This window comes from Streptomyces sp. NPDC107550 (genome assembly GCF_055639095.1).
Genome location: NZ_JBVKBC010000026.1, coordinates 1 through 55,782, shown reverse-complemented (window position 1 = coordinate 55,782; position 55,782 = coordinate 1). Strand labels below are relative to the sequence as shown.

Below are 55,782 nucleotides of genomic sequence, written 5' to 3'. Positions count from 1 at the left end.
TCCCTGAGCACAGCGGCCCGCCAGGCGACCACCGGTGAATCTTCCAGGCCGGCGAACCGTTCCCGGATCATCGCCCCGTCGACCGCCACGTAACCGACCTGGCGGAACGGCACCGACGCCGACCTGGTCACCGTACGGACGCTGCGCACGCGGGCGTCGGCGTCCCACAGGCGCCGAGCGATCCGCTCGGCGCCCGTGAGCCGCACCTCGCCGAACTCCCACAGCCACTCCAGGGACAGCCAGTCCGGTGCGACGAAGTCCGCGCAGGCCCGCTCGATCAGCCTGCTCGCGTACTCCTCGTCGTAGGAGAGGATCTGGTCCCTGTTGGTGCTGAGGTCCGGGGCGTGGTTCTCCCGCAGGTCGATCACGCAGCCGTGGGGCAGCGCGAACGCGCCGCCCTGCCCGGTGGCGGGCCACGGCGGCGGGTCCGCCCAGTCCGGGGCCTCCGGTCGTCGCGGGGCGACCACGATCCCGTCCGCGAGCAGTTCTCCCCCGCCTGGCACCCACCACACGTCCCGCCCGGCCCGCGCCGGTGTCTCGCCGTCGCCGTGGTAGTACAGCCGGTCGGGTTCCCAGGCGCGCACGGTCTCGCCGTCGCGTTCGACGCGCAGCGCGAAGTCCGAGCGCCACACCATGCGCGTCAACTCCCCGGCCACGTCCACCGGTTCGCCCTGGAGGTAGAGGCGGACGCGGGTGCCGCCGTCCGGGACGGCTTCCGCGCGGTCCCGGATGCGGAACAGGCTGCCGGACGAGGCGACGTTCACCCGAAGGCCGCGTCCCGACTCCGCGCGGCCGAACTCGTCCGTGGGCCGCGTCTCGACGCGCAGTTCGTCGGCGAGCATGAAATAGCTGAACACGCCGATGCCGAACCGGCTGTTGGGGTAGATGCCGAGGTCCGGGTCCGCCCGGCGCCAGCGGGCCTGCTCCTGGCGGTAGGCGCGGGACTGCTCGAAGCGGCGGCCCGCGCGGGCGAACGTGCCGTGCAGGGTGGCGCGGCCCATCCCGACGCCGTTGTCCTCGACTTCCACATAGCGCCGCCCGTCCGGGTCGGTGCCTTCCCGGAAGACGATCGTGCCCCGCCAGGTGTACGGGATGTCGCGCGCGGCCTTTCCGTAGCGCAGCCGGGCCTGGCGGTAGCGGCAGGCGTCGAGCGCGTTCTGGAACAGCTCGCGCAGGGCGACGGTGCGGTCTCCGTACAGTTGCGTGCCCATCAGCAGTTCGCGCATCTCGTCCTCGGCGAGCGCGAAGCGCATCAGGGGGGTCGCGTAGGCGTCGCTCTTGCTGACGGGGTCGTACTCGGGGCGCAGCCGGTCGCCGGTGACGCGGTCGGGCAGACGCGCGGGCAGGTCGGTCAGGCGCAGCGCGGCGGCCTGGGCGCGGATGCGCTGGACGGCCTCGTCGGCCCAGCCGGCCAGCGTCTCCATCGCGGCGTGCACGGCGGGGTGCGGGCAGCGCAGGTCCAGGTCGAGGGCGCGCGTGTACGGGTCCCTGGTCCAGCGCAGGGCGCGGACCGCGCCGACGGCCTGGGCGGGCAGCAGGCCGTCCGTGACGCCGACGCTGTCGACGAGGACGCCGGGCAGTTCGGTGAGGTCGGCGCCGAGCAGGCCGGAGAGCGAGGCGAGCCAGGACAGGGCGCGCGGGCGCCAGCGCTCGGTGCCGCTGTGCGGGCCGTGGACGACGAGCGTGTCGAGGCGCCACGGCGCTTCTTGCGTGTCGTCGCCGTGGCGCGGGGGCTGGACGCCCAAGTGGCGGCAGACGTGCACCAGTTCGTCGGTCAGCTCACGGACGCCGGCCGCGGGGGCGTCGGGCCCGAGCAGCGCCTCGGCGAGCGGTGCGAGGAGTTGCGGGGCGTACGTGGTCCACAGCTCCTCCCGGCCGCTGACGTGCCGGTGCAGGAGCCAGGCGGCGACGGCCTCGGCGTCCTCGTGCCGCCCCCGGTCCATGAGTTCCCGGCCTTTGCGCCAGGCCAGGGCGTGCGCGGCGAAGGTGTGCTCCAGGTCGGCGCGGTCGGGCCGCAGCCCCTTCTCGCCGCGCGCCGGGTGCAGCAGGAAGGGCTCGGCGGCTGCGGTCTCCTTGACGCCCATGGCGCGTACGGCGTCCCGGACGAAGGGCGCGGCGGCGAGTACCGCCAGCTCCCCCGCGTCGAGCAGCGGCCCGCCTTCGGTGCGGGAGGGGGCGAGGAGCGGGCGCAGGCCCTGGTGCAGGACGCGTACGGGATGGTCGTCGTCGTACCACGGGTCGGGCACGCCCGCTCTCCCGCCCGCGCTCCAGCGCGCGCACTCGGTGACGAGCCGGTCGAGCGCCTGCCGGATCTGCTCCTTGCGGGGCTCCGGTCCCTGGACGGCGGCCCACAGTTGGGGGTCGCGCACGGCGGCCCGCCAGCTCTCCTGGAGCACGCGCCCCGCGCACAGTTCGACGCGGGCGACGGCGTCGGGGCCGCTCGGCGCGTAGTGGGCGGTCGGGGTCTGGTGGTGGGCGGCGGCGCGGGCGAGCGCGGTGGTGCGGGCGGTCGTGTACGTGATGACGTCGGCGACGGTGCGCGGCGGGGTGTCGGCGTGCAGGGCCTCGGCGAGCGCGCGCGTGAAGTGGCTGCCTTCCTCGTCGTCGCTGCCGCACAACTGGCCGGGCCCGCAGCCGAACAGCACCGCGACCCGCTCGCGCCAGGACGGGAAGTTGGTGGCGGGGCCGCCGCTCGCCGCGCTCTGCGGGCGGGCCGGGTCGCGGCAGGCGTCCACGGTCAGCAGGACGGTGCCCGCCCGGCAGCCCTTGAGCAGCGCCGTGAGGTCGAGCCCGATGAGGGTGTCGCGGTCGACGGCGGGCGGGTCCTCGACCCAGCTCAACTGGGCGTCGCAGGGCACGAGATGGTCCGCGCCGCCGAGGGAGAGCCCGTGACCCGTGAAGTGGATGAGGACGGTCGCGTCCTCGGGCGCGGTGCAGCAGACGCGGCTGATGGCGCTGCGGATACGGGAACGGCTCGCCGGTCCTTCGGGGTCGAGGCCGAGGAGTTCGACGCTGAATCCGGAGGTGCGCAGCGCGTCACTGAGGGTCTCGGCGTCCTTGCGCACGGCGGGCGTCAAGTCGGGGAACTCCTCGGCGAGTTCGTAGCGCGGCACGGCGACGATCAGCGCCCGTCGGTTCTCCCCCACAGCCCCGGCCTCCCCTGCGGCCTCCGCCTCCACGTGCGGTCAGGATGCCACAGGGGGCCGGGTGCCACAGGGGCCCATCAGCGGCCCGGTTCCGGCCTCACCAGACCCGTACCGACGCCCCTGTGGCGAACGCCGGGCTCGTCGCGTCGGGCGGGGGCTGTTTCAGGGGTTCGTCGATCTCCTTGACGGTGGGGCCCACGCGGGCCGCTATGGGGGCGAGCCGGTCGAGGTCGAAGCCGTAGATGCGGGCGGCGTTGCCGCCGGCCATGGCGGCGATCTCCGCGCGCGGCAGGCCCGCGTAGGCGACGCGCAGGGCCTCGCGGGTGTAGGGGTGGGTGCCTTCGTCATGCGGGTAGTCGCTGCCCCACATGATCTTGTCGAGGCCGATCCGGTCGCGCAGCGGCACCTCGTGGGGGCGCATGAAGCTGGCGCCTACGTAGCAGTTCTCCCGCCAGACCGTCGAGGGGCGTTCGCCCATGGAGTCGGCGAGGCCCGCGCCGAAGCGGGCCTCGGCGGTGGTCGCGCCGGCGGCGGTCGCGGTGGTCGCGCTCGCGCTCGCGGCGGCGACGAGGCGGCCGTGGTAGTAGTCCAGCATGTCGAGGACGCCGGGGATCCAGCCGGAGCCCTGCTCGGTCAGGACCAGGCGCAGCCCGGGATGCCTGCGGAACGCGCCGCCGAACACCAGATGCCACAGCGCCCGGTGCGAGAACCACGTCGTCTCCACCATGAAGACGGCGCGGGCGGCCGGTTCGTCGCCGAGCGGCGGGGACGCGGAGCCCGCGTGATGGTTGACGGGCACCCCGAGTTCGGCGCAGGCCCGCCAGATCGGGTCGTACGCCGTGGAGTGCAGTTCGGGCAGGCCGGAGCCGGGCGGCGTGCCGGGCAGCAGCACACCCCCGGTCAGGCCCGCCCGCGCGCAGCGGTGGATCTCCCGTACCGCCTCCTCGACGTCGTTCAGGAGGATCTGGAAGACGCCCGCCCTGCGCCCGGGGGCGGCGGCGCAGAAGTCCGCGAGCCAGCGGTTGTGAGCGCGCAGCCCGGCCCAGCGCCGGTCGAACTCGGCGCGGGTGGGCGCGGGCGCCATGAGCGCGGCCGACGGGAAGAACGGCGGGATGGTGTTGGGGAAGACCACCTCGGCGACGATGCCGTCCGCCTCCAGGTCCGCGAGGCGCCGCTCGGAGTTCCAGTTGCGGTCGGCGGTGTCGGCGAGCAGGTCCTCGTAGGGGTTGACGTAGTGGGCGGCCCAGGCGTCGAAGGCGTCGTGGTGGCGGGACTCCAGATAGGGCCTGTAGTCGAGCAGGTCGGCGCCGGCGTGGCAGTCCGCGGAGATGACGGTGTAGCGGTCCTCGGCGGGGTCCCCGGGGGTTCCCGCGCCCCCAGGGCTCCCGGTGTTCGCGCTGTGACCGGTGTTCCCGGTGGTCATGGCGTCACCCCGATCGACGGGAAGTCGTGGTCCGTCAGCCAGTGTCGCCCGACCTCGCGGGAGCGGGCCCAGGACGCCTCGACGGCCCGCTGGTCCGCGTCCTGGCCGAGGTCGGCGGGCGTGGGCCCGATGCGGGCGGCGAGCGGGGCGAGGGCATCGGTGTCGAAGCCGAAGTTCTCGGCGGCGGCGAGCCCGAGCATGCGGCGGGTCTCGGCGACGGGGATGTCGTGGAAGGTCCTGGCGAGCCACGCGCGCGTGTCGGGCCAGGTCCCCTCGGGGTGCGGGAAGTCGCTCCCCCACAGGATGTTGTCGACGCCGATCTCGTAGCGCTGGGCGAGTTCGCGGCGCTTGGTGTTGGTGGCGCACACGAACACCTGCCGGTCCAGGTACTCGTGGGGCGCGCGCGTGAGTTCCGCGAACGGGGAGAGCTTCTTGCCGCCGTGCGCGCCGAGGTAGAGGCGGTCCATGAACCACAGCAGGTTCGGCAGCCACCAGCAGCCCGACTCCGCGACGCCGAACCGGAGGCCGGGGTGGCGCTCGAACACGCCGGACCAGAGCAGGAACCACAGCGGGCGGGCGGGCCACCAGGTGACCTCGCTGACGTAGATGCCGAGGTGGTCGCCGTACTCGTGGCGGGGGGCCGCGCCGGAGTGGGTGAGGACGGGCATCGCGCACTCGGCGGCCGCCGCCCACACCGGGTCGTAACGCCGGTCGTGGTAGGGCGCGTTGTCCACCCACATGGACGGGATCATCAGCGCGCCGAGCCCCGACTCCTTCGCCCGGCGCACCTCCGCGACGACCGCGTCCGGCTCGGCGGTGATCGGCAGCAGGGCGACCCCGCGGTGCCGTTCGGGGTGCGCGGAGACGAACTCGGCGAGCCAGCGGTTGTGCGCCCGCGCCCCCGCCATGCCGAGGTCCGGGTCCTGGTCGCCGGAGAGGCCGAGTCCGACGCCGAAGGGCGCCGCCGTACGGCTGTCGACGGCGTCCGCGTCGGGGAAGACGACCTCGGCGGCCACCCCGTCCCCGTCGAGTTCCTTCAGGCGCTGCGCGCTGTCCCAGCCGCCGCGCAGGCCCTCCTCGTGGTCCTGGAACCACTTGTCGGCGAAGGCGTCGTTGCGGATGCCGAGCCGGGTGGCCTCCGCGCGGCGGGCGTCGCGCTGCCCGAGGAAGTCGTCGAACTCCCGGTGGAAGCGGCGCTCCAGGTAGGGCCGGTACTCCTCGGTGGGCAGGCCGGCGTGGCAGTCGGATGAGATGATCAGGTACGGGTCGTCGTCGTGCTGCTGAGCGGTCATGGGATGCCGTCCCTCGGTCGGTCGCACGCGTCAGTCGAGGATGAAGTTCTCCAGATACGCCGGGTTCGCCCGCTCCAGCATCGACCGGGAGCGGGCCCTGATCTGGCGGTCGCTGTGCTCGCTCTCGGGCAGCAGCCAGAAGCGGTCCGCCGCGATGCCCTCCGCGACGAGGTCGGCGACGTCCTCGACGGGCGTGAACGCGACCTCCTTGCCCGCCGCCCGCATCGCCGCCTCCCACTGGCCGAGGCTGCGGTACGGGGTCCTGCGCGGGCGCTCCTTGGCGAACCGGTCGGGGCGGTTGCGGTGGGACTCCCACAGCCCGGTGCGCAGCATGTGCGGCCCGGGGAACAGCACGGAGGCGCCCACGCGCGCGCGGTCGGCCTTGAGGTGGGCGTACAGCGACTCGGTGAGGGTGACGACGGCGGCCTTGGTCACCGCGTACACGGACGCCGTGGGCAGCGGGGCGATACCGCCGTCGCCGGAGGAGGTGTTGACGACGTGGCCCGGCTCGCCGCCCGCCAGCATGCGCGGCACGAACGCCTGGACGCCGTGGAAGACGCCCCACACGTTCACGGCGAACGCCCACTTCCAGTCGTTGGGCTCGTGCTCCCACATGCGGCCCTCGGCGCCGGAGCCGACGCCCGCGTTGTTGCACAGCACATGGCAGGCGCCGAACGTGTCGTACGTGTCCTCGGCGAGCGCCATGACCTGGGCGCGCTCCCCGACGTCGACCACGCGCGCGTGCACCGTCGCGCCCTCGGCCCGCAGCTCCCGCGCCGCCGCCTCCAGGGCGTCCTTCTCGACGTCCGCGAGGACCACCTTCAGTCCGTCCGCCGCGAACCGCCGCGCGAGGGCGAGCCCGATGCCGCTCGCCGCGCCGGTGACGACGGCGACCTGTCCCTGCCGCAGCTCCATCTCAGGCACTCCCCTCGGGCGGCCCGTCGTGGACCTGCGCGGGGTCGTCGTAGCGCTGGTGGAGGTACGGGAGGAGGGCCTCGGCGCTGACCCGTTCGACGACGCGGCCGCTCTGGTCGCTGGTCTTCTCGCCGAGGGTGATCTCCACGAGCCGGCGCACCGGAAGGTCCGCGACCGGGTCGTACATGGACTCGCGCAGCACGACGTCGCCGGTGACGGCCTCCAGCTTCCGGACCTTCTCGTGGCGTACGCAGTGCACGAGGACGGGCTCGGACTCGAACCCGGAACCGTCCACGGCGGGCAGGAACTTGAAGTAGAAGTCCGTCTTCACCGCCGGCTCCGGCAGCGGCAGCGGGCCGCTGACCGCGCCGCGCACCTCGACGAAGGCGATGCCGTGCCGGGCGAGCGAGGCCCGTACGACGAGGCCGTCGCGCTCGACGGTGACCTCGCCGAGCTTCTTCGGCTCGCCGAACACCTCGCGCCCGCCGATCAGGGCCCGCTCATGGGTCATCGGCATGACGAGCGGGTACCAGCCCTCGACGCCGCCGTGCTCGGCGGCGACCGCGAACGAGCCCGCGCCCAGCGGATAGCCGGGCAGGTCGACCTTGCTGACGGTGACCCGCACCAGCGGCCGGGCCGTCGGCTTGAGCGGCGGCGGGAGCACCGCCGCGACCGCGTCCGGGTCGGACTCCCACACGGCGACCACGCCGGTGGACCAGATGTCGGGAAGCCTGCTGCTCGCTGTGCGCGCGGCGGCGGTCTCCGCCTCGGTGCGCGCTCCGTACCGTACGCGTGCCATTCGTACCGCCCTTCGGCGTGCTCGTCGTGGACGTGCCGGGGTCGTTCGGTAGGCGCCTGTAACACAGTTACACCGGCGGCGATGAAGGGTAAAGACACGCGCACGGACGGAAGTCGGACGCCGGGAGGCCGGATGGCGCGCAGGCCGCTCACGCGCGAGGAGGTCCTGTCGACCGCCGCCGAGCTGGTCAAGCGGGACGGGCCGCAGGCCCTGACGATGCGCAAGCTCGCCGCCGAGCTGGGCACGGCCGTCACCTCGATCTACTGGCACGTCGGCAACCGCGAGTCACTGCTCGACGCGCTGGCGCTGCGCACGGTCGCCGACCTCGGGGCGCTCCGGGCGCGCGGCGAGGGGCCCGAGCAGCGCGTGCTGTCGCTCGCGCGGGCGCTGCGCCGGCAGCTCAGGGCGCGGCCCCATCTGGTGGCGATGGTCCACGAGCGGGGGCTGACCGACCACATGTTCCATCCGGTCCAGGAGGCGCTGGTACGGGAGGTACGCGCGGCGGGGCTGAGCGGGGCGCGGGCGGCGGACGCGGTCCGCGCGGTCGTCTTCCTCGTCGTCGGCCATGTCCTCGTCGAGCGGAACCGGGAGCGGGCGCCGGTGCAGCGGCCGGGCGGCGAGGAGCTGTGGGCGGGGGCGCACGCGGGCGGCGCGGGGGACGCGGCGGGCGACCCGGAGCTGTCCCGCGCGCTGGCGGCGCCCGCCGATCCGGAGCGGATCTTCCTGACCTCGGCCGAGGCGCTGGTGAAGTCCTTGCTGCGCGACGCGAGTTGACCGGGCGGCCCGCGCGGGGGGCGGGCGGCGCACGCGCTGTCGGTGACGGCCCGTATCCTCAGGGACCATGCTCGAAGACCGTACGACCGCAAGCCGATGGCCGGCCGCGTATCCCGAGGGGTACGCGGTCGTCGACGTGGAGACCACCGGCCTGTCCAGGGACGACCGGATCATCTCGGCTGCCGTCTACCGTCTCGACGCGCGCGGTGAGGTCGAGGACCACTGGTACACGATGGTGAACCCCGAGCGCGATCCGGGACCGGTGTGGATCCACGGCCTGACGACGGACATGCTGCGCGAGGCGCCGCTGTTCACGGACATCGCGGAGGAGTTCGCGGAGCGCCTCGCGGACCGCGTCCTCGTCGCGCACAACGCGGTGTTCGACTGGTCGATGATCGCCCGCGAGTACGCGCGCGCGAAGCGGACCGCGCCGGTGCGCCAGCGGCTGTGCACGATCGCGCTCTCCAAGGAGCTGCGGCTGCCGCTGCCCAACCACAAGCTGGAGTCGCTGGCCGCGCACTTCGGTGTCGCACAGGAGCGGGCGCACCACGCGCTGGACGACGCGCGCGTGCTCGCGGAGGCGTTCCGGCCGAGTCTGCGGGCGGCCGCCGCCGAGGAGGTGCGGCTGCCGCTGCTGGAGTGCCGGCCGCTGACCGAGTGGGCGGAGTCCGCGCCGGTGCCCCGCCAGGCGCAGTCCGCGTACCGGGGCGGCGGCGGTTCGTGGCGGCCCTCGCGCAAGCGTCCGGCGTGCCCGTACCCGAACCCCGGGCGTTACGAAGCGGGCAAACCGCTCAAGCAGGGCATGCGGGTGGCGTTCTCCGGGGACACCTCCGTCGACCGGGAGCTGCTGGAGGACCGCGCGGTGGAGGCGGGGCTGCATGTGGCGACGAGCCTGTCGCGGCTCACGAGCCTCCTCGTGACCAACGACCCGGACTCGTACACGTCCAAGGCCGTCAAGGCGAAGCAGTTCGGCACGCCCGTCGTCGACGAGGCCGCGTTCGGACAGTTGTTGCAGGACGTCGCCCCCGCGGACGGCCGCTGAGCGACAGACGGGTGATTGCGGGGCGACGCGCCCCGCAGGCGCTCGCCCCGCACCCGTCCCGGCGCCCACCCTGTGGCGCATGGCACGTTGTGAGGTCTGCGGAAACGACTACGGGATGTCCTTCGAGGTGCACGCGCAGGGCGCGGTGCATGTCTTCGACTGTTTCTCCTGCGCCATCCACCGCATGGCGCCCATCTGCGAGCACTGCCGGTGCCGCATCATCGGCCAGGGCGTCGAGGTCGAGGGCCACTGGTTCTGCGGGGCGCACTGCTCCCGCGCGGAGGGGAAGGCGGGCATCGTCGACAAGGTCTGACCCGCGGGCCCCGGGGTCCGTCCGCCGGAGCGGGCCCCGGGCGCCCGGGATGTCCGGGTGCGCGCCCCCGGCCGAGGGCGGCCGGGGAGCCGGAGGTACCGTCATGGGGTGTACCGCTTCCTGTTGACCCGGCAGTGGGTGATCCTCACGCTGGTCGCCCTCGTCCTCATCCCCACGATGATCCGGCTGGGCATCTGGCAGATGCACCGCTACGAGGAGCGCAGCGCCCGCAACCAGCTCGTCACCGACGCCCTCGGCGCGAAGCCGGTGCCCGTCGAGTCGCTGGCCTCCCCCGGGCACACCGTCACCAGCCGCGAGCGGTACCGGGCCGTCACCGCCGAGGGCCGCTACGACACCGCTCACGAGGTCGTCGTACGGCGCCGGGTCAACGGCGACGACGAGGTCGGCTACCACGTCCTCACCCCCTTCGTCCTGCGCGACGGCAAGGTGCTGCTGGTCAACCGCGGCTGGATCCCGGCGAACGGGCCGAGCCAGTCCGCGTTCCCGAAGATCCCGGCGCCGCCGCGCGGCGAGACCACCGTCACCGGCCGGCTCATGCCCGACGAGACGACCGCCGCCAGCGGCATCAAGGACCTCAAGGGCCTGCCCGACCGGCAGATCATGCTGATCAACAGCAAGGAGCAGGCCGACCGCCTCGGCGCGACCGTGCTCGGCGGCTACGTCGCCCAGACCGCCCCCGAGCCCAAGGGCGGCACCCCGGAGCTGATCGGCAAGCCGGGCAAGGAGGACGCGGCGCTGAACTACGCGTACGCCTACCAGTGGTGGCTGTTCGCGCTCGCCGTGCCCATCGGCTGGGTCGTCCTGCTCCGCCGCGAACTGCGCGACCGCCGCCGCGCCGACGAGCCCGAGGGCGAGGGCCCCGGGTCCGACGGGCCGGAGTCCGACGGGCCGGAGTCCGGCAAGGCCGCCGAGACCCCCACGCCGGTCGCCTGACACCCGCCCCCTCCCCGGCCCCCCTCCCCCGGCCTGCTGCGCTGGGTGGCTGCGCGGGTGTCGCGCGTTCCGGTTGTCTGTGGTCGGGACGGCTGTTCCCGGCGGCGCGGACGGGGCACCCGCAGAGCGTGCGCTCACGTATCGAGGACTACGCCGTCATCGGCGACGAACAGACCGCCGCCCTGGTCGCCAGGGACGGGTCGATCGACTGGCTGTGCCTGCCGAGGTTCGACTCCCCCGCCTGCTTCGCCGAACTGCTCGGCGACGAGGAGAACGGCCACTGGCGACTCGCGCCCGCCGGCGCCGGCGTCTGCACCCGGCGCGCCTACCGGCCCGGCACCCTCGTGCTCGACACCGAATGGGACACCGAAGAGGGCAGCGTCCGCGTCACCGACTTCATGCCGCAGCGCGACAAGGCCCCCGACGTCATCCGCATCGTCCACGGGCTGCGCGGCCGGGTCACCGTGCGCGGCACCCTGCGGCTGCGCTTCGACTACGGGTCCGTGGTGCCCTGGGTGCGCCGCAGTGACGGGCACCGGGTCGCCGTCGCGGGACCCGACTCGGTGTGGCTGCGCAGCGAGCCGCCCGTGCACACGTGGGGCGAGTCGTTCGGCACGCACTCCGAGTTCACCGTCGAGGAGGGCGAGTCCGTCGCCTTCGTGCTCACCTGGCACCCCTCGCACGAGAAGCGCCCGCCGCAGGTCGACCCGTACGAGGCGCTGGACAACAGCCTCCAGGACTGGCAGAAGTGGTCCGAGCGGTGCCGCTACCGGGGCCCGCACCGGGACGCCGTGCTGCGCTCCCTGCTCACCCTGAAGGCGCTCACCTTCGCCCCGACCGGCGGCATCGTCGCCGCCGCCACCACCTCGCTGCCCGAGGAGATCGGCGGCGTACGCAACTGGGACTACCGCTACTGCTGGCTGCGCGACTCCACCCTCACCCTCGGCGCCCTCGTGTCGGCCGGCTACCTGGAGGAGGCGCAGGAGTGGCGTGACTGGCTGCTGCGCGCCGCTGCGGGCGATCCCGCCGACCTCCAGATCATGTACGGGCTCGCGGGTGAGCGCCGGCTGCCCGAGCACGAGCTGCCCTGGCTCTCCGGCCACCACGACTCACGCCCGGTCCGCACCGGCAACGGCGCCGTGAACCAGCTCCAGCTCGACGTGTACGGGGAGGTCGTCGACTCCCTCGCGCTCGCCCGCAGCGCCGGACTGAGCGCCCAGCCGCACGCCTGGCGGCTGCAACTGGCCATGCTGGACTTCCTCCAGGACGCCTGGCGCAAGCCCGACGAGGGCCTGTGGGAGGTGCGCGGGCCGCGCCGGCACTTCGTCCACTCCAAGGTGATGGTGTGGGTCGCCGCCGACCGGACCGTCCGCGCGCTGGAGGAGGACCCGAAGCTCCCCGGCGACCTCGACCGGCTGCGCGCGCTGCGGGACGCCGTCCACAAGGACGTGTGCGAGCACGGCTTCGACAAGGAACGCGGCACGTTCACGCAGTACTACGGCTCCCGCGAACTGGACGCCTCCCTGCTGCTCATCCCCCGGGCCGGGTTCCTGCCGCCAGACGACCCGCGCGTCGTCGGCACGGTCGACGCGATCCGCGAGGACCTCACGCACCACGGCTTCCTGCGCCGCTACAGCACCGAGGGCGCCGTCGTGGACGGACTGCCGGGCGAGGAAGGCGCGTTCCTCGTCTGCTCGTTCTGGCTCGCCGACGCGCTGCACATGACGGGCCGTACGAAGGAGGCGCGGGAGCTGTTCGAACGGCTGGTCGCGCTCCGCAATGACGTGGGGCTGCTCGCCGAGGAGTACGACCCCGTGCACGACCGGCAGCTCGGGAACTTCCCGCAGGCGTTCAGCCACATCGGGCTCGTCGGCACCGCGCTGACCCTGTTCGGCACGGACGGGGACGCGGAGGCAGGATAGGACCCATGGATCTTGGACTGAAGGACCGTGTGTACGTGGTCACGGGCGCGACCCGGGGCCTGGGCAACGCCGCCGCGCGTGAGCTGGTCGCCGACGGCGCGAAGGTGGTGGTCACCGGCCGCGACGAGCAGAAGGCCGCCGAGGCCGCCGAGGCGCTCGGCCCGAACGCGTACGGTGTGGCCGCCGACAACGCCGACCCCGAGGCGCCCGCCCGGCTGATCGCCGCCGCGCGGGAGCGGTTCGGCGGGTTCGACGGGATGCTGGTCAGCGTAGGCGGGCCCGCGCCCGGCTTCGCCGCCGACACCACCGACGAGCAGTGGCGTACGGCGTTCGACTCGGTGTTCCTCGGGGCGGTGCGCCTCGCGCGGGCGGCGGCGGCCGAACTGGGCGAGGGCGGCGTCATCGGCTTCGTGCTCTCCGGCTCGGTCCACGAGCCGATCCCGGGGCTGACCATCTCCAACGGGCTGCGTCCTGGCCTCGCCGGGTTCGCCAAGTCCCTCGCCGACGAGCTGGGCCCGCGCGGCATCCGTGTCGTGGGCCTGCTGCCGGGGCGCATCGACACGGACCGGGTGCGGGAGCTGGACGGCAACTCCGCCGACCCCGAGGCGACCCGCAGGGCGAACGCCGCCCGCGTCCCGCTGCGCCGCTACGGCACCCCGGAGGAGTTCGGCCGCACGGCCGCGTTCTTCCTGTCGCCGGCCGCCTCGTATCTGACGGGCGTCATGCTGCCGGTCGACGGCGGCTTCCGGCACGGCTTCTGACGCGCCCCTCCCGCCCGGCGCAGACGCGGGGCGAGCGGAAACGCCCCGGCGGCGGTGGGCTGCCGGGGCGTCGGGGTGTACGGGGTGGGGCGGGCGGGGTGTGCGTGGCGTGCGGGGGTGTGGGGGACGCGGGCCGCCCCGGTCAGCTCACGCGTTCCGCGCGGTGCCGGACCGCGCGGAGGCGGACCTCCGAGGGCAGGGCGTCGAGGCCGGCGGAGTCCCGGGCCGGGGCCAGCGCCTGGTCGGCGAAGCCGCGCAGGGCCGCCCCCGGGGAGGCGTGCGGCTCCATCGTGAGGCCGACCCGCGCGCGCGGTGCCGTACGGCGGCCGGTCAGGGCGACGCTCGCGCGGTCCACGCCGTCGAGGGACTCGGCCGCGCTCGCGCACACGCTCTCCAGGGCTCGGCCGCGCAGCAGCGCGCCCTCGCCGTCGCCCGTGTCGACCAGCACCTCGCCCAGCCGGCGCCGGCGCAGCTGCGCCACCAGCCACCACAGCGCCAGCAGCACGACGACGGCGAGCACGGCGATGACCGTGGGCCACCACCAGCCGGAGTCCCGCCAGCGGACACGGTCGGCGGTGCTCAGCAGGACGTCGTGCCGGCCGTCGTGGATCCACCACGACGGCGGCTTCACGCCGAGCCCGACGGCGAGCACCGCGCCGCCGCCGGCCAGCAGGAGCAGGCCGAGCAGTCCGAGCACGATCCGGTTCACGCTGCGCAGCACGCCGGTCATCCCTTCCGTCCGGGCCGCGCCACCCGCACCGACAGACCGGGCGTCGAGGCGAGGCCGAGACCTCGCACCCCCTCGCCCAGCGCCGCGTCCAGATCGGCCCGTACGTCGTCGAGTTCGCGGAAGTGGGACAGCGCCCGCACCTCCACCTTGGAGCGCTTCATCCGTACGCGGACGGACTGCACGCCGGAGACCTCCATCGCGCGGTCGCGCAGCACCATCGCGGCGGCGTCGCGGTGCAGCCCCGCGCGGATGTCGGGGTGGGTCCTGCGCATCGGCAGCACGCCGCGCAGGCCCGGGGTGAGCGCGAGCAGCAGCAGCCACAGGCCGAGGGCGGCGGCGACCCCGGCGCCGATCAGGACACCGGTGTCGTCGAGGGGGTGGTCGGCGAGGGCGTCGGCCAGGCTGCGCCGCCACCGCATCGCGGGGTGCCCGGCGCGGACGGCGGCGACGTCGTAGAGCAGGATGCCGACGCCGCCGAGCAGCACCAGGGCGGCGAGCGCGGCGGGGACGCGGCGGGCGGACCAGAAGCGGCCCGTCCTGCCTCCCGTGCCGGGGGCCTGGTCCACCTGCGAGGAGCGGCCGGCGCTGTCGCCGGGGGCCCGTTCGGTCGTGGGCAGTACCTCGGTGGGCTCGCTCATCGGATCCTCCCCCGGTCCGAGCCGCGGGTGTGCGCCGAGTGCAGCCGCTCCACCTGGACGGCCACCTCGGGCACTTCCATTCCCGCCAACTCTCTTACCCGCTGGGTGACTTGACGACGCACGGCGCCGCACTGGGCGCCGATGTCGACGGGATGGTCCAGCTCTAGGCTGATCCGCACCCGCGCGCTGTCGTGGTGGACGGAGACGGTGGCGTGCGGCGGCGCGCCGTCCTCGGGGACGGCGGGCAGCGCCTCACGCGCCGCGTACGCGGCGATCTTGGCGACGACCCGGTCGGCGATCCGGGTCGCGCCGCGCTCGGCCGGCGCGACCTGTGCCGCCACGGGTCACCGCCGCCGGTCGCCGCGCAGGCGGAAGAACTCGCCGGGTTCCAGGTCCCCTTCGAGGAACCGGCCCGCGACGAAGCCGATGGCGCCGAGCGCCGCCACCAGCAGAAAGGCCCCGAAACCGCCGAAGTATCCGGCGAACCCGAGAGCCATGCCGGCGATCATGCCGATCACGGCCAGATTCATCGTTTCTTCCTCCTGCGTCGTCCGGTCAGTGCCTGACCGGGCTGTCGGCCGGCCGGGGTGTCACTGGAGTCGTGACTCCGGCTCCTCGTCCTCCTCGTCCGGCAGCTTCACGTCGCTGACGGCGATGTTCACCTCGACGACCTCGAGGCCGGTCATGCGCTCGACCGCGTTGATCACGTTCTCGCGCACGTCGCGTGCGGTGTCGGCGATGGAGACGCCGTACTCGACGACGATCTCCAGGTCGAGCGCGGTCTGGACCTCGCCGACCTCCGCCTTCACGCCGCGTGACACGGACTTGGAGCCGCCTGGTACGCGGTCCCGGACGGCGCCGAAGGTGCGGGACAGGCCACTGCCCATCGCGTGCACGCCGTCGACGTCGCGGGCGGCGAGCCCGGCGATCTTCTCGACGACGCCATCGGCGATGGTCGTGCGTCCTCGGTTCGCGGGGTCGCCTCCGCCGCGCTTGGTCACGTTGGTCTTGCCGCTCGGGGCCACCGTCGGAGCCCCGGCTGTCTCGCCCGGCTTCTGCGCGGTGTCGCTCATCAGGCCGTCCCCTCTGTGAGGTGCGTTTTCGGTGGGGTGTTGCTTTCTCTTGCCCACACTAAGTGCCGTTACGCGAAGTCGCGCCCGGAATGGGGCAGCCTGGGGTGATGACGGTAGATCGGTGGGCTCAGGAGGTACGTCGTCAACTGGGGCTCGGCAGGCTGTTGCCGCTGGGCGGCGCGGACGACGGCGCGTGGATCACGGAACCGGCGGCGGGGGCCGCGCTGCGGCGGGCGGCGGAGCGGGTGCCGGGGGTACGGCTCGGTGCCGTACGACTCGAACCGGCGGACGGTGACGCTGACGCTGACGGGGAGGGTGCGGCGCCCTCCCCTGTCCCGGCGCCGCCGAGCGCGCTGCCGCCTGGGCCGCTGCGGCTGCGGGCCGAGTGCGCGGTGACGGCCGCCGAGCCGCTCGCACGCTCCACGGAACGGCTGCGGGCGGCGCTGGCCGCGCGGGCCCACGACGGACTCGGGCTCGCGGTACGGGAGATCGACCTGCGGGTGACGGAACTGCTGGACGCGGAAGGCACCGGGGCGGACGGCGGGGGCGACGCCGCGGATACGGAGGGCTCGGGTAAGGGTGGAGCAGGCTCCGGCGCCGGCGCGGAAGAAGCCTCCGAAGGTTCCGCCATTACGGTGACGCCGGACGCGCGGGAGGCCGCTGTCGCCGTGTCACCCGAGGGCGAGGCGGCGGTCGTCGCGGTGCCGGGCGACGGGGAGAGCGCGGTGCTGGCCGTGGCTCCGGACGGGGACGCGGCGGTCATCGCGGTGACCCCGGCCCCGCACCCGGCAGGCGACACGCCCGACGCCCCTGCTCCCGGCACCGGCGCCACACCCGTCCCCGGCGATAAGGAGGCCGCCGGGGACGCGGCGCGGGCCGTGCCCGGGGTGGCGCGGCTGACCGGCGCGCTCGGTGGGGTCGGCAGGCCGGTTCACGTGGAGCCCGGACACGTACGCCTGGAGCTGGCCGTGACGGAGAGCGCCCGCGCCCTGGACGTGGCCCGCGCGGTCCGTACCGCCGTGGCCGACGCGCTCCCCGACCGGCCGACCGTGGCGGTGCTGATCACCGACGTGGACGAGGAGGACGCGGCCTCCTGAGAGCGGCCCGAGGCAGTCCCGGGGGCGCCAGCCGCCGAGGCCCACGAGCAGCGCGGGCGCCAGTCGCCGAGGCCCGCCAGTAGCGGGGGCGTCACCCGCCGAGGCCCGCCAGCAGCGGGGCGCCAGCCGCCGAGGCCCGTGAGCAGCGACGGCGCGTCAGTCGCCGAGGCCCGCGAGGTCCCGCAGCCGGCGTCCCTGCGCGGCGCGCTCGGCGGCCCGCTGCTCGTCGAGGGTGCGGCCGGCGACGCCCTGGAGCAGCGCCTTGGTCTCGACGACGGCGTCGCGGGGCGCGGCGACGAGCGCGGCGACGAGGTCCCGGGTCGCGGCGTCGAGCTGGTCGCCGGGCACGGCGACGTTGGCCAGGCCGGAGGCGACGGCCTCGTCGGCGTGGACGTAGCGGCCGGTGACGCAGATCTCCAGGGCGCGCGCGTAGCCGACGAGGGAGACGAGGGGGTGCGTGCCGGTGAGGTCGGGGACGAGGCCGAGGCTGGTCTCGCGCATGGAGAACTGCACGTCGTCGGCGACGACGCGCAGGTCGCAGGCGAGGGCGAGCTGGAACCCGGCGCCGATGGCGTGCCCCTGGACGGCCGCGACCGACAGCAGGTCGGGGCGGCGCAGCCAGGTGAAGGCGTCCTGGTACTCGGCGATGGTGGCGTCGAGGGTCTCGTCGCCGCCGCGTGCCAGGTCGATGAAGGACGGTTCGCCGTCGAAGCCCTCGGGCGTGAACGCCTGCCGGTCAAGGCCCGCGGAGAAGGACTTGCCCTCACCGCGCACCACGACGACCCGCACGGTGCCCGGCAGGAGGCGCCCGGCTTCGGTCAACGCCCGCCACAGCGCGGGAGACTGGGCGTTGCGCTTGTCCGGGTTGGCCAGCGTCACCGTGGCGAGGGTGTCCTCGACGGTGAGCCGGGCGCCGTCCTTGTCGAGCAGGGGTGCGGGCAGGGTCATCTGGGCCTCCGGGTCTGCGCGGTCAGGTCGCGCGCGAGCGCGTAAGTGACTGCACAGTAACCACCCGGCCGATGAGCCGGCCGACCGGGTGGTCACCGAAGAACCGGTGAACCGGGCGAAGCGGTACCCGTGGGGCGGTGCGGCGGTTGTCAGCCCGCCGCGGCCTTCTTGCCTCGTGTGGCGCCGCCGCGTCCGCGGAGCGTGACTCCGGACTCGCTGAGCATCCGGTGCACGAAGCCATACGAGCGGCCGGTCTCTTCGGCCAGCGCCCGGATGCTCGCACCGGAGTCGTACTTCTTCTTCAGGTCTGCCGCGAGCTTGTCGCGCGCGGCGCCGGTCACCCGGCTGCCCTTCTTCAGAGTCTCGGCCACCCGTGCCTCCTCATGGGAAGTGCGCTCTGGATTTCCCATGATCACCCCTCATGCCGCTCCTGGCCACCCATTCGGCAAGGTCGGTGGGGCGGCACGCGGGCGTCCGCAGGGCATCCACACGAGTGGAACATGAGGTTCCGGAGGTCTTCCGTGACGCGTGGAAGCTCCCCTTCCGAAGAACCGGCAGGTCAGCCGCCGCCCAGGCGCCGCAAGGGTTCCGGCGCCCGGCCGGCGGCGAAATCCGTGTAGGACGCACCGCGGTACGAGGCGGTCTCACGCAGATGACGGATCACGGATCGGCCGAATGATCCATACGGAGTGGATCAGTCAATCGATCACGCCCCCGACGCCGCCGAACGGGGGTCAGGCGAGCGCGACGAGGTCCGCGTACCCCTGGCCCCACAGGTCCTCGACACCGTCGGGGAGCATGATGATCCGCTCCGGCTGGAGCGCGTCCACGGCGCCCTCGTCGTGCGTGACGAGGACGACGGCGCCCTTGTAGGTGCGCAGCGCGCCGAGGATCTCCTCGCGGCTCGCCGGGTCGAGGTTGTTCGTCGGCTCGTCGAGCAGCAGCACGTTGGCCGAGGAGACGACGAGGGTGGCGAGGGCGAGCCGGGTCTTCTCGCCACCGGAGAGCACCCCGGCGGGCTTGTCGACGTCGTCGCCGGAGAACAGGAACGAGCCGAGCACCTTGCGCACCTCGACCAGATCGAGGTCGGGGGCGGCCGAGCGCATGTTCTCCAGGACCGAGCGCTCGGGGTCGAGCGTCTCGTGCTCCTGCGCGTAGTAGCCGAGCTTGAGGCCGTGGCCGGGGACGACCTTGCCGGTGTCGGGCTCCTCGGTGCCCGCGAGCAGCCGCAGCAGGGTCGTCTTGCCCGCGCCGTTGAGGCCGAGGATGACGACGCGGGAGCCCTTGTCGATGGCGAGGTCGACGTCGGTGAAGATCTCCAGCGAGCCGTACGACTTCGACAGGCCCTCCGCCATCAGCGGGGTCTTGCCGCAGGGCGAGGGCTCGGGGAAGCGCAGCTTGGCGACCTTGTCGCTCTGGCGCACGTCCTCAAGGCCGGCGAGCAGCTTGTCGGCGCGGCGGGCCATGTTCTGCGCGGCGACCGTCTTGGTGGCCTTGGCGCGCATCTTGTCGGCCTGCGCGTTGAGCGCGGCGGCCTTCTTCTCCGCGTTCTGCCGCTCGCGCTTGCGGCGCTTCTCGTCGGCCTCGCGCTGCTGCTGGTAGAGCTTCCAGCCCATGTTGTAGATGTCGATCTGGGAGCGGTTGGCGTCCAGGTAGAACACCTTGTTGACGACCGTCTCGACCAGGTCGACGTCGTGGGAGATCACGATGAAGCCGCCGCTGTACGTCTTCAGGTAGTCGCGCAGCCAGACGATCGAGTCCGCGTCGAGGTGGTTCGTCGGCTCGTCGAGCAGCAGCGTGTCCGCGTCCGAGAACAGGATGCGGGCCAGCTCGATACGGCGGCGCTGGCCGCCGGAGAGCGTGTGCAGGGGCTGGCCGAGGACGCGGTCGGGCAGGTTGAGCGCGGCGGCGATGGTGGCGGCCTCGGCCTCGGCGGCGTACCCGCCCTTGGTGAGGAACTCCGTCTCCTGACGCTCGTACTGCTTGAGCGCCTTGGCCTGCGTGGCGCCCTGGCCGTTGGCGATGCGCTGCTCGTTCTCGCGCATCTTGCGGATCAGGGTGTCGAGGCCGCGCGCGGAGAGGATGCGGTCGCGGGCCAGCACGTCGAGGTCGCCGGTGCGCGGGTCCTGGGGCAGATAGCCGACCTCGCCGGAGCGGCTGATGGTGCCGGCGGCGGGGACGCCCTCGCCTGCCAGGCACTTGGTGAGGGTGGTCTTGCCCGCGCCGTTGCGCCCGACCAGTCCGATGCGGTCGCCCTTGGCGATGCGGAACGAGGCGTTCTCGATGAGGATGCGGGCGCCGGCGCGCAGTTCGATGCCGGATGCGGTGATCACGGGTGGGTCTCCAGGGCAGGGTTCAACGGCTCAATGACAAGGCGGGGGCGAGGTCGGCGCCGCTAATGCACCCAGAGAAGAAACGTCATACGAGCCAGTTTAGCGGTGGGATGCAAGGGGTTTTCCCACGGCGTCGCGGGCCCGGCCGCCCGGCATCGCGTTGCCCAGCGGGGTGCGGCCGGGGACGATCCGGCCGAGGTCGTCGACGGCGACGATCCGCTCGTTCCACGGCAGGCCGTCCGCCTCGCCGCCGGGCGCGCAGGGCTGGGCGACGAGGAGCGCGCCCGGCCGGCGCGCCTGCCGGTGCGGGGCGAAGGCGCAGCCGTCGTGCGCGGGCAGGACCCAGCGCAGGTCACCGTCCTGGACGCGGTACGCGGCGATCCGGCGGGGCGTGATGACGGCGACCATGCGGGTGCCGTCGCCGAGGGGGCTGAGCACGCCCGCGCCGCCGTGCGCGCCGGGGGTGCGCAGCCAGGCGGCGGCGTCCGGGACGGCCCGGTGCCAGCGCACGGCGCTGCCGTCGCCCGCGGTGTCGGTGACCAGGCCGTCGCTCCACAGCGCGAGGGCGCCGCCGGCCGCCGCGACGGCGCTCAGCGGGCGCCGCCCGGCCCGGCTGTGCTGCCAGCGCACGGCACTGTCGTACGCCTCGACGGCGGTGTCCGTCGTACGCAACCGCAGGGCGCCGGTGTCGAGCACGCGCGCGTGGGGGCGTACGAGGTGGTCGCCGTAGGGCGCGGCGGGGCGCAGGTGGTGGGCGGCGGCGAGCAGCGGGAGCGCGGCGAGGGCGACGCCGAGGGCGCGGGGCAGGCGGGCGGCCGGGCGGCGGCGGGGCGAGTGGTCAGGGCCGCCGGACGGTTCGGCCGGGGCGGTCGGGGTGGGGGCCGTCCGTGTCGCCGTGTCGAGCGGCACCAGCGCCATCTCGCTCGCCCCCCATGTGTCACCATCTGCCGGGAATCAGGCGCAGAGCGTAGCCGCGGGTGCGGCGGCGGGCGTCCCCCGGCGGCGCCGACACGGCGGGCGCGGGGGCGCGCGTCCCTCGTTCGGCCCCGGGACCGGGGCTCCCCGCCGGGGTGCGCGGCAGGATGAAGGCGCCGGTTGGCGGCGAGAGGGCGGTGCGGGCATGCAGTTCGACGACGACGCGCGGTTGGACACCTCGGAGGTCCAGGACGTGCGCGGCAACCGGGTCCCCGGCGGCGGGATGACCATCGGCGGCGGTGTGGTCGGACTGATCGCGCTGCTGATCGGGCTGTTCTTCGGCACCGACCAGTTCGGCCTGTCCGACGGCGACGGCACGCCCTCGGCGACGGCGTCCAGCGCGGCGCAGGTGCAGCAGCACTGCCGTACCGGGCAGGACGCCAACGCGAAGGAGGACTGCCGGATCGTCGCCGTCGTCAACAGCGTGCAGGACTTCTGGGGCAGCGAGTTCCAGCGCCGGGGCAGCCGGTACGCGGCGGCGCCCACGGTGTTCTTCACGGGCCGCGTCGGCACGGCGTGCGGGCAGGCGACGTCGGCGGTCGGTCCTTTCTACTGCCCCGGCGACCGCAAGGTCTATCTCGACCTGGGCTTCTTCGACGAGCTGCGCTCGAAGTTCGGCTCGACGGGCGGGCCGTTCGCGCAGGCGTACGTGGTGGCGCACGAGTACGGGCACCATGTGCAGAACCGGATGGGCACGCTGGCCCGCTCGCAGGACGGGCGCACCGGGCAGGACAGCAACTCCGTCAAGGTCGAGTTGCAGGCCGACTGCTACGCGGGCGTGTGGGCGCACCACGCGACGACCACGCCCGACCCGTCGAGCGGCCGGCCGCTCATCACGAGCCTGACCGACGCCGACATCCGCGACGGCCTCGACGCGGCCGCGGCGGTGGGCGACGACCGCATCCAGGAGCGGTTCCAGGGCCGGGTCACGCCCGAGACGTGGACGCACGGCTCGGCGCGGCAGCGCCAGCAGTGGTTCTACGAGGGGTATCGCAGCGGCGACATGGCGCGCTGCAACACCTTCCGCTGACCGGCCCGGTCCCGCCCGGCTCAGACGCCGCCGGTATGGACCTGGAACGCGGCCCGGCGCACCGCCTTGGCGAGCGCCGGGTCGGGGTGGGCGGCGGCCAGCGCGACGAGCACCTGCACGGTGCGCGGATGGCCGACGGCGCGGACCTCCTCGATCAGCGCGGGCACGGTCGGCTGCACCGCGGACTCCAAGTGCCGTACGAGCAGCGGCGCTTCGCCGTGGTCGGCGACGGCGGCGGCGGTGTCCACCCACAGCCAGGTCGCCTCGGCGCGGGTGAGGACGGTGTGCACGTCCTCGGGGTCGGCGCCCTCGTGCTCGGCGAGCCACAGCAGCGCGTACGGGCGCAGGTGCGGGTCGTCGGCGGCGCGCCGCACCTCGGGCTCGGCGGGGGCGCCGACGACGCGCAGCGCCTCGAAGGCGAGCCCGCGCAGCAGGGCGTCCTCGCCGCGCGCGGCGGCGAGGAGGTCGGCGACGGCGCTGCCGGTGTCGCGGGCGGCGAGCCAGGCGCGGTACTCGGAGCGGGCCGCGTTGGGCCGCAGGCGGGCGCAGCCGCGCAGCATGTCCTCGGCGGAGACCTCGATGTTGCCCGCCGGTGACTGGGCGGCGACGCAGATCTGTTCCAGTTTGACCCAGACCGCCCAGCTCCCCAGCGGGGTCAGGGTCGCGTGGTCGTCGGCGTACGTCAGCGCGCCGACGGCGGCGAGCCCCGCGAGGGCCCAGCTCAGCAGCGGGGCGAGCTGGGTGTCGGCGGGCGGGGCGGGCTCGGGCTGCGGTCCGAAGGGGATCTCGCAGCGCTCGGTGCGCAGTTCGGTGACGCGCTGGTCGAGCAGGTCGAGCAGTTGCGCGGTGGGCACCGGGCCCGCCATCAGCTGGAGGAACGACAGCAACTGCGGCATCGCCTCGACGACTTCGGCGACCGCGCCGGGCTCCAGCGAGTCGGGGGCGGGCTCCACGAGCGACCACGCGTCGAACAGGGCGACCCAGCCGCGCAGCACGGCCGTGTCGTCGCGGTCCCAGACGCGCAGCCGCCAGCCGGGGCGCGCGGTGTCGCCGTGCACCTCGACGAGGCCGGTCAGGCGGGCGGTGTCCCAGTGGGCGCGCACTTCCGCGACGCTCAGGCCGAGTTCGCCGGCTGCGCGGCGGGCGGTGGCGTCGGCGAGGGTGCCCTTGCCGTCGCGGGCCGCCGTGTCGTTGCCCGGGCGCAGGGTGGCGTCGGCCCAGCGGGCGACGCGGACCGCGCCGGCCAGGCCCTGCCGGGCGGTACGGGCCAGCTCCGCGGGGGGCGGGGTGCCCTCGGGCGGCCGGGGCGTGGGGCGTCGGCGGGCCGCCGGGCGCGGGGCAGGGGCGGCCAGGGGCTGGCGGCGCGGGCGGACAAGTCGGAGCCTGGAGTCGCGCGGAGTACGGGACGTCACTGGAGCAGTGTCCAGGGTGACCCTCCGAATTCCCAAACGGGGGCCCTGTGTCGGCGCCGCGAGCGGGTCGCCGGCGGGGTCAGGCCAGGGGGGTCAGGAAGCGGCGCAGGGCCTCCTGGTAGGCCTCCGGGTCCGCGTTCCACATGGCGTTGTGCGGGGCGTCGTGGACGGTGTGCAGGGTGATCAGGTCGGGGCGGCTCGCGGCGAGCCTGCGGGCGGGGCCCCAGGGGGCGACCTCGTCGGCGGGGCCGTGCAGGAGCAGCGCCGGTACGCGCAGGGCGGCCGGGTCCAGGGCGTCCGCGAGCCGGCCGCGGCTCATTCCGGTGCGGCCCTGGGCGGCGCGGACCGCGAGGGGCAGCAGGGGGCGCGGGGTGCGGCGGGCGGCGGCCAGCGCGCGCAGCGTGGTCGGCCAGTCGAGCACCGGGGAGTCCAGGATCAGGCCGCTGATCCTGTCCCGCAGGGAGCAGTGGGCGGCGGCGCGCAGGGCCATCGCGGCGCCCGTGGAGAAGCCGTACAGGATGACGTCCCTCGCGCCGTAGCGCACGGCGTAGCGGATCGCCGCGTCCAGGTCGCGCCACTCGCTCTCGCCGAAGTGGTGCAGGCCGTCCGGGGAGCGGGGGGCGCCGAGGTCGCCGCGGTAGGCGAGGTCGAGCACCGGGAAGCGGCCCTCGTGCAGGAACTCCATGACGTTCATGGGGTGTTCGCGGGTGGTGCCGAGACCGTGCACGGTGATCACCCAGGTGTCGCGGACGCCGGGTACGAACCATGCGGGCAGGGTGCCGAGTTCGCCGGGGACGTCGATGTCGGCGTGGTCGAGGCCGAGCGCGGACTTGGGGTCGCCGATGTGGACCTGGGGCGTGAGCCAGCCCTTCACTCCGGGTTCCAGGGTGCCGTGCGTGACGCGCTCCAGGCGCCGGACGACCGTGTCGACGGGGCCAGGGGCGCCGGGTACGACAGGGCCGACCACCGCGTGGTAGCCGTCGCCGGACAGGCCGTACGTGCCGGGGCGCTGCGAGGCGAGGTCCCGGGTCAGGGTGATCCGGCCGGCCGCGATGGCGTGGACGGTGAGCCTCGGCTCCGTGGGCAGGGGGCGGCCCGGCGGCGCCTTCAGTGCGGCGTCGCTGGCGAGGCGGCCTGCGGCGATCGCGGCGGCGGAGGCTCCTAGGGCTGCGGTGACGGCGGTGGCCGTCGCTTTGGCGGTGCGCACGGGTCCAGTGTCCTGGGGAGCGGGCGTCTCGGCCAGTGGGCGTCTTCCGCGGGGCGCGCCCTTGAAGCGACCGGAGCCCTGAGGTGGGGGCCGCTTGCAGTTCCCCGCGCCCTGGGGTGAGTGGGTGGTACTGCCGGTGGGTGACCTCGACTCTCGTCGTGGCTGATCGCGCAGTTCCCCGCGCCCCTGGAGGCGGGGCTTCGCCCCAGCCTCCCCCGATAGAGGTGGCGACGCAGTCGCCCCTCCAGGGGCGCGGGGAACTGCGCGAGAAGCCCCACCCACCCGCGGACGAAGTACGACCCAGGGGCGCGGGGAACTGCGCGAAACGTTCACTGCAAGCGGCCTCAGCCGATGGACTCCCCAGGGGGTCACCCTGGGGTGGATCCCGGGTAGGTGCGGAGGCGGGTCGTGGCGTCGCGGAGTTGTGATTCCGTGAGGATCGTCGGGGTGAGCCCGGGCACGGACCGCGCCGCCAGCCACACCCGGCACATCCACTCCAGCTGCACGCTGCGGTCATAAGCGGCGTGAAGAGAATCCCCGTACGTCAGCGTGCCGTGATTACGGAGCAGGCACCCGGACCGCCCCGCCAGCGCAGCGACAGCCGCCCCCGCCAGCTCCTCCGTCCCGTACGTCGCGTAGGGCGCCACCCGCACAGGCCCCCCGAGCAGCGCGGTCAGATAGTGGATGGCCGGCACCTCGTCGACGAGCGTGGAGACGGCCGTCGCGTGCACCGCGTGCGTATGGACGATGGCCCGCGCCCCGGTACCGCGGTACACGGCCAGATGGAGCGGCAGCTCACTCGTGGGGGCGAGGGCGCCGGCCTGCTGCCGCCCGTCGAGGTCGACGGCGACGATGTCGCGCGGCCCGAGCCGGTCGTAGGGGACGCCGCTCGGGGTGACGAGGACGATGCCCTCGCCGACACGTACGGAGACGTTGCCCGAGGTGCCGACGACGAGGCCGTCGGCGACGCTGCGCCGCGCGGTGGCGACCAGCTCGTCCCAGGCCCGCGCCAGATCCTCCGGCCCGGCCGGCCCGGCCCGTTCCGCATCCCCGGCGTGGCCGCCGCCTTGCCCGCTGTGGTCCTGCGTCGGATCCGTCATGGCGGGCATTTTTCCCCGGACGCGGCCCGCCACACGGGTGGGGGTGCGACACGGGCGGCGTGTGATGACCGGACAAAGCGATTCGCGCCCCTAGCCTCAGGGTGATTCGCCACGTACGTCACCGCCCGGGGGAAACATGGCTTGTGTACAGAAAACGTCCCGCCACCGCGCCCGCGTCGCGGCGGTGACCTCCGCGGCCGCGCTCACGCTCGGCACCACCGCGCTCACGGCGCTGCCCGCGCACGCGGCGGCGGCCCCGGGGCCCCGGGGGCACGACGTCTCCTCGCATCAGAAGAATGTGGACTGGCGCCACGCGCACCGCAAAGGCGCACGCTTTGTGTATGTGAAGGCGACGGAGTCCACGACCTACAAGAACCCCTACTTCCGGCGCCAGTACAACGGCGCCCGCAACGCGGGGATCATCCGCGGCGCGTACCACTTCGCCCTGCCGAACAGGTCCTCCGGCGCCCGGCAGGCCGCGTACTTCGTGCGCAACGGCGGCGCCTGGGCGCGGGACGGGTGGACGCTGCCGCCCGCGCTGGACATCGAGTACAACCCGTACGGCCCGAAGAAGTGTTACGGCATGAGCAAAGGCAAACTCGTGTCGTGGATCAAGTCCTTCAGCAACGAGGTCAAGTACCTGACGGGCCGCCGTCCGGTGATCTACACCAACGCCCGCTGGTGGGCGCGGTGCACCGGCGGCAGCCGGGCGTTCGCCGCGAATCACGCGCTGTGGCTCGCCCACTACGGACGGAACGCGGGGCCGATGCCGGCCGGCTGGGCGTACTGGACGTTCTGGCAGTACGCGAACAAGGGCCGTCTCCCGGGTGATCAGAATCTCTTCAACGGGAGCCAGGAGCAGTTGCGGCGGTTTGCGCGCGGCTGATCGGGAACCCGTCCCGCACGCACCGCGGAGCCTGGGATTCCGGGCCCGTGGACGGGTTCCGGACCCATCCTGGGGAGGGTGCGAACGGAACGCGGGCCGCCGCCCCGGGCACTGCCGGGCGGCGGCCCTCCGCTTCGGGTCACCGGGACGCCCGTCCCAGTTCATCTTCCGTTCACCCGGCTTGCCTACGTTCAACCTGCCACTGACGTCCAACCGAAGCCTGGGTAAATGGAACACATCACGCTGCTCCTTGCGATCGTGATCGTTACCGCGCTGGTCTTTGATTTCACCAACGGTTTCCACGACACCGCCAACGCGATGGCGACGACCATCTCGACTGGCGCTCTCAAGCCGAAGACGGCGGTGGCCATGTCCGCCGTGCTGAACCTCCTCGGGGCCTTCCTCTCCGTCGAGGTGGCGAAGACCATCTCCGGCGGCATCATCAACGAGGACGGGCTCAAGACCGAGGTCATCTTCGCGGCGCTCGTCGGCGCCATCCTCTGGAACCTGCTGACCTGGCTCGTGGGCCTGCCGTCCAGTTCCTCGCACGCCCTGTTCGGCGGCCTCATCGGCGCCGCGGTCATGTCGATGGGCTGGTCCTCGGTCAACGGCGGCACGGTCGTCACCAAGGTCCTCCTCCCCGCGGTCGCCGCGCCGATCGTCGCCGGCCTCGCCGCGATGCTCGCCACGCGCCTGACCTACCGGATCAGCAAGAAGACCGACCAGAAGGCCACGGCCAAGGGCTACCGCGCCGGGCAGATCGCCTCGGCCGGCCTCGTCTCCCTCGCGCACGGCACCAACGACGCGCAGAAGACGATGGGCATCATCACGCTCGCCCTGATCACCGGCGGCGTCCTCGCCCCCGACGCCGACCCGCCGCTGTGGGTCATCGTCTCGGCGGGCCTCGCCATCGCGCTCGGCACGTACCTGGGCGGCTGGCGGATCATCCGCACCATGGGCAAGGGCCTCACCGACCTCGCCCCGCAGCAGGGCTTCGCCGCGCAGACCAGTGCCGCGACGGCGATCCTCGCCTCCTCGCACATCGGCTTCTCGCTCTCCACGACGCAGGTCTGCTCCGGCGCCGTGATGGGCTCGGGCCTCGGCCGCAAGGGCGGTGTCGTCCGCTGGTCGACCGCCACCCGGATGTTCGTCGCGTGGGGCCTGACCCTGCCGGCGGCCGGTCTGGTCGGCGCGGGCGCCGAGTTCCTCACCAAGCAGGGCCCGTGGGGCATCGGCCTGACCGCCGCGCTGCTCGTGGCCGGCTCCGGGATCATCTGGAAGCTCTCGCGCCGCGACTCCATCGACCACACCAACGTCACCGACGACACGATCGGCGCGGACACCCCGGCGGCCGAGCCCGCGGGCGTCGTGACCACGGCCATCGCCGCCGTCACTCCCCCGCCGGCCGGCGCGCTCCTCGCCGAGGACCTGCCCGCCGCGGCAGCCGCCGCCCCGGCGGCCGTCGCCGACCCGCCGCGCCCCGCCGGCGCCACGCTGTAAGGAAGCAGGACCAGCTATGAAGATCGACTGGGCGGCCCTCGGCTCCGTCTTCGGCGTCAGCCTCGTGGTCACGGTGGCCCTGGTGGGCCTGTTCACGCTCGGCATCGTCGGGCTCTCCAAGCGGGAGAGCGCGGCGCGCGAGGGGGGCTCGGCCGCGGCCGTCGCCTCCGGCGCGTACCTCTGTTTCGCGCTGTGCGCGGCCGCCGTCGGCTACGGGATCTTCCTCATCGTGGCCTGACCGGCATCCGGCTCGGAAAGGGGCGGGGTACGGGACGCGCATGTCCCGTACCCCGCCCCTCGCCGTGTCCGCCACCGCCGTACGGGCGTCGCGGCGCCGTCCCCGTATGACGAAGGTCCCACTGGTCAACCGCGAGTTGACTGCCCTTCGCGGGGCGTGATGGACTTCCCCCGCCATTGACGGCAGCAGTAGAGGAAGCCGGTGCGAATCCGGCGCGGTCCCGCCACTGTCAGCCCCCTTCGCCGGGGGTGAGCCAGGAACTCTCGCCGCCGTTCTCGTCGAACCAGGGCGTGGACACCCTGAGTGAGGACAACTACCGCCATGTTCGCCCCGCGCGGCGTCCGGCGGGCCGAGCGCGCGTACGCGTACGGCACCGCCGCCGGCCTTCTCGTCGACTTCCTCCTGGGCGATCCGCGCCGGGCGCATCCCGTCGCCGCGTTCGGCCGGGCCGCGTCCGCCGCCGAGCGCCTGCTGTGGCGCGACGACCGCGGCCGGGGCGCCCTGCACACCGCGCTCTGCGTGGGCACCGCCGCGACCGCGGGCAGCCTCGCCGCCCGCGCCCTGCGCCGCTCCCCCGCCGCCACCGCCGCGCTGACCGCCGCCGCCACCTGGGCCGTCCTCGGCGGCACCTCGCTGGGCCGGGAGGCGCGGGCCGTGGGCTCCGCCCTGGAGGCCGGGGACGTGGAACTCGCGCGGGAGCTGCTGCCCCGGCTGTGCGGGCGCGATCCCGAGCACCTGGACGCGGACGGCATCGCGCGCGGAGTCGTGGAGTCCGTCGCCGAGAACACCTCCGACGCCGTGGTCGGCGCGCTGGTGTGGGGCGCGGTCGGCGGGGTGCCGGGGCTGCTCGCGTTCCGCGCGGTGAACACCCTGGACGCGATGGTGGGGCACAAGTCGCCCCGGTACCGCAGGTTCGGCTGGGCCGCCGCCCGTCTCGACGACGTCGCCGGCTGGCCCGGCGCCCGCCTGACGGGGGTGCTCGCGGTCCTGGCCGGCGGGCGGCCCACGGCGGCGCTGGGGGCCTGGCGCGCCGACGCGAAGCGGCATCCGAGCCCGAACGCCGGGGTCGTGGAGGCCGCGTTCGCGGGCGCGCTCGGGGTCCGGCTCGGCGGCACCCTCGCGTACGGCGGGCGGGTCGAGCACCGGCCCGTGCTCAACGCGCCGGGCCGCGCGGTCCGGGTGGGCGATGTGGAACGGGCGGTGCGGCTCTCGCGCCGCGTGTCGGTACTGGCACTGGGAGTGTGTGTGGGCGTGCGGATGCTGTGGGCGGGCCGGCGATGAGCGGCAAGCGCGGGGGCGGCCTGCTGGTCGCCGGGACGACGTCGGACGCGGGCAAGAGCGTGGTGACGGCCGGGATCTGCCGCTGGCTGGCGCGCCAGGGCGTGAAAGTGGCGCCGTTCAAGGGGCAGAACATGTCCCTGAACTCGTTCGTGACGCGAGAGGGCGCCGAGATCGGGCGGGCGCAGGCCATGCAGGCGCAGGCCGCGCGCGTCGAGCCGAGCGCGCTGATGAACCCCGTGCTGCTCAAGCCGGGCAGCGACCGCAGCAGCCAGGTCGTCCTGCTGGGCAAGCCGGTCGGTGAGCTGAGCGCCCGCGGCTTCTTCGGCGGGCCCGAAGGACCGGGGGCCGGGGCCGGGCTGCGCGGCGGGCGGCAGGAAGCGCTGCTCGACACGGTCGTGGGATGCCTGGAGGAGCTGCGGGGCAGTCATGACGCCGTGATCTGCGAGGGCGCCGGCTCCCCGGCCGAGATCAACCTGCGCCGCACCGACATCGTGAACATGGGCGTCGCGCGAGCCGCCCGGCTGCCGGTCCTGGTCGTCGGGGACATCGACCGGGGCGGTGTCTTCGCGTCGTTCTTCGGTACGACGGCGCTGCTCGCCCGCGCGGACCAGGAGCTGGTCGCCGGGTATCTGGTCAACAAGTTCCGCGGTGACGTGAGCCTGCTCGAACCGGGCCTCGACATGCTCAAGGACCTCACCGGGCGGCCCACGTACGGGGTGCTGCCCTACCGGCACGGGCTCGGCATCGACGAGGAGGACGGCCTGCGGGTCTCCCTGCGCGGCGCGGTGCGCGAGTCGGTCGTGGCGCCGCCGGTCGGCGAGGACGTGCTGCGGGTCGCGGTGTGCGCGGTGCCGCTGATGTCGAACTTCACGGACGTGGACGCGCTGGCCGCCGAGCCGGGCGTCGTCGTCCGATTCGTGGACCGGCCCGAGGAGCTGGCCGACGCGGACCTCGTGGTGGTGCCGGGCACGCGCGGCACCGTACGGGCCCTCGCGTGGCTGCGGGAGCGCGGACTCGCGGACGCCCTCGCGCGGCGGGTCGCCGAGGGGCGGCCGGTGCTGGGGATCTGCGGCGGGTTCCAGGTGCTCGGGGAGCACGTCGAGGACGACGTCGAGTCGCGGGCCGGGGCGGTCGCCGGGCTCGGGGCGCTGCCCGTGCGGGTCACGTTCGCGCGCGAGAAGACGCTCGCCCGGCCGGCCGGGGAGGCCCTCGGGGAGCACGTCGAGGGGTACGAGATCCATCACGGCGTCGCCGACGTGCTCGGCGGAGAGCCGTTCCTGGACGGGTGCCGGGTGGGGGCGGTGTGGGGCACGCACTGGCACGGTTCGCTGGAGTCGGACGGCTTCCGGCGGGCGTTCCTGCGCCGGGTGGCGGCGGCGGCCGGGCGGCGGTTCACGCCCGCGCCGGACACGTCGTTCGCGGCGCTGCGCGAGGAGCAGCTCGATCTGCTCGGTGATCTGATCGCCGAGCACGCGGACACCGACGCGCTGTGGCGGCTGATCGAGCGGGGCGCTCCCGAGGGGCTGCCGTTCGTGCCGCCGGGGGCGCCCGGGTGAGCGCCGCCGGACCCCGACTCCCCCTGCCCTGTGCCCCGTTCCCCCCACCGGAAGGTGACAGCTGATGCCCAGCCTGTATCCGTTCACCGCGCTCGTCGGCCAGGACGACCTGCGGCTCGCCCTGCTGCTCAACGCCGTGTCTCCGGCGGTCGGCGGGGTCCTCGTGCGCGGCGAGAAGGGCACCGCCAAGTCCACCGCCGTACGGGCGCTCGCCGCGCTGCTGCCGCCGGTGCCCGTGGTGGCCGGCTGCCGCTTCTCCTGCGACCCGGCCGACCCCGACCCGGGGTGCCCGGACGGCCCGCACACGGACCCCGGGGACGCGGGGGGCGCTGAGGGCGCTGAGGGCACCGAACGGGCCGCGCGGATGGTCGAGTTGCCGGTCGGCGCGTCCGAGGACCGGCTCGTCGGCTCGCTGGACATCGAGAAGGCGCTCGCGGAGGGCGTCAAGGCGTTCGAGCCGGGTCTGCTGGCCGCCGCGCACCGGGGCGTCCTGTACGTGGACGAGGTGAACCTGCTCTCGGACCATCTCATCGACCATCTGCTGGACGCGGCGGCGATGGGCGCCTCGCACGTCGAGCGGGAGGGCGTGTCCGTGCGGCACGCGGCGCGGTTCCTGCTCGTGGGCACGATGAACCCCGAAGAGGGCGAGCTGCGGCCGCAGTTGCTGGACCGGTTCGGGCTCACGGTCGAGGTCGCCGCGTCGCGCGAGCCCCGCGAGCGGGTCGAAGTGGTGCGCAGGCGCCTCGCGTTCGAGAACGACCCGGCCGCGTTCGCCGCGCGCTGGGCCGACGAGGAGCGCGCCCTGCGGGAACGCATCGTCGCGGCACGGGAGTTGCTGCCCGAGGTGGTGCTCGGGGACGCGGCGCTGCTCCAGATCGCGGCGACCTGCGCGGCGTTCGAGGTGGACGGCATGCGGGCGGACATCGTGATGGCGCGTACGGCGACCGCGCTCGCGGCCTGGGCAGGTCGCGGGGAGGTCGAGTCGGCGGACGTGCGGCAGGCGGCGCTGCTCGCGCTGCCCCACCGCAGGCGCCGCAACCCGTTCGACGCGCCGGGGCTCGACGAGGACAAGCTGGACGAGACGCTGGAGGAGTTCGCGCCCGACGACGACCCGGAGCCCGACCCCGAGCCGCCCACGCCCGAGCCCGAGGGCGGCCCCGGCGACGACGACGGCACGGACGGCCCCGACGACGGCACGGACGACGGCGGCCCGGACGGCGGCGGCCCGGACGGCGGCGGAGGCGGTGTCCCCCCGCAGGGCGCGGGCCCCGACGACGGGACGGCGGCCGACCGCCCCCAGGAGCAGGACCGGGAGCAGGAGCAGGCACCGGACGCCCCGGACGCCCCCGGCGAGGCGCCTGAGGAGGCCCCGGCCGGCGCCCCGGCGGGAGCGGGCCGCGAGCAGCAGGCCGTGGGCGCGGGCGAGCCGTTCCGTACGAAGACGCTGAGCGTGCCGGGGCTCGGCGAGGGCGCGGCCGGGCGGCGCTCGCGGGCCCGCACCGAGCACGGCCGCACGACGGGCTCGACGCGCCCGCGCGGGCCGCTGACGAAGCTGCATCTGGCGGCGACCGTGCAGGCGGCGGCGCCGCATCAGCGGGCGCGCGGGCGCAGCGGGCCGGGGCTCGTGGTGCGCCGCGACGATCTGCGGCAGGCGACGCGCGAGGGCCGCGAGGGCAACCTCGTGTTGTTCGTCGTGGACGCCTCGGGCTCGATGGCGGCGCGGCGCCGGATGGGCGCGGTGAAGGGCGCGGTGCTGTCGTTGCTGCTCGACGCCTATCAGCGGCGCGACAAGGTGGGCCTGGTGACGTTCCGGGGCGTGGGCGCGGAGGTGGCGCTGCCGCCGACCTCCAGCGTGGACGCGGCGGCGGCCCGCCTGGAGTCGCTGCCGACCGGCGGGCGCACACCGCTGGCGGCCGGGCTGCTGAAGGCGCACGACGTGCTGCGCGTGGAGCGGCTGCGCGACCCGGCGCGCCGCCCGCTGATGGTGGTCGTCACCGACGGCCGGGCGACGGGCGGCCCGGAGCCGGTGCGGCTCGCGGAGCGGGCGGCGGGGCTGCACGCGGGCGAGGGCACGGCGTCGGTGGTCGTGGACTGCGAGAGCGGCATGGTGCGGCTCGGGCTCGCCGCGCGGCTCGCGGAGCGGCTCGGCGGGCCGGCCGTCACGCTGGAGGAGCTGCGGGCGGACGCCATCGCCGGGCTCGTCAAGGACGTACAGGGAACCGACCGCAGCAACAGGAGGGCCGCGTAATGCCGCAGGGACAGCCGAGTGTGGTGCCCGACGACGGGCTGACGACGCGTCAGCGCCGCAACAGGCCGCTGGTGTTCGTGCACACGGGCATCGGCAAGGGGAAGTCGACGGCGGCGTTCGGGCTCGCGCTGCGGGCCTGGAACCAGGGCTGGCCGATCGGGGTGTTCCAGTTCGTCAAGTCGGCGAAGTGGAAGGTCGGCGAGGAGAACGCGCTCAAGGTGCTCGGCGCCTCCGGCGAGGGCGGCACGGTCGCCTGGCACAAGATGGGCGAGGGCTGGTCCTGGGTCCAGCGCGGCCTGCACGGCGACAACACGGACAACGAGGAGAAGGCCCGCGAGGGCTGGGAGCAGGTCAAGCGCGACCTGGCGGCGCAGACGTACAAGCTGTACGTGCTCGACGAGTTCGCCTATCCGCTGCACTGGGGCTGGATCGACGTGCACGAGGTCGTGGAGGTGCTGCGCGACCGGCCCGGCACCCAGCACGTCGTCATCACCGGCCGCAACGCCCCCGCCGAACTGGTGGAGTTCGCCGATCTGGTGACGGAGATGTCGAAGGTGAAGCACCCGATGGACGCGGGTCAGAAGGGCCAGCGGGGCATCGAGTGGTAGGCGAGGTCCCCCGGCTGGTCATCGCGGCGCCCGCGTCCGGCTCGGGCAAGACGACGGTGGCGACGGGCCTGATGGCGGCGTTCGCCGAGCGCGGGCTCGCCGTGTCGCCGCACAAGGTGGGCCCGGACTACATCGACCCGGGCTATCACGCGCTGGCCACGGGCCGCCCTGGGCGGAACCTGGACGCGTTCATGTGCGGGCCCGAGCGGGTCGCGCCGCTGTTCGCGCATGGCGCCCGGGGCTGTGAACTGGCCGTCGTGGAAGGCGTGATGGGCCTGTTCGACGGCGCGTCGGGCGGCGGCGAGTTCGCGTCGACGGCGCATGTGGCGAAGCTCCTGAAGGCGCCGGTGGTGCTGGTGGTGGACGCGTCGTCGCAGTCGCGTTCGGTGGCGGCGCTCGTGCACGGCTTCGCGTCGTTCGACCCGCAGGTGCGGCTCGCGGGCGTGATCCTCAACAAGGTCGGTTCGGACCGGCACGAGGAGCTGCTGCGGCAGGCGCTGGAGGAGGTCGGCGTGCCCGTGTTCGGGGCGCTGCGCCGCACGCCGCAGGTGGCGACGCCGTCCCGGCACCTGGGCCTGGTGCCGGTCGCGGAGCGCAGCGCCGACGCGCTGGAGTCCGTACGGGCGTCGGCGCGGATGGTGCGGGAGGGGTGCGACCTGGACGGGCTGCTGGCCCTCGCGCGCACGGCGCCGCCGCTCGCGGCCGAGCCGTGGAGCGCGGAGACGGACGCGGGCGCGGACACGGACGTGAACCCGGGCACGGACGCGGGGCCGGGTCCTGGGCGGGCGCGGCGGCCGGTCGTGGCCGTGGCGGGCGGCCCCGCGTTCACGTTCTCGTACGCGGAGCACACGGAGCTGCTGCGGGCGGCGGGCGCGGAGGTCGTGCCGTTCGATCCGCTGCGCGACGAGACGCTGCCGGCGGGCACGCGGGCCCTCGTCGTCGGCGGCGGCTTCCCCGAGATGTACGCGCCCGAGCTGTCCGCGAACGAGCGGCTACGCAAGGAGGTCGCCGCGCTCGCCGCGTCCGGCGCGCCGGTGGTGGCCGAGTGCGCGGGGCTGCTGTATCTGGCGCGGTCGCTCGACGGGAAACCGATGTGCGGGGTGCTGGACGCACGGGCGGCGATGTCGGGGCGGCTCACGCTCGGCTACCGGGACGCGGTCGCGGTGACGGACAGCGTGCTGGCGCCGGCGGGCACACGGGTGCGGGGGCATGAGTTCCACCGCACGGTGATCGAGCCGGGCGCGGGCCCGTCCCCCGCGTGGGGCATGCACACGCCGACCCGGCGCGTGGAGGGCTTCGTGCGCGGCGGGGTGCACGCGAGCTATCTGCATCTGCACTGGGCGGGGCTGCCGGGCGTGGCGCGGCGGCTCGTGGAGCGCTGCGGGCCGTGATCCGGTCAGCCGCCGGACAGGCCCACGACGAGCCAGATGAACGCCGCGCCCGCGACCGTGCACAGCAGGGTCGAGCGGGCGGGGTGGTCGTGGTGCGCCTCGGGCAGGATCTCGGCGGCGGCGAGGTAGAGCAGGACACCGCCGAAGAAGCCGAGATAGCCGCCGAGCAGTTGCGCCGGAATGGTGAACAGGAGCGTGGACGCGGCACCCACGACGGGCGCGCACGCGTCGGCGAACAGCATGATCATCGCCTTGCGGCGGGCGTTCCCGTACAGGCGGGTGAGCGTGTACGTGTTGAAGCCGTCGGCGAAGTCGTGGGCGATCACGGCGAGCGCGACGGCGATGCCCATGCCGCCGCCCACCTGGAACGCGGCGCCGATCGCCATGCCGTCCATCAGGCTGTGCCCGACCATCGCGGCGGCGGCGGTCAGGCCCACCTCGGGGACGCGCCCGTCGGGGTGCTCGTCGCCGCCGTGGGCGGCCTGGCGCTGGGCGAGGAGGTGTTCGAGGACGTGCGCGGCGAGGAACCCGGCGACGAACAGCAGCAGCGCCGCCGGCACGCCGAACACGGGACCGCCGGCCGCCTCCAGGGCCTCCGGCAGCAGGTCGAGGCCGACGACGCCGAGCATCAGCCCGCCGGCGAGCCCGAGCACGAGGTGGCGCCGGTCGGTGACCCTCCGCGCGGTCCAGCCGCCGACCAGCGTCATCACGAAGGCGCCGAGCGCCACGAAGACCGCCATGAGCCCTTGCTAACCCATGCGGACCCCCGCGCGCACCTCCGGAGCGCCGGGCCGCCGCCCGTCGTGGTCGGGGTGGGGGCGCGCCGGGGCGTGTCGGCGGACGAGGTCCTGACGCTCGTACGGGAGGTGCTGCGGGCGGCGGGCGGCGCGGCGCCGCTGGCCCTGGCGACGCTGGACACGAAGGGCGCGGAGCCGGGGCTCGTGGCGGCGGCGCGACGGCTCGGGGTGCCGCTGCGGACGTATCCGGCGCACCGGCTGGCGGCGGTGCCGGTGCCGCATCCCTCGGACCGGGCGCGGGCCGCGACGGGCACGCCGTCGGTGGCGGAGGCGGCGGCGCTGGCGCGCGGGGGCGTGCTGGTGGTGCCGAAGCGGACCGCGCCGGGCCCCGGGGGCGGCCCCGGCCGTGTCACGTGCGCGGCGGCCCGCCCCGACCCGACCTGCCCTCTTCCCGAAGGAGCCTGACGTGCACACCCCTCCCCCGGCCCTGCTCGCGGCGCTCGAAGCGCGCCTGGCCGAGACGCTGCGGGCGTCCGGCTGGGCCGCGCCCGAGGTGACGGTCCTGCTGGTGGGCTCCGGTGCGCCGGACGCGTACGCCAACGCCGAACTCGCCGCCGCTGCCCGCCTGTTGTGGGAGGGCGGCGGCTGCGCGGGCGTGGAGCCGGCGTTCGTGTCGGGCGCCGCGCCGGACGTCCCGGCGGGCCTCGCCCGGTGCGCGGCTCTCGGCGCGCGCCGGGTGGTGCTCCTGCCGTACGAGGAGGCCGTCGTCGCCCGCTGCGAGGAGTGGGCGGAGCGGTCCGCGGGGGCGCCGGGCGGGGTGGCGGTGCGCTGTGCGGGGGGCCCGGGGTCGGTCGCGGCCGGGGTGGGCGGGCCGGATCTGCGGCATCACGGGGATGCCGAAGTGCGGGACGACGGCGAGAAGTTGACGGACCTCGCGGTGAACGTGCGGACGGGGACGCCGCCGCTGTGGCTGCGGGAGCGGATCGCGGCGTCCCTCGACGGGCTCGCCGCGTACCCGGACGGGCGGGCGGCGCGGGCGGCGGTCGCGGCGCGGCACGGGGTGGGGCCGGAGCGGGTGCTGCTGACGTCGGGGGCGGCGGAGGCGTTCGTGCTGCTGGCGCGGGCGCTTCGGGTGCGGCGGCCGGTCGTGGTGCATCCGCAGTTCACGGAGCCGGAGGCGGCGCTCGCGGACGCGGGGCACGCGGTGCGGCGGGTGCTGCTGCGGGAGGAGGACGGGTTCCGGCTCGATCCGGCGCTGGTGCCGGAGGACGCGGATCTGGTGATCGTCGGGAACCCCACGAATCCGACATCGGTGTTGCATCCGGCGGAGTCCTTGGCGCGGCTGGCGCGGCCGGGGCGGGTCCTGGTCGTGGACGAGGCGTTCATGGACGCGGTGCCGGGTGAGCGGGAGGCGCTGGCGGGCCGTACGGACGTGCCGGGGCTCGTGGTGCTGCGGTCGCTGACGAAGACGTGGGGTCTTGCGGGGCTGCGCGTCGGCTACGTCCTGGCCGAACCGGGGATCGTGGGCGCGCTGGAGCGGGCGCAGCCGTTGTGGCCGGTGTCCTCGCCGGCGCTGGTCGCGGCGGTGGCGTGCATGTCGGCGCGGGGGGTCGCGGAGGCGGAGCGGGCGGCGCGGGAGGTCGCGGCGGACCGGGAGTTTTTGGTGGGGCGGCTGGGTGAACTGGCGGAGTCCGGGGTGCGGGTGGTGGGACCTGCGGCGGGGCCGTTCGTTCTGGTGCGGGTGCCCTCCGGGCTGGGGGTGCGGGAGCGGTTGCGGGGGGCGGGGTTTGCGGTCCGGCGGTGCGATACGTTCCCGGGCCTCGGCCCCGACTGGCTCCGCGCGGCAGTCCGCCCCCCACAAACCAGCACCCGCTTCACGTCAGCCCTACGCACGGCACTTCACCCAGCCCCGTAAACGGCCAGCCCCGGCTCTTGCTCCTCAATCGCCGGAGGGGCTGGGAGTTCGGCGCTGAGGCCAACTGCCAGGGCCGGAGGCCGAGAGCGGGCGCTGAGACAAGCCCCGTAAGGGGCGCGGGGAACTGCGCGAGAAGCCCCACCGGGGCTGAACTGGACGCACAACGTGCACTGACCCGGCGCTGGGGTGCCGCCTTGCCCACCCGTGCCGCCCTGGGGGTCCCCCGGACGGAGTCTGGGGGAGGCAGACTGCCCAAGGCGGGGGGCGCCGAAGAAGTGCCGGGGTTGGCAGCCCCGTAAGGGGCGCGGGGAACTGCGCGACCAGCCACGACGGAGCCGCAGGCAACAAGACGGCGGGGGCGCCCCCACCCAAAACCACCGGAACTGGCAGCCCCGTAAGGGGCGCGGGGAACTGCGCGAGCGGCCACGGCGGACCCGCACGCGAAGAACCCCCAGCCGGGGCTGCCACCCTCAGGGGCGCGGGGAACTGCGCGAGCGGGCACGGCGGACCCGCACGCGAAGAACCCCCAGCCGGGGCTGCCACCCTCAGGGGCGCGGGGAACTGCGCGAGCGGGCACGGCGGCGCCGCAGACGAAAAACTCCCCGCCCCCCCAAGAGGCCCGCGTTGGAACTACTGGGCGCGGCGGGCGCGGCGGGACATGGCCACCGCTCCCCCACCGGCGATCAGAAGAATGACCGCACCCCCGACCACGTACGGAGTCGTAGAACTACCCCCCGTCTCGGCGAGCCCCGCCTTCTCCTTCACCGGCGTGACGACCTTGCCCTTACCCCCCTGAGGCTCGACCTCAGGCTCATCGGACGGCTTCGGAGAAGCAGGCGGCACGACGGCCGGCACGGCAGGCGCCTCACACGTGGCCCCCGCCAGCGTCACCTCCCCGGTGACCTCCGCGACGTTCAGCTTCAACGGGTTGACGGAGACCTTGAGTTGCAGCGCGGAAGCCGCCGCCGTCGTCGAGGTCGTCGACGTGTTGGACAGGCCGAGGGACACCTCACCGACGCCCGGCACCTTGACCTCGGTCGTGCCCCCGGCGCTGAGCGTCACCTTCTTGCCGAGGACGGTGACGGACCCCAGCAGGTTGGACTCGGCGACGGGCTTCTTGCCGGCCACGCACAGCGCCTTGGAGGTGACCTGGTCGACCTCGATGAGGGAGAGCAGCGGCAGCCCGGGGACATGCACCTTGGCGTGCGCGAGCTGCGTGAACCCTTCCGACTGACGGGAGTCGACGGTGGCCCGCGCCTTGGCGACATCGGCCCGCAGCACGCTGAACGGCTGCCCCCCGTCGACCCCGTCGAGCCGCGCGGTGAGGGCGGTCTTCTCGGCGCTCGCGGGGGCCTGCACCTCGTTGAGGGAGACGCGCAGCGGCACGTTGACGGTCTTGTTGAGCAGGTTCACGTCGAGGCCGGTGCGCAGGACGACGGCACCGGCCTTGCCGCCGTGGTCGCCGGTGGCGGCGGCGGGCCCGGCGGCGGCGAGCACGAGCGGCCCGGCGGCGAGCGCGGTGGCCACGGCAGCGGCGGCGGCACGGCGGGCGGGCGTGCGCAGGACGGTGGTCAGGGTGGAGCTGGGCATGCTGGTGGGACCCCCAGAGCAGGACGGATCATCACGGGAACCGTCACGGAACATGAACAAGAACGGGCGCCGTCGGTGGCGGCCTGCACGGGGACACGCGCGGCCCCACCGTCCGACGGCGACTGGTCGTCGACTGGTCATCGACTGAGGGAATCTTTACGCACTGAGAGTGAACAGGCCACAACCCGGCGTGAGTTCACTCCAAAGGGGGGTTTTAGCTCAAACCTTCGAATCCGACGCCCCACGCGTCACCCTTGAGCACGCGTGAACACCCTGAACGAACACCCTGAACGCGCTCAAACGCGCTCACCCCCGTCCGGCACCCCCGGCCCCACCCTCGCGAGAGGTACGCAAACGAGCCGCGCCGCCCCGGGGTCACGCCCCGTCAACCCCGCGACCCGCCCCCGACGCGCCGCCCCCGGAGCACGACATGGCGGGGCGCGGCGAGGACCCGTACGTCGGCGCGCGGATCGGTGTCGTAGAGGACGAGGTCGGCGGGGGCACCCTCGTCGAGTCCGGGGCGGCCGAGCCAGGCGCGGGCGCCCCATGCGGTGGCGGAGAGCGCGTCGAGCGCGGGGATGCCGGCCTTGACCAGCTCCGCGACCTCGCCCGCGACGAGCCCGTGCGCGAGGGAGCCGCCCGCGTCGGTGCCGACGTACACGGGGATGCCCGCGTCGTAGGCGGAGCGCACGGTGTCGTAGCGGCGCGCGTGGAGCCGGCGCATATGGGCGGACCAGCGCGGGAACTTCTGCTCGCCGCCCGCCGCGAGGTCGGGGAAGGTGGCGATGTTGACGAGGGTCGGCACGATGGCGACGCCGCGCTCCGCGAACAGCGGGATCAGCTCGTCGGTGAGGCCCGTGGCGTGCTCGACGCAGTCGATGCCGGCCTCGACGAGGTCGCGCAGGGACGCCTCGGCGAAGCAGTGGGCGGTGACGCGGGCGCCGAGCCGGTGCGCCTCGGCGATGGCGGCCTCGACGGCGCCGCGCGGCCAGCAGGCCGTCAGGTCGCCTTCCTCGCGGTCGATCCAGTCGCCGACGAGCTTGACCCAGCCGTCGCCGCGCCGGGCCTCGCGGGCGACGTACGCGACGAGGTCCTCGGGCTCGATCTCGTGGGCGTAGTTGCGGATGTAGCGGCGGGTGCGGGCGATGTGGCGGCCGGCCCGGACGATGCGGGGCAGGTCCTCGCGGTCGTCGATCCAGCGGGTGTCGGAGGGCGAGCCGGCGTCGCGCAGCAGCAGGGCGCCCGCGTCGCGGTCGGTGAGGGCCTGCTTCTCGGCGGTCTCGGCGGGCACCGGGCCGTGCGCGTCGAGCCCGACATGGCAGTGCGCGTCGACGAGTCCGGGCAGCGCCCAGCCGTCGAGCGTGGTCACGTCGAGCCCGGCCGTACGCGGCCGTTCGTACGTGATCCTGCCGTCGATCACCCACAGTTCGTCGCGCACGTCCTCGGGTCCGGCGAGGACCCGTCCCCTGATGTGCAGCACCCCGGCGTCGCTCGTCGCACTCATGGCACGAAGCCTATGAGAGCGGTCGGTACGCTCGTCAGCGGCATCCCTACCGAACCCGTGAGCGAAGAGAGCACCACCGTGACGCATCCGTTTCTCGACCTGGCCCCGCTGAGCGCCGCACACTTCGCGTCCATCGAGGACCGTGTGGCCCGCCTCATGGGCGTCGCAGGCGCGCAGGACGTCGTGATCATGCAGGGCGAGGCGCTGCTTCCGCTGGAGGGCGCGATCCGCGCGGCGGCGGGCCCGGGCACGGTCGCGCTGAACGTGATCACGGGCCCGTACGGGCAGACGTTCGGCGACTGGCTGCGGGACTGCGGGGCGACCGTGCACGACCTGGCGGTGCCGTTCCACACGGCGGTCACGGCGGACCAGATCCGCGCGGCGCTCGCGGAGCACCCGGAGATCGACTTCGTCTCGCTGGTGCACGCGGAGGCGGCGACGGGCAACACGAACCCGGTCGCGGAGATCGGTGAGGTCGTCCGGGCGCACGGCGCGCTGTTCTACCTGGACGCGGTCGCCTCGATCGCGGCCGAGCCGGTGCTGCCCGAGGCGTGGGGAGTGGACCTGTGCGTGATCGGCGCGCAGAAGGCGATGGGCGGCCCGGCGGGCGTCTCGGCGGTGTCGGTGAGCGCCCGCGCCTGGGAGCGGATGGCGGCGAACCCGCACGCGCCCCGCCACTCCTACCTCTCGCTCCTGGACTGGAAGCAGCGCTGGATCGACGGCGGCCGCACCGCCCTGCTGCACGCGCCGGCCCAGTTGGAGATGCTGGCCCTCGAGGCGTGCGTGGAGCGGATCGAGGGCGAGGGCCTGGAGGCGCTGATGGCGCGGCACGCGAGCGCGGCGGCGGCGACCCGCGCGGGCACGCTGGCGCTGGGCGGCGGTCTGACGCCGTACGTGCACGAGGCGCGGGACGCGGCGCCGGTGGCGACGACGCTGCGGGCGCCGGCGGGCACGGACGCGCGGGAGCTGGTGGCGCGGGCGCTCGCGGTGGACCCGGTGCTGCCGCTGGTGGCGGGCGGCGGGGCGCTGGCCGCGGAGATGATCCGGGTGAACCACTACGGGCCGCAGGCGACGCGCGGTGTCGTGCAGTCCTCGCTCGCGGCGCTCGGCGGGGCGCTCGCGGAGGCGGGCCACGAGGTGGACCTCGAAGCGGCGCGCAAGGCGGTGGCCGCGGCCTGGCGGTGAGCCGGAGTCCGTGACGGCGCGGTGCGGCCGCGGCGTCACGGAGCGGAAAACGCGCACCACAGCGGGGCGCCGTCCTTTTACGAGGGCGGCGCCTTTGTTATTCACCAAACAATTCCGCATTGTTTATGAGAGTAGCTTCCCGTATTACTTCTGCCCGCTTTCCCGCAGCGTAAACACAGAGGTTGAGAGCGGGCCCGCGCCCGTAATTCGGACACGTTCCGGCGGGGTTCCAGCCTTGTGACGTACTCCACAAACTCGGCGATACATCCCTTTTGTGCGCCATGAATCCGGACATATCTCTGAGGTCTCACGCGCCCGCTCGCCCACGCGCGATAACACAGATCGACCGCTGACGTAACCCCTCCCCTAGATGCAATTCCAGAAATTGCTCGGTAAATTTAATTCGCATGACCGCCGCACAAGCGCAATTCCAGCTCGACCATCCCGGCGTGGCCGACGGCGCCTCGATCTGGCGTATCGCCCGCGACTCGAAGGTCCTCGACCTCAACTCGTCGTACAGCTATCTGCTGTGGTGCCGTGACTTCGCGGCCACCTCGGTGGTGGCCCGCGACGAGTCGGGCGAGGTCGCCGGGTTCGTCACCGGCTACATCCGGCCGGAGCGTCCGCAGACCCTGGTCGTGTGGCAGGTCGCCGTCGACCACGCCCACCGCGGGCACGGTCTGGCCGGCGAGCTGCTGGACGGCCTCATCGCCAAGGTCCTCGGCGCCGGACGGCCGGTCACGACGGTCGAGACGACCATCACGCCCGACAACTCGGCGTCCCAGGCGCTGTTCCAGTCCTTCGCCCGCCGGCACGGCGCCGGCGTGGAGCGCACGGTCCTGTTCGACGCGGGCGTGTTCCCCGAAGAGGGGCACCTGCCCGAGGAGCTGTACCGCATCGGGCCGCTGGCCTGAGCGACGCCGCCGATCCCACCCATCGCCGACCCCCCTCAACTCCCCTCCCTAGAGGAGCATTCGCTGTGACCATCACCCAGCCGGACCTGAGCGTCTTCGAGACCCTTGAGTCGGAGGTGCGCAGCTACTGCCGCGGCTGGCCCACCGTCTTCGACCGGGCCCAGGGCAGCCGCATGTACGACGAGGACGGCCACGAGTACCTGGACTTCTTCGCGGGCGCCGGGTCGCTCAACTACGGGCACAACAACCCGGTCCTCAAACGCGCGCTGATCGACTACCTGGAGCGCGACGGCGTCACCCACGGGCTCGACATGTCGACGGCCGCCAAGCGCAACTTCCTGGAGTCGTTCCAGAACATCATCCTGCGCCCGCGCGACCTGCCGTACAAGGTCATGTTCCCGGGCCCGACGGGCACCAACGCCGTCGAGTCGGCGCTGAAGCTGGCCCGCAAGGTCAAGGGCCGCGAGTCGATCATCTCGTTCACCAACGCCTTCCACGGCATGTCGCTGGGCTCGCTGGCGGTGACCGGCAACGCGTTCAAGCGCGCGGGCGCCGGTATCCCGCTGGTGCACGGCACGCCCATGCCGTTCGACAACTACCTCGACGGGCAGACCCCGGACTTCATCTGGTTCGAGCGTCTGCTTGAGGACTCCGGCTCGGGCCTGAACACGCCGGCCGCCGTGATCGTCGAGACGGTCCAGGGCGAGGGCGGCATCAACGTGGCCCGTGCCGAGTGGCTGCGCAAGCTCGCCGACGTGTGCGAGCGCTGGGACATGCTGCTCATCGTCGACGACATCCAGATGGGCTGCGGCCGCACCGGTGCCTTCTTCTCCTTCGAGGAGGCGGGCATCACACCGGACATCGTGACTGTTTCGAAGTCCATCAGCGGGTACGGGCTTCCTATGTCCCTGTGCCTGTTCAAGCCGGAGCTGGACGTCTGGGAGCCGGGCGAGCACAACGGCACGTTCCGCGGCAACAACCCCGCGTTCGTGACCGCCGCCGCCGCGCTGGAGACGTACTGGACCGATGGCCCGGCGATGGAGAAGCAGACGCTGGCACGCGGGCAGCAGGTCGAGGAGGCCCTCGGCGCGCTGCGCGACGAACACCGCGACGCGATCGCCGAGTACCGGGGCCGCGGCCTGGTGTGGGGCATCGAGTTCCGCGACAAGGAGCGGGCCGGCAAGGTCGCCAAGCGCGCCTTCGAACTCGGCCTGCTCATCGAGACCTCCGGCCCCGAGAGCGAGGTCGTCAAGCTGCTTCCGGCGCTGACGATCACGCCCGAGGAGCTGGACGAGGGGCTGCGCACGCTCACCCGGGCCGTGCGCGAGACCGCCTGACCCCCCTCACGACGCAGAAGAGAAAGGCAGCGACCCACCGTGATCGTCCGTTCGTTCAAGGAGATCGAGAACACCGACCGGCACGTGAAATCGGCGTCCGGCACCTGGGAGAGCAAGCGCATCGTCCTCGCCAAGGAGAAGGTCGGCTTCTCCCTGCACGAGACGATCCTGTACGCGGGTACGGAGACCGACATGTGGTACGCCAACCACATCGAGGCCGTGCTGTGCGTGGAGGGTGAAGCCGAGCTCGAGAACCGGGAGACCGGGGAGAAGCACTGGATCGAGCCGGGGACGATGTATCTCCTGAACGGCCACGAGCGCCACACCCTGCGGCCGAAGACGGACTTCCGCTGCGTGTGCGTGTTCAACCCTCCTGTCACCGGACGGGAGGACCACGACGAGAACGGCGTCTACCCGCTGCTGACCGAGCCCGAGGAGGTCTGATCCGTATGACGACGGCAACCGGCATCACCGACCTGTACCCGACCCGAGGCACTTCCGAGGTGGCGACCCCGCGCGTCGACCCGGTCGTCTGGTCGGCTCCGGGAGCCCGGGGTCCGATCCGCCAGTCGGACCTCGCCGCCTTCGAGCGGGACGGGTTCCTCGCCATCGAGGAGCTGATCGGGCCGGACGAGATCGGCACCTACCAGGCGGAGCTGAACCGCCTGGTGAACGATCCGGCCATGCGCGCCGACGAGCGTTCGATCGTCGAGCCGCAGTCGCAGGAGATCCGTTCGGTCTTCGAGATCCACAAGATCAGCGAGGTCTTCGCCGACCTGGTCCGCGACGAGCGTGTCGTGGGCCGGGCCCGGCAGATCCTCGGTTCGGACGTGTACGTCCACCAGTCGCGCATCAACGTCAAGCCCGGCTTCGGCGCCACGGGGTTCTACTGGCACTCGGACTTCGAGACGTGGCACGCCGAGGACGGTCTGCCGAACATGCGCACGGTGTCGGTCTCCATCGCGCTGACGGAGAACTACGACACCAACGGCGGGCTCATGATCATGCCGGGCTCGCACAAGACGTTCCTCGGCTGCGCGGGCGAGACGCCGAAGGACAACTACAAGAAGTCGCTCCAGATGCAGGACGCGGGCACGCCGAGCGACGAGGCGCTGACCAAGTTCGCCGACGCGCACGGCATCAAGCTGTTCACCGGCAAGGCCGGGTCGGCGACGTGGTTCGACTGCAACGCGATGCACGGCTCCGGCGACAACATCACGCCGTACCCGCGCTCGAACGTCTTCATCGTGTTCAACAGCGTGGAGAACACGGCGGTGGAGCCGTTCGCGGCGCCCGTGCGGCGCCCGGAGTTCATCGGCGCGCGGGACTTCACCCCGGTGAGGTGAGCGGCGCCCGTACGTGAGTCACGTGGCTCACGTACGTGAGCGGGGGCGGGATCCGGTCGCGGGTCCCGCCCCCGCTCACGTGTGTCCGGGTGCGGCGGGCGGTGCGCGGGGGTCACTCCAGGGCGTTCAGCAGGCGGTCCACGTCGGCGGCCGTGTTGTAGAAGTGGAACGACGCCCGCAGGTTCCCGGCGCGGGCGGAGACCTCGACGCCCGCCTCGCGCACCCGGGGCTGCCGCTCGCCGAGGCCCGGCACGGAGACGATCGGGGAGCCCGGGGAGGGCACGGGCTCCAGGCCGAGCGTGGCGAGCCCGGCGCGGAACCGGTCGGCGAGCGCGAGGTCGTGGGCGCGGATGGTGTCGGGGCCCAGTTCCTCGACGAGGGCGAGCGCGTGCCGGGCGCCGGTGTACGAGAGCAGGGCGGGCGACTCGTCGAACCGGCGGGCGGAGCGGGCGAGTTCGGTGACCGGACCGTAGCAGCTGTCCCAGGGCCGCTCCCCCGCGACCCAGCCCCCGAAGACGGGGTCCAGGCCCTCCGGGTCGTGCGGGCCGACGAAGAACGTGACGCCGCGCGGGCAGGTCAGCCACTTGAAGGCGACGGCGGCGACGTAGTCGGCCGCGGCCGCGTGCTCGGCCAGCGCGAACCAGCCCGCCGCCTGCGAGGCGTCCACGTACAGCCGGGCACCGTGCGCGCGGGTCGCCTCGCGCAGCGCGGTGAGGTCCGCGACCCGCCCGTCTGCGGACTGCGCGGCGCTGACCGCGACGAGGGCGGTGCCGGGGCGGACCGCGTCGGCCAGCGACTCCAGCGGCACGATCCGCACCTTCAGATCACGGCGTACGTGGAAGGGGTTGACCGCGGAGCTGAACTCGCCCTCGGCGGTGAGGACTTCGGCGCCCTCGGGCAGTGAGGCGGCGATCAGCCCGGTGTAGACGGCGACGGACGCGCCGGCCGCCACCCGCGTCGCGGGCACCCCGGCGATCCGGGCGAACGCGGCCCGCGCCTCCTCCAGGTCCGCGAAGAGGGAGTCGGCGGGGCGGCCGGTGGCCATGCCGTCGAGGGCGTCGCGCATGGCGTCGGCCGCGCGGGCGGGCAGCAGGCCGACGCTCGCGGTGTTCAGATAGGTGGCGGCGGGGCGGTACTGGGCGCGGACGAGGTCCGCGTCGAGAGCGTGGTGAGTACCCGAAGTCTCCATGGGCCCACTGTGCCGCGCCGCCAACTGCCCGTCCATCGAGAAATGTTGAGCGGTACCTCTCAGCGCCGCTGACGGATCGGGCGCCGCTGACGGATCGCGCGGCGCTGACGGACCGGCGTCAGGACTGCGGGACCGCGCAGCCGTCGGGGCCGCACGCGTCGCCTTCGGCCGTGCCGTCGAGGACGGTCAGCGGGGAGCGGGCGCCCCACGCCTGGCTGAGCGCCTGGGTGAAGATCTCGGCGGCCTGGGCGCCGGAGACGCCGAACTTGCGGTCGAGGACGAAGAACGGCACGCCCGTCGCGCCCAGCTCGGCGGCCTCTCGCTCGTCGGCGCGCACGGCGTCGGCGTAGGCGTCCGGGTCGGCGAGGACCGCGCGGACGTCGGCCTCGTCGAGACCGGCCTGGACGGCGAGCGTGACGACGTGCTCGTCGTCGGCGAAGACCGAGCCCTCCTCCGCGAAGTTCCCCCGGTACAGGGCGTCGACCAGGGCGTCCTGCACGCCCTTGTCCTTGGCGAGGTGCAGCAGGCGGTGCAGGTCGAAGCTGTTGCCGTAGTCGCGGCCCTCGGTGAGGTAGGGCAGGCCGAGCGCGCCGGCCTGCTGTCCGAGGCCCTGCTCGTTGGCGGCGGCCTGCGCCTCGCTGATGCCGTACTTCTTGGCGATCTTGGCGATGACGGGACCGGTGTCGCCCTTGGGGATGGTGGGGTCCAGCTCGAAGGAGCGGTGGACGACCTCCACCTCGTCCTTGTGCGGGAACGCGTCGAGGGCCTGCTCGAACCGGGACTTGCCGATGTAGCAGAAGGGGCAGTTGATGTCGGTCCAGATCTCGACGCGCATGGTGGGGCTCGCTCCAGTGTCGTACGGCGCAGGGGTGTCCTGCCTCGTACGTCAACCGGAGGCGCCCGCGCCGCATTCCCCGCCCGGCGCGGGCGCCCGGGTCGCTCTGGTGCCGTCAGGTGCCGTCGCGCAGGTCGGCGGGGGCGTGGTCGCGGAACGCGATGCGGTCGTAGCGCACGGTGCAGCCCTCGCCGGCCGGTGACTGGGCGAGGAAGCCGACGAGCGGGGCGTCGGCGCCGTCCCGGTCCTCGTCGCCGAGGGCGAAGACGCGGACGAAGGTCCAGCGCTCGCCGTCGGTGGAGGCGTGGAAGGCGTACGCGGCGCCGGTGCGGGTCAGCCGCAGCCAGACGGTGTCGCCGGGCACGACGAAGGAGTTCGCGTCGTCGGAGCGGCCCCGGGTGACGACCGTGCAGATGGTGGGCTCGTCGGGTGAGCGCTCGTAGCAGAGCTTGGCCCACTGGCGCTCCCCCGCGTGCAGGTAGAGCACCCCCGCGTCGAAGGGGGCCGCGAAGCCGACCGTGACACGGGCGACGAGCTGGAAGTCGCCGGCGGGCGGGGCGCCGAGCAGCCGGGGCGCGTCGGATGCGGGGTCGAGTGCGGTGCCGCCGGGCGGCACGAAGCGGTCCTGGCGGGGCCCGGCGTGCCCGGTGAGCGTGCCGTCCGCGTAGCTCCAGTCGCCGTCGGGGCCGTGCGGGTGCAGGGGGAAGGGGAGTTCGGGCAGGTGCAGGTCCATGCGGGTCAGTTCTCCAGGCGGCCGTCGTAGCGCCGGGGCAGGCCCAGCGGATTGTCGTCGCGCAGTTCGGGCGGCAGCAGCGCCTCGGGCATGCTCTGGTACGTCACCGGGCGCAGCCAGCGCTCGATGGCGGTGCCGCCCACGGAGGTGGAGGTGGAGGTGGTGGCCGGGTAGGGGCCGCCGTGGTGCTGGGCGGGGGCGACGGCGACGCCGGTGGGCCAGCCGTCGACGAGGACGCGGCCGGCGAGCGGGGTCAGCGCGGCGAGGAGGGCGGCCGCCTCGCCCTCGCCCGCGGCCTCGGCGGCGGAGAGCTGGAGGGTGGCGCTGAGGTTGCCGGGCAGGCGCCCGAGGACGGCGGTGACCTCGTCGGTCGTGGTGTAGCGGGCGACGACGGTGACCGGCCCGAAGCACTCTTCGAGGAGCAGGTCGTGCGGGCCGCCCTCGGTGGCGAGGCGGGCGGCGGGGACGGTGAGGAAGCCGGGGCTGACGGTGTGCTCGCTGCCCGCGCCGGGCGTCACGGGCGCCTCGACGTCGGCGAGGGCGGCCCGCTCGGCGACCCCGGTGACGAAGTTGTCCCGCATGCGGTGGTCGAGCATGACGCCGGCGGCGGTGTCGCTGACGGCGGCGGTCAGGGCGGTGAGGAGCCGGTCGCCGCCCTCGCCGCGCGGCGCGAACACCAGGCCGGGCTTGACGCAGAACTGGCCGACGCCGAGCGTCATGGAGCCCGCGAGGCCCGCCCCGATCTGCTCGGCGCGCTCGGCGGCGGCGGCCTCGGTCACGACGACGGGGTTGAGGGAGCCGAGTTCGCCGTGGAAGGGGATGGGCGCCGGCCGGGCGGCGGCCGCGTCGAACAGGGCCCGCCCGCCGCGCACGGAGCCGGTGAACCCGGCCGCGGCGACGAGGGGGTGGCGGACCAGTTCGACGCCCGCGTCGAAGCCGTGGACGAGGCCGAGCACGCCCTCGGGGATGCCGTGGCGGGCGGCGGCGCGGCGGATGACGGAGGCGACGAGTTCGGAGGTCGCCGGGTGGTCGGGGTGGGCCTTGACGACGACCGGGCAGCCCGCGGCGAGGGCGCTCGCGGTGTCGCCGCCGGGCACGGAGAACGCGAACGGGAAGTTCGACGCGGCGTACACGGCGACGACCCCGAGCGGGATCTTGTAGCGGCGCAGGTCGGGGACGGGCGGGGTGGCCTTGTCGTCGGGGTGGTCGATGACGACGTCGAGGAAGGCGCCCTCGTCGACGATGTCGGCGAAGGCCCGCAACTGGTAGCAGGTGCGCGCGAGTTCGCCGGAGAGCCGGACCGGGCCGAGCGCGGTCTCCGCGTCGGCGGCCTCGACGAGATGGGCGCCGGAGGAGCCCGCCTCGCCGAGCAGGTCGGCGGCGGTGCGCAGGAACGCGGCGCGCACGGCGCGGTCGGCGAGGGCGGGGCGGGCGGCCTCGGCGGCGCGCACGGCCTGGTCGACCTCTTCCGGCGTGGCCTCGTCCGCGACCTGTTCGCGCTGCTTCCCGGTTCGGGGGTCGACACTCCAGACTGGTGCTGCTGCCACGGCGCTTTCCTCCGGCCTTTCCCGCGGCCGAACCTCCTTGGCCACGAGGGGCGTTCGATATACTGAACGCTGTCTCTGTGGGTGAACTCCCTGGAGACTATTTGTCGTCGAACGAGGGGGTCAAGGCCGATGGCGGCAGGCGCGACGGGGGCCGCCGGCGGCGGAGCGCAGGTCAAGTCGGCCGTACGGACGGTGGAGCTGCTGGAGTTCTTCGCCGGCCGCCCCGGGATGCACTCCCTCGCCGCGGTCCAGGAGGCCGTCGGCTATCCCAAGTCCAGCCTGTACATGCTGCTGCGGACCCTGGTCGACCTCGGCTGGGTGGAGACCGACGCGACCGGCACGCGGTACGGGGTCGGGGTGCGGGCCCTGCTGGTGGGCACCTCGTACATCGACGGGGACGAGGCCGTCGCCGCGGCCCGCCCGACGCTCGACCGGCTCTGCGAGGAGACGGCCGAGACGATCCATCTGGCCCGGCTCGACGGCACCGACGTCGTCCATCTGGCGACCCGCCCCTCGCCGCACCATCTGCGGCCCTCCACCCGGGTCGGCCGCCGGCTGCCCGCGCACGCGACGGCGCTCGGCAAGGCGCTCCTCGCCACCCACACCGACGAGCAGGTCCGGGCGCTGCTCCCGGCCGAGCTGCCCGCGCTGACCGCGCACACGATCACCGACCGCGAGGCGCTGATCGAGGAGCTGCGCGCGGTGCGCGAGCAGGGCTTCGCCGTGGACCGCGAGGAGAACACGGTGGGCCTGCGCTGCTACGGCATGGCGATCCCCTACCGCACCCCGGCCCGCGACGCGCTCTCCTGCTCGGTGCCGGCCGCGCGCCTCACCCCCGCGCTCGAACGGACGGTGCGGGACGCCCTGTCCGGCGCCCGGGACCGGCTCACCCTCGCCACCCGCCACCTGTGACCGACCGTGCCGTCCGCCCGCGTGCGGCGGCGCAGAAAGCACGTCTGCCATGACTCGTACGATGCCGTCGACGCCGGCGAAGGCGTCCGTCATAGCCGCGCCCGGGATGCCGTCCCTGCTGGTCGTGGTGGTGTTCTGCTTCTCGGGCTTCGCGCTGCTGCTGCCGGTGACGCCGGAGTGGGCGGTGCGCGGCGGCGCCGACGCGTTCGGCGCGGGGCTCGTCACGGCCGTCCTGATGGCGGCGACCGTGCTGGCGCAGTTGCTGGTCGAGCGGGCCCTGCGGCGGCTCGGCTGGACCCGGACCCTGACGCTCGGCGCGCTGCTGCTCGGGCTGCCCGCACCTGTGCAGGCGCTCAGCGACGCGCTCGGCCCGGTCCTCGTGACGACGGCTCTGCGCGGCCTCGGTTTCGGCATCCTGACGGTGTGCGGCTCGACGGCGGTGGCGACGCTGGCCCCGCGCGGCCGGCAGGGCGCCGCGATCGGCCTGTACGGGCTGGCCATCGCGGTGCCGCAGACGGTCCTGACACCCGCCGCGCCGGCGCTCGTCGCCGCGTTCGCCCTCCCGGCGATCCTGGTGTGCGGGGCGCTGCCGGTGCTCGCATTGCCGTTCACGGGGGCGCTGGGCCGGGCCGTGGAGGCGGGTCTGTCGGCGCAGGCGCCGGGGGCCGAGGGCGCCGACTCCACCGGGGCCGCGTCGGCGGCGGCCGTGCTGCGCCGCATCTGGCTGCCGCTGGTCACGCTGCTGCTGGTGACGTCGGCGGGCGGCGCGGTGCTGACGTTCACGCCCCAGTTCACGGGCCGGGCGGCGCTCGCGGCGGGCGCGCTGCTGCTGTTCACGGCGACCGCCGCCGGGGCCCGCTGGGTGGGCGGGGTGCTCGCGGACCGGCTCGCGCCGCGCCCGCTGACCTGCGCCCTGCTGGCCGCCGGGTGCGCGGGGCTCGTCCTGGTGGCGCTCGCCGTGCGCGGACCTGCGCCGGGGCCCGCGCCGCTGCTGTCGGGGCTGGCGCTGCTGGGCGCGGCGTACGGCGGTCTGCAGAGCCTCACGCTGGTCCAGGCGCTGGACCGGGCGGGCGCGGCGCACCGGCACACGACCTCCGTCGCCTGGAACATCGGCTACGACTCGGGCACCGGCCTCGGCTCGCTGCTCCTCGGGCTGGCCGCGCAGGCGGCGACGTACACGGCCGGGTTCGGCGCGATGGCCGGGGCGATGGCGCTCGTGGCGGTCGTGGTCCTCGTCACGGGTGGCCGCGCGACCGCCCACGGCGACGGGCCGCCCGCCGGGGCCGCCGGAGCCTCCGGAGCCGGGGCGCGCGAGGCCGGGACCGAGGCCGCCGAGTCCGCCGGGCGGACGGCGCCCTGTGACCCGTAAACCATGATCGTCCGAGGCTGAGGGCAGGCGGTCCGATGAGAGATCGCTGAGAAAAGGCCCGGCTTCGGAACGATTCGTTCCATCCCGTTCGTCCTTATGGGTGGAATGAACAAGACGATCAGGCGCGCCTCCGTCTTCACGCTGCTGCTCGTGTTCGCTCTGCTGGTCAGGGCGACATGGGTGCAGTTCTACGACGGCAAGGCCCTCGCGGACAACGACAAGAACCGGCGGAAGACGATCGCGCAGTACGCGAACCCGCTCGGTGACATCATCGTGGGCGGACGGGCGGTGACGGACTCGAAGCGGACCACCGGCAGCGACCTCAAGTACAAGCGCGACTACACGGACGGCGCGCTCTACGCGGGCGTGACGGGCTACACCTCGCAGGTCTACGGCTCGACGCAACTGGAGTCGATCTACCAGAAGGTGCTCGACGGCAGCGACACCCGGCTGCGCGGCCCGCTCGACGCGCTGACCGGCGCGAGCGCCAAGCCGGGCAATGTGATCACGACCGTCGACGCCGGGGTGCAGAAGGCCGCGTACCGGGCGCTCGGCGACAAGAAGGGCGCCGCCGTCGCCATCGACCCGGAGTCGGGGCGGGTGCTCGGCATGGTGTCGACGCCCTCGTTCGACCCGTCGACGATCAGCGGTTCCGGTTCCTCGGACGCCGCCGCGTGGAAGAAGCTCGCCGCCGACAAGGACGTACCGACGCTGAACCGCGCGCTGAAGCAGGCGCTGCCGCCCGGCTCCACGTTCAAGCTGGTCGTCGCGGCGGCGGCCCTGGAGGACGGGCTGTATCCGAATGTCGATACGCCGACTCACTCGCCGAACCCGTACCGGCTGCCGGGCACGGCGACCGACCTGCGCAACGAGAGCGCGAGCGCGCCCTGTGAGAACGCCACGCTCCGCACCGCGCTCCAGTACTCCTGCAACAACGTCTTCGGCAAGATCGCCGTGGATCTCGGGCAGGACAAGGTGCGCGCGATGGCCGAGAAGTTCGGCTTCGACGACACCAAGCAGGACATCCCCGTACGGGCCGCGACGAGCCGCTACCCCTCCGGCATGGACAAGGCGCAGACCGCGCTGTCGGGGATCGGCCAGTTCGACGTGACGGCGACGCCGTTGCAGATGGCGATGGTCTCCGCGACCCTCGCCAACGGCGGCGAACAGGCGTCTCCGCACATGGTCGCGCAGGTCACGGACGGCGGCGGCGACGCGATCGAGAAGTACGCCGACGGCGAGACGAAGCGGGTGGTCGGCTCGGGTACGGCGGCGCAGTTGCGGTCCGCGATGGAGACGGTCGTGACCAAGGGCACCGGCACCAACGCGCGCGTGCCGGGCGCGACCGTCGGCGGAAAGACGGGCACGGCCCAGCACGGCGAGAACAACAGCCAGACGCCCTACGCCTGGTTCACCTCGTACGCCAAGGACGACACGAGCGGCAAGCAGGTCGCCGTCGCGGTGCTCGTGGAGCAGTCGGACGCGGCCCGCTCCGAGGTCAGCGGCAACGGTCTGGCGGCGCCCATCGCGCAGGCGATGATGAAGGCGGCGCTCAAGCGGTGACTCCGGGCGGGGCGTTCCCGGGCGGGGCGCTCCTTGGCGGGGGCAGGGCGTCGGTCACGTGGTCGGGCGGCGGGACTCAGCCCACGTAGTAGGTCGGGTTCGGGAACTTGTACGTCTTGTCGGCGTGACCGCCCTCCAGGTCGGAGTACTGGTCGCCGAAGTTGCCGACGATGTCGTAGCCGAGGGACTCGATGTGCGCGCGGGTGCCGGACTTGTACTGCACGGTGGTGCACGTCCAGGCGCCCGGCGTGGCGCAGGAGCGCAGGTAGGCGGGCGGGTTCGCCTTGTCCTTGAGGAAGACGTGGCCGGCGTCGAGGTCGGTGTCGATGCCGACCTTCTTCAGGTTCTCGACGGCGGCCGCGCGCTGGGACTCGGAGAGGCCGGAGTTGTAGAAGACCGTGACGCCCTTCGACTCGGCGTAGCGGATGAGCGCGGGGGTACCGAAGACGGCGGGGCGGTCGGCGCGGTTGACGTACGCCTTCCATGTGGCGTCGTCGTACACGTAGTTGGACTTCTTCTCGTAGTCGAGGCTGAGCAGCAGCGTGTCGTCGATATCGAAGACGACGGCGGGGCGGTCGCCCCTGCCGTGGTGTTTGCCGGCCGCCTTCGCCGCCTTGGCTATCTGCTTCTTGGCGTCGGCCTGGACGCGGGCGAGGTCGTCGGCGTACTGGCTGTCGGGCGACGCCTGCCAGACGCTGGACGCGTCCTGGGTGGCGCCGTAGTAGGAGTCGATCTCCTTCACGAGCAGGCCGATGTTGTGCGGTTCCGCGGTGGCGGTGCCGGTGGGGCGGTCGGCGCTCGCGGCGCCGGTGCCGTAGACGGCGGTCGCGGCGAGGGCGCAGGCGGCGGCGATGCCCGCGACGCGGGCGGACTTGCGAAGGGTCGGCACGGAGGACTCCCGTCGGGGTGCTTCAGGTAAGCGGAGGTGAATGCAGGTGAATGCATGTCTACGCGCATCACATGGGGTCCGCGAGCGCCGTTACCCGATCGATATCGGGCGTTCGGCAAGGCATTGCCCGGGCCTGAACCCGGCTTGACCCCGCGTTGACACCGGGGTTCTAGGGTCGGCTGCGGGACGCAGGACGAGACAGGGGACTCCGGGGACATGAGAGCCGCCGCGCTGGACGCCGCCGCCGTGGAGCGGACGGCGTCTCCCGTGCTGCTGTGGATCTTTGTCGTGGGCGGGGTCGTCGCCATCGCCTGCGGGCTGAACTGGCTGTTGCGGCTTCGCGGGGCGCATACGCGCCGTTCCGGCCCCGAAGAGGCGGCGCTCTCCGCGCCGCCCGACCATCTCCGCCTCCTGGGCTCTCTCCTGGCGGGGGCGGGCCTGATACTCCTCGCCGTGACCTACGCCCTCTGGCGCCTCAACTGACGGTCCCTTGGGCGGGGCCTAGGGCGTGTCGTCAAAGTGTCGTGCCGGGGGGCAGTATGGAGTGATGGTGCGTCGTCATGAACTGACTGATGAGGAATGGGAGTTGCTTGAGCCGTTGCTGCCTCGTGGGGCTTTTGGCCGG

52 protein-coding genes, 1 pseudogene and 1 riboswitch (1 of these 54 only partly in view) are annotated in these 55,782 nt (G+C 74.0%); of the genes and pseudogenes, 28 read left to right on the top strand and 25 right to left on the bottom strand.

Annotated elements, in window-relative coordinates; genetic code table 11:
* The 5 genes from ACZ7LY_RS26905 to ACZ7LY_RS26885 all read right to left on the bottom strand — a co-directional run.
* Positions 1-3,146, bottom strand: the 5' portion of a protein-coding gene (locus ACZ7LY_RS26905) for an HD domain-containing protein (RefSeq protein WP_471627295.1). It extends 2,071 nt beyond the left edge of the window; the window shows 3,146 of its 5,217 coding nt (coding positions 1-3,146); it begins with the start codon at positions 3,144-3,146; its stop codon lies off the left edge, out of view.
* Positions 3,147-3,243: 97 nt separating this feature from the next.
* Complete coding sequence (locus tag ACZ7LY_RS26900; RefSeq protein ID WP_471627294.1) at positions 3,244-4,569, bottom strand: amidohydrolase family protein; 1,326 nt, start codon at positions 4,567-4,569, stop codon at positions 3,244-3,246.
* On the bottom strand, positions 4,566-5,861 hold the full coding sequence (locus ACZ7LY_RS26895; RefSeq protein WP_471627293.1) for an amidohydrolase family protein: 1,296 nt from the start codon (positions 5,859-5,861) through the stop codon (positions 4,566-4,568). The genes ACZ7LY_RS26900 and ACZ7LY_RS26895 overlap by 4 nt, the downstream gene beginning before the upstream one ends.
* Before the next feature lie 30 nt (positions 5,862-5,891).
* On the bottom strand, positions 5,892-6,776 hold the full coding sequence (locus ACZ7LY_RS26890) for an SDR family NAD(P)-dependent oxidoreductase (protein WP_471627292.1): 885 nt from the start codon (positions 6,774-6,776) through the stop codon (positions 5,892-5,894).
* A gap of 1 nt (position 6,777) precedes the next feature.
* Entirely contained in the window at positions 6,778-7,575 is a 798-nt protein-coding gene (locus ACZ7LY_RS26885) for an acetoacetate decarboxylase family protein (RefSeq protein WP_471627291.1), read from the bottom strand.
* A gap of 132 nt (positions 7,576-7,707) precedes the next feature.
* Between ACZ7LY_RS26885 and ACZ7LY_RS26880 the strand changes: the two genes are divergently transcribed.
* The 6 genes from ACZ7LY_RS26880 (at position 7,708) to ACZ7LY_RS26855 (ending at position 13,341) form a co-directional block, all read left to right on the top strand.
* Positions 7,708-8,349: a TetR/AcrR family transcriptional regulator gene (locus ACZ7LY_RS26880; protein WP_471627290.1), complete on the top strand. Its 642-nt coding sequence runs from the start codon at positions 7,708-7,710 to the stop codon at positions 8,347-8,349.
* 67 nt (positions 8,350-8,416) lie between these two features.
* Positions 8,417-9,391 (top strand): DEDDh family exonuclease, encoded by a 975-nt coding sequence (locus ACZ7LY_RS26875; RefSeq protein WP_471627289.1) that lies wholly within the window; start codon positions 8,417-8,419, stop codon positions 9,389-9,391.
* 79 nt (positions 9,392-9,470) lie between these two features.
* A complete protein-coding gene (locus ACZ7LY_RS26870; RefSeq protein WP_471627288.1) occupies positions 9,471-9,704 on the top strand; it encodes a hypothetical protein in 234 nt (77 codons plus the stop codon).
* Between the two features lie 108 nt (positions 9,705-9,812).
* Entirely contained in the window at positions 9,813-10,658 is an 846-nt protein-coding gene (locus ACZ7LY_RS26865; RefSeq protein ID WP_471627287.1) for an SURF1 family cytochrome oxidase biogenesis protein, read from the top strand.
* A 128-nt stretch (positions 10,659-10,786) separates the two neighbouring features.
* Positions 10,787-12,580 (top strand): glycoside hydrolase family 15 protein, encoded by a 1,794-nt coding sequence (locus tag ACZ7LY_RS26860; protein WP_471627286.1) that lies wholly within the window; start codon positions 10,787-10,789, stop codon positions 12,578-12,580.
* Between the two features lie 5 nt (positions 12,581-12,585).
* Positions 12,586-13,341, top strand: coding sequence for an SDR family oxidoreductase (locus ACZ7LY_RS26855; RefSeq protein ID WP_471627285.1), 756 nt, complete (start codon positions 12,586-12,588; stop codon positions 13,339-13,341).
* A gap of 142 nt (positions 13,342-13,483) precedes the next feature.
* On the opposite strand, the gene amaP is transcribed toward ACZ7LY_RS26855, so the two are convergent.
* The 5 genes from amaP to ACZ7LY_RS26830 are packed head-to-tail and all read right to left on the bottom strand — an operon-like array spanning position 13,484 to position 15,782.
* The gene (amaP, locus tag ACZ7LY_RS26850; RefSeq protein ID WP_471627284.1) at positions 13,484-14,071 is read right to left on the bottom strand and encodes an alkaline shock response membrane anchor protein AmaP; all 588 of its coding nucleotides are present in this window, start codon (positions 14,069-14,071) and stop codon (positions 13,484-13,486) included.
* A complete protein-coding gene (locus ACZ7LY_RS26845) occupies positions 14,068-14,709 on the bottom strand; it encodes a DUF6286 domain-containing protein (RefSeq protein WP_471627283.1) in 642 nt (213 codons plus the stop codon). The genes amaP and ACZ7LY_RS26845 overlap by 4 nt, the downstream gene beginning before the upstream one ends.
* Positions 14,706-15,050 (bottom strand): Asp23/Gls24 family envelope stress response protein, encoded by a 345-nt coding sequence (locus tag ACZ7LY_RS26840; RefSeq protein ID WP_471627282.1) that lies wholly within the window; start codon positions 15,048-15,050, stop codon positions 14,706-14,708. Before ACZ7LY_RS26840 ends, ACZ7LY_RS26845 begins: the two co-directional genes overlap by 4 nt.
* A gap of 3 nt (positions 15,051-15,053) precedes the next feature.
* Positions 15,054-15,239 carry a hypothetical protein gene (locus tag ACZ7LY_RS26835; protein ID WP_471627281.1) on the bottom strand — a complete coding sequence of 62 codons (186 nt, stop codon included), beginning with the start codon at positions 15,237-15,239 and terminating at the stop codon, positions 15,054-15,056.
* Positions 15,240-15,299: 60 nt separating this feature from the next.
* A complete protein-coding gene (locus tag ACZ7LY_RS26830) occupies positions 15,300-15,782 on the bottom strand; it encodes an Asp23/Gls24 family envelope stress response protein (RefSeq protein WP_471627280.1) in 483 nt (160 codons plus the stop codon).
* A gap of 107 nt (positions 15,783-15,889) precedes the next feature.
* Here ACZ7LY_RS26830 and ACZ7LY_RS26825 point away from each other — a divergent pair, with 107 nt between their 5' ends.
* Positions 15,890-16,879 carry a hypothetical protein gene (locus ACZ7LY_RS26825; protein WP_471627279.1) on the top strand — a complete coding sequence of 330 codons (990 nt, stop codon included), beginning with the start codon at positions 15,890-15,892 and terminating at the stop codon, positions 16,877-16,879.
* A gap of 156 nt (positions 16,880-17,035) precedes the next feature.
* Here the strand turns inward: ACZ7LY_RS26825 and ACZ7LY_RS26820 are convergent, their stop codons facing one another.
* The 4 genes from ACZ7LY_RS26820 to ACZ7LY_RS26805 form a co-directional block, all read right to left on the bottom strand.
* Positions 17,036-17,827, bottom strand: coding sequence for an enoyl-CoA hydratase/isomerase family protein (locus ACZ7LY_RS26820; RefSeq protein WP_471627278.1), 792 nt, complete (start codon positions 17,825-17,827; stop codon positions 17,036-17,038).
* Between the two features lie 149 nt (positions 17,828-17,976).
* Positions 17,977-18,198, bottom strand: a complete 222-nt coding sequence (locus ACZ7LY_RS26815; protein WP_249590717.1) for a helix-turn-helix domain-containing protein — start codon at positions 18,196-18,198, stop codon at positions 17,977-17,979.
* Between the two features lie 363 nt (positions 18,199-18,561).
* The gene (locus tag ACZ7LY_RS26810; protein WP_471627277.1) at positions 18,562-20,160 is read right to left on the bottom strand and encodes an ABC-F family ATP-binding cassette domain-containing protein; all 1,599 of its coding nucleotides are present in this window, start codon (positions 20,158-20,160) and stop codon (positions 18,562-18,564) included.
* 99 nt (positions 20,161-20,259) lie between these two features.
* On the bottom strand, positions 20,260-21,078 hold the full coding sequence (locus ACZ7LY_RS26805) for a hypothetical protein (protein ID WP_471627276.1): 819 nt from the start codon (positions 21,076-21,078) through the stop codon (positions 20,260-20,262).
* Between the two features lie 202 nt (positions 21,079-21,280).
* Between ACZ7LY_RS26805 and ypfJ the strand changes: the two genes are divergently transcribed.
* Entirely contained in the window at positions 21,281-22,165 is an 885-nt protein-coding gene (gene ypfJ / locus ACZ7LY_RS26800) for a KPN_02809 family neutral zinc metallopeptidase (RefSeq protein ID WP_471627275.1), read from the top strand.
* Positions 22,166-22,185: 20 nt separating this feature from the next.
* Here ypfJ and ACZ7LY_RS26795 read toward each other — a convergent pair whose 3' ends face one another.
* The 3 genes from ACZ7LY_RS26795 to ACZ7LY_RS26785 all read right to left on the bottom strand — a co-directional run bounded on the left by ACZ7LY_RS26795 (position 22,186) and on the right by ACZ7LY_RS26785 (position 25,884).
* A complete protein-coding gene (locus tag ACZ7LY_RS26795) occupies positions 22,186-23,577 on the bottom strand; it encodes a hypothetical protein (RefSeq protein WP_471627274.1) in 1,392 nt (463 codons plus the stop codon).
* 79 nt (positions 23,578-23,656) lie between these two features.
* Positions 23,657-24,784: an alpha/beta hydrolase gene (locus tag ACZ7LY_RS26790; protein WP_471627273.1), complete on the bottom strand. Its 1,128-nt coding sequence runs from the start codon at positions 24,782-24,784 to the stop codon at positions 23,657-23,659.
* Between the two features lie 368 nt (positions 24,785-25,152).
* Complete coding sequence (locus ACZ7LY_RS26785) at positions 25,153-25,884, bottom strand: class II aldolase/adducin family protein (RefSeq protein ID WP_471627272.1); 732 nt, start codon at positions 25,882-25,884, stop codon at positions 25,153-25,155.
* A gap of 136 nt (positions 25,885-26,020) precedes the next feature.
* Here ACZ7LY_RS26785 and ACZ7LY_RS26780 point away from each other — a divergent pair, with 136 nt between their 5' ends.
* The 8 genes from ACZ7LY_RS26780 to ACZ7LY_RS26745 all read left to right on the top strand — a co-directional run bounded on the left by ACZ7LY_RS26780 (position 26,021) and on the right by ACZ7LY_RS26745 (position 35,592).
* On the top strand, positions 26,021-26,770 hold the full coding sequence (locus ACZ7LY_RS26780) for a lysozyme (protein ID WP_471627271.1): 750 nt from the start codon (positions 26,021-26,023) through the stop codon (positions 26,768-26,770).
* 228 nt (positions 26,771-26,998) lie between these two features.
* A complete protein-coding gene (locus ACZ7LY_RS26775) occupies positions 26,999-28,270 on the top strand; it encodes an inorganic phosphate transporter (RefSeq protein ID WP_471627270.1) in 1,272 nt (423 codons plus the stop codon).
* 16 nt (positions 28,271-28,286) lie between these two features.
* Positions 28,287-28,508, top strand: coding sequence for a hypothetical protein (locus ACZ7LY_RS26770; RefSeq protein ID WP_471627269.1), 222 nt, complete (start codon positions 28,287-28,289; stop codon positions 28,506-28,508).
* Between the two features lie 163 nt (positions 28,509-28,671).
* Positions 28,672-28,793: riboswitch (cobalamin riboswitch) on the top strand.
* Positions 28,794-28,829: 36 nt separating this feature from the next.
* Positions 28,830-29,789, top strand: a complete 960-nt coding sequence (locus ACZ7LY_RS26765; protein WP_471627268.1) for a cobalamin biosynthesis protein — start codon at positions 28,830-28,832, stop codon at positions 29,787-29,789.
* Entirely contained in the window at positions 29,786-31,345 is a 1,560-nt protein-coding gene (locus ACZ7LY_RS26760; RefSeq protein ID WP_471627267.1) for a cobyric acid synthase, read from the top strand. Before ACZ7LY_RS26765 ends, ACZ7LY_RS26760 begins: the two co-directional genes overlap by 4 nt.
* A 64-nt stretch (positions 31,346-31,409) precedes the next feature.
* On the top strand, positions 31,410-33,593 hold the full coding sequence (locus tag ACZ7LY_RS26755; RefSeq protein ID WP_471627266.1) for a magnesium chelatase subunit D family protein: 2,184 nt from the start codon (positions 31,410-31,412) through the stop codon (positions 33,591-33,593).
* On the top strand, positions 33,593-34,201 hold the full coding sequence (gene cobO / locus ACZ7LY_RS26750; protein WP_471627265.1) for a cob(I)yrinic acid a,c-diamide adenosyltransferase: 609 nt from the start codon (positions 33,593-33,595) through the stop codon (positions 34,199-34,201). The genes ACZ7LY_RS26755 and cobO overlap by 1 nt, the downstream gene beginning before the upstream one ends.
* Positions 34,195-35,592 (top strand): cobyrinate a,c-diamide synthase, encoded by a 1,398-nt coding sequence (locus ACZ7LY_RS26745; RefSeq protein WP_471627264.1) that lies wholly within the window; start codon positions 34,195-34,197, stop codon positions 35,590-35,592. The genes cobO and ACZ7LY_RS26745 overlap by 7 nt, the downstream gene beginning before the upstream one ends.
* A gap of 5 nt (positions 35,593-35,597) precedes the next feature.
* Here ACZ7LY_RS26745 and ACZ7LY_RS26740 read toward each other — a convergent pair whose 3' ends face one another.
* Positions 35,598-36,332 carry a ZIP family metal transporter gene (locus ACZ7LY_RS26740; protein WP_471627263.1) on the bottom strand — a complete coding sequence of 245 codons (735 nt, stop codon included), beginning with the start codon at positions 36,330-36,332 and terminating at the stop codon, positions 35,598-35,600.
* A 90-nt stretch (positions 36,333-36,422) separates the two neighbouring features.
* On the opposite strand from ACZ7LY_RS26740, the gene ACZ7LY_RS26735 reads away from it, so the two are divergent.
* The 3 genes and pseudogenes from ACZ7LY_RS26735 to cobC all read left to right on the top strand — a co-directional run bounded on the left by ACZ7LY_RS26735 (position 36,423) and on the right by cobC (position 38,244).
* Positions 36,423-36,794, top strand: a complete 372-nt coding sequence (locus ACZ7LY_RS26735; protein WP_471627262.1) for a cobalamin biosynthesis protein — start codon at positions 36,423-36,425, stop codon at positions 36,792-36,794.
* Positions 36,736-37,023 (top strand): annotated as a pseudogene (locus ACZ7LY_RS26730) (hypothetical protein); the annotation flags it as partial. The gene ACZ7LY_RS26735 and the pseudogene ACZ7LY_RS26730, both read left to right, overlap by 59 nt.
* 129 nt (positions 37,024-37,152) lie before the next feature.
* Positions 37,153-38,244, top strand: coding sequence for an Rv2231c family pyridoxal phosphate-dependent protein CobC (gene cobC, locus ACZ7LY_RS26725; RefSeq protein WP_471627337.1), 1,092 nt, complete (start codon positions 37,153-37,155; stop codon positions 38,242-38,244).
* 630 nt (positions 38,245-38,874) lie between these two features.
* Here cobC and ACZ7LY_RS26720 read toward each other — a convergent pair.
* On the bottom strand, positions 38,875-39,834 hold the full coding sequence (locus tag ACZ7LY_RS26720; RefSeq protein WP_471627261.1) for an SCO1860 family LAETG-anchored protein: 960 nt from the start codon (positions 39,832-39,834) through the stop codon (positions 38,875-38,877).
* 385 nt (positions 39,835-40,219) lie between these two features.
* A complete protein-coding gene (locus ACZ7LY_RS26715) occupies positions 40,220-41,338 on the bottom strand; it encodes an amidohydrolase family protein (RefSeq protein ID WP_471627260.1) in 1,119 nt (372 codons plus the stop codon).
* Between the two features lie 78 nt (positions 41,339-41,416).
* Between ACZ7LY_RS26715 and ACZ7LY_RS26710 the strand changes: the two genes are divergently transcribed.
* The 5 genes from ACZ7LY_RS26710 (at position 41,417) to thpD (ending at position 46,120) form a co-directional block, all read left to right on the top strand.
* The gene (locus ACZ7LY_RS26710; RefSeq protein WP_471627259.1) at positions 41,417-42,523 is read left to right on the top strand and encodes a pyridoxal-phosphate-dependent aminotransferase family protein; all 1,107 of its coding nucleotides are present in this window, start codon (positions 41,417-41,419) and stop codon (positions 42,521-42,523) included.
* Between the two features lie 407 nt (positions 42,524-42,930).
* Positions 42,931-43,437: a diaminobutyrate acetyltransferase gene (gene ectA / locus ACZ7LY_RS26705; RefSeq protein ID WP_471627258.1), complete on the top strand. Its 507-nt coding sequence runs from the start codon at positions 42,931-42,933 to the stop codon at positions 43,435-43,437.
* 65 nt (positions 43,438-43,502) lie between these two features.
* Positions 43,503-44,774 (top strand): diaminobutyrate--2-oxoglutarate transaminase, encoded by a 1,272-nt coding sequence (gene ectB, locus ACZ7LY_RS26700; protein ID WP_471627257.1) that lies wholly within the window; start codon positions 43,503-43,505, stop codon positions 44,772-44,774.
* Positions 44,775-44,813: 39 nt separating this feature from the next.
* The gene (locus ACZ7LY_RS26695) at positions 44,814-45,218 is read left to right on the top strand and encodes an ectoine synthase (protein ID WP_188339637.1); all 405 of its coding nucleotides are present in this window, start codon (positions 44,814-44,816) and stop codon (positions 45,216-45,218) included.
* A 5-nt stretch (positions 45,219-45,223) separates the two neighbouring features.
* Positions 45,224-46,120 carry an ectoine hydroxylase gene (thpD, locus tag ACZ7LY_RS26690; protein ID WP_471627256.1) on the top strand — a complete coding sequence of 299 codons (897 nt, stop codon included), beginning with the start codon at positions 45,224-45,226 and terminating at the stop codon, positions 46,118-46,120.
* 112 nt (positions 46,121-46,232) lie between these two features.
* Here the strand turns inward: thpD and ACZ7LY_RS26685 are convergent, their stop codons facing one another.
* The 4 genes from ACZ7LY_RS26685 to ACZ7LY_RS26670 form a co-directional block, all read right to left on the bottom strand.
* Positions 46,233-47,345 (bottom strand): aminotransferase class V-fold PLP-dependent enzyme, encoded by a 1,113-nt coding sequence (locus tag ACZ7LY_RS26685; RefSeq protein ID WP_471627255.1) that lies wholly within the window; start codon positions 47,343-47,345, stop codon positions 46,233-46,235.
* An 82-nt stretch (positions 47,346-47,427) separates the two neighbouring features.
* Positions 47,428-48,144, bottom strand: coding sequence for a DsbA family oxidoreductase (locus ACZ7LY_RS26680; RefSeq protein ID WP_471627254.1), 717 nt, complete (start codon positions 48,142-48,144; stop codon positions 47,428-47,430).
* 115 nt (positions 48,145-48,259) lie between these two features.
* Positions 48,260-48,877 (bottom strand): DUF1349 domain-containing protein, encoded by a 618-nt coding sequence (locus ACZ7LY_RS26675; protein ID WP_471627253.1) that lies wholly within the window; start codon positions 48,875-48,877, stop codon positions 48,260-48,262.
* A gap of 5 nt (positions 48,878-48,882) precedes the next feature.
* A complete protein-coding gene (locus ACZ7LY_RS26670; protein ID WP_471627252.1) occupies positions 48,883-50,424 on the bottom strand; it encodes an aldehyde dehydrogenase (NADP(+)) in 1,542 nt (513 codons plus the stop codon).
* A gap of 129 nt (positions 50,425-50,553) precedes the next feature.
* On the opposite strand from ACZ7LY_RS26670, the gene ACZ7LY_RS26665 reads away from it, so the two are divergent.
* From ACZ7LY_RS26665 to ACZ7LY_RS26655, 3 genes are all read left to right on the top strand, one after another.
* On the top strand, positions 50,554-51,336 hold the full coding sequence (locus ACZ7LY_RS26665) for an IclR family transcriptional regulator (RefSeq protein WP_471627251.1): 783 nt from the start codon (positions 50,554-50,556) through the stop codon (positions 51,334-51,336).
* Between the two features lie 49 nt (positions 51,337-51,385).
* Positions 51,386-52,705 (top strand): MFS transporter, encoded by a 1,320-nt coding sequence (locus tag ACZ7LY_RS26660; RefSeq protein WP_471627250.1) that lies wholly within the window; start codon positions 51,386-51,388, stop codon positions 52,703-52,705.
* 105 nt (positions 52,706-52,810) lie between these two features.
* Positions 52,811-54,268, top strand: coding sequence for a peptidoglycan D,D-transpeptidase FtsI family protein (locus tag ACZ7LY_RS26655; protein WP_471627249.1), 1,458 nt, complete (start codon positions 52,811-52,813; stop codon positions 54,266-54,268).
* A 76-nt stretch (positions 54,269-54,344) separates the two neighbouring features.
* Here the strand turns inward: ACZ7LY_RS26655 and ACZ7LY_RS26650 are convergent, their stop codons facing one another.
* Positions 54,345-55,157 carry an HAD family acid phosphatase gene (locus tag ACZ7LY_RS26650; protein ID WP_471627248.1) on the bottom strand — a complete coding sequence of 271 codons (813 nt, stop codon included), beginning with the start codon at positions 55,155-55,157 and terminating at the stop codon, positions 54,345-54,347.
* Positions 55,158-55,373: 216 nt separating this feature from the next.
* On the opposite strand from ACZ7LY_RS26650, the gene ACZ7LY_RS26645 reads away from it, so the two are divergent.
* Positions 55,374-55,640, top strand: a complete 267-nt coding sequence (locus ACZ7LY_RS26645) for a hypothetical protein (RefSeq protein ID WP_471627247.1) — start codon at positions 55,374-55,376, stop codon at positions 55,638-55,640.
* The last annotated feature ends 142 nt before the right edge of the window (positions 55,641-55,782 follow it).

Bases quoted from the DNA above. Each gene is read 5' to 3' on its own strand.
- ectA (WP_471627258.1), top strand. From the start codon at position 42,931: ATGACCGCCGCACAAGCGCAATTCCAGCTCGACCATCCCGGCGTGGCC.
- amaP (WP_471627284.1), bottom strand. From the start codon at position 14,071: ATGACCGGCGTGCTGCGCAGCGTGAACCGGATCGTGCTCGGACTGCTC.
- ACZ7LY_RS26720 (WP_471627261.1), bottom strand. From the start codon at position 39,834: ATGCCCAGCTCCACCCTGACCACCGTCCTGCGCACGCCCGCCCGCCGT.
- ACZ7LY_RS26760 (WP_471627267.1), top strand. From the start codon at position 29,786: ATGAGCGGCAAGCGCGGGGGCGGCCTGCTGGTCGCCGGGACGACGTCG.
- ACZ7LY_RS26855 (WP_471627285.1), top strand. From the start codon at position 12,586: ATGGATCTTGGACTGAAGGACCGTGTGTACGTGGTCACGGGCGCGACC.
- ACZ7LY_RS26825 (WP_471627279.1), top strand. From the start codon at position 15,890: ATGACGGTAGATCGGTGGGCTCAGGAGGTACGTCGTCAACTGGGGCTC.
- ACZ7LY_RS26660 (WP_471627250.1), top strand. From the start codon at position 51,386: ATGACTCGTACGATGCCGTCGACGCCGGCGAAGGCGTCCGTCATAGCC.
- ACZ7LY_RS26870 (WP_471627288.1), top strand. From the start codon at position 9,471: ATGGCACGTTGTGAGGTCTGCGGAAACGACTACGGGATGTCCTTCGAG.
- ACZ7LY_RS26675 (WP_471627253.1), bottom strand. From the start codon at position 48,877: ATGGACCTGCACCTGCCCGAACTCCCCTTCCCCCTGCACCCGCACGGC.
- ACZ7LY_RS26715 (WP_471627260.1), bottom strand. From the start codon at position 41,338: ATGAGTGCGACGAGCGACGCCGGGGTGCTGCACATCAGGGGACGGGTC.
- ACZ7LY_RS26785 (WP_471627272.1), bottom strand. From the start codon at position 25,884: ATGACGGATCCGACGCAGGACCACAGCGGGCAAGGCGGCGGCCACGCC.
- ACZ7LY_RS26655 (WP_471627249.1), top strand. From the start codon at position 52,811: ATGAACAAGACGATCAGGCGCGCCTCCGTCTTCACGCTGCTGCTCGTG.
- ACZ7LY_RS26780 (WP_471627271.1), top strand. From the start codon at position 26,021: ATGGCTTGTGTACAGAAAACGTCCCGCCACCGCGCCCGCGTCGCGGCG.
- ACZ7LY_RS26755 (WP_471627266.1), top strand. From the start codon at position 31,410: ATGCCCAGCCTGTATCCGTTCACCGCGCTCGTCGGCCAGGACGACCTG.
- ACZ7LY_RS26645 (WP_471627247.1), top strand. From the start codon at position 55,374: ATGAGAGCCGCCGCGCTGGACGCCGCCGCCGTGGAGCGGACGGCGTCT.
- ACZ7LY_RS26835 (WP_471627281.1), bottom strand. From the start codon at position 15,239: ATGAATCTGGCCGTGATCGGCATGATCGCCGGCATGGCTCTCGGGTTC.
- ACZ7LY_RS26820 (WP_471627278.1), bottom strand. From the start codon at position 17,827: ATGACCCTGCCCGCACCCCTGCTCGACAAGGACGGCGCCCGGCTCACC.
- ACZ7LY_RS26875 (WP_471627289.1), top strand. From the start codon at position 8,417: ATGCTCGAAGACCGTACGACCGCAAGCCGATGGCCGGCCGCGTATCCC.
- ACZ7LY_RS26890 (WP_471627292.1), bottom strand. From the start codon at position 6,776: ATGGAGCTGCGGCAGGGACAGGTCGCCGTCGTCACCGGCGCGGCGAGC.
- ACZ7LY_RS26900 (WP_471627294.1), bottom strand. From the start codon at position 4,569: ATGACCACCGGGAACACCGGTCACAGCGCGAACACCGGGAGCCCTGGG.
- ACZ7LY_RS26880 (WP_471627290.1), top strand. From the start codon at position 7,708: ATGGCGCGCAGGCCGCTCACGCGCGAGGAGGTCCTGTCGACCGCCGCC.
- ypfJ (WP_471627275.1), top strand. From the start codon at position 21,281: ATGCAGTTCGACGACGACGCGCGGTTGGACACCTCGGAGGTCCAGGAC.
- cobO (WP_471627265.1), top strand. From the start codon at position 33,593: ATGCCGCAGGGACAGCCGAGTGTGGTGCCCGACGACGGGCTGACGACG.
- ACZ7LY_RS26680 (WP_471627254.1), bottom strand. From the start codon at position 48,144: ATGCGCGTCGAGATCTGGACCGACATCAACTGCCCCTTCTGCTACATC.
- ACZ7LY_RS26845 (WP_471627283.1), bottom strand. From the start codon at position 14,709: ATGAGCGAGCCCACCGAGGTACTGCCCACGACCGAACGGGCCCCCGGC.
- ACZ7LY_RS26805 (WP_471627276.1), bottom strand. From the start codon at position 21,078: ATGGCGCTGGTGCCGCTCGACACGGCGACACGGACGGCCCCCACCCCG.
- ACZ7LY_RS26895 (WP_471627293.1), bottom strand. From the start codon at position 5,861: ATGACCGCTCAGCAGCACGACGACGACCCGTACCTGATCATCTCATCC.
- ACZ7LY_RS26765 (WP_471627268.1), top strand. From the start codon at position 28,830: ATGTTCGCCCCGCGCGGCGTCCGGCGGGCCGAGCGCGCGTACGCGTAC.
- ACZ7LY_RS26775 (WP_471627270.1), top strand. From the start codon at position 26,999: ATGGAACACATCACGCTGCTCCTTGCGATCGTGATCGTTACCGCGCTG.
- ACZ7LY_RS26685 (WP_471627255.1), bottom strand. From the start codon at position 47,345: ATGGACGGGCAGTTGGCGGCGCGGCACAGTGGGCCCATGGAGACTTCG.
- ACZ7LY_RS26830 (WP_471627280.1), bottom strand. From the start codon at position 15,782: ATGAGCGACACCGCGCAGAAGCCGGGCGAGACAGCCGGGGCTCCGACG.
- ACZ7LY_RS26770 (WP_471627269.1), top strand. From the start codon at position 28,287: ATGAAGATCGACTGGGCGGCCCTCGGCTCCGTCTTCGGCGTCAGCCTC.
- ACZ7LY_RS26885 (WP_471627291.1), bottom strand. From the start codon at position 7,575: ATGGCACGCGTACGGTACGGAGCGCGCACCGAGGCGGAGACCGCCGCC.
- ACZ7LY_RS26740 (WP_471627263.1), bottom strand. From the start codon at position 36,332: ATGGCGGTCTTCGTGGCGCTCGGCGCCTTCGTGATGACGCTGGTCGGC.
- ACZ7LY_RS26665 (WP_471627251.1), top strand. From the start codon at position 50,554: ATGGCGGCAGGCGCGACGGGGGCCGCCGGCGGCGGAGCGCAGGTCAAG.
- thpD (WP_471627256.1), top strand. From the start codon at position 45,224: ATGACGACGGCAACCGGCATCACCGACCTGTACCCGACCCGAGGCACT.